This is a genomic window from Caulobacter sp. 05L422, from assembly GCF_056397765.1.
The window spans coordinates 1-53699 of the sequence record NZ_JBFTOB010000005.1 but is presented as its reverse complement, the minus strand read 5'-3'; the positions used below and the strand labels follow the sequence as shown (position 1 = coordinate 53699).

At 68.5% G+C, this 53699-nt stretch carries 58 protein-coding genes (1 of these 58 running past the window's edge); 39 read left to right on the top strand and 19 right to left on the bottom strand.

The genetic code is table 11. The annotated features are described in order from the left end of the window. On the bottom strand, nucleotides 1-633 hold the 5' portion of the coding sequence (gene folE / locus AC1DMQ_RS06705; protein ID WP_477032772.1) for a GTP cyclohydrolase I FolE. Its footprint begins 9 nt before the window's first position; 633 of the gene's 642 nt are visible here — the first part of the coding sequence; the start codon lies at nucleotides 631-633; its stop codon lies off the left edge, out of view. Nucleotides 634-813: 180 nt separating this feature from the next. Here folE and cysS point away from each other — a divergent pair, with 180 nt between their 5' ends. The 9 genes from cysS to AC1DMQ_RS06660 are packed head-to-tail and all read left to right on the top strand — an operon-like array spanning nucleotide 814 to nucleotide 8205. Further along, on the top strand, nucleotides 814-2202 hold the full coding sequence (gene cysS / locus AC1DMQ_RS06700; protein ID WP_477032771.1) for a cysteine--tRNA ligase: 1389 nt from the start codon (nucleotides 814-816) through the stop codon (nucleotides 2200-2202). 2 nt (nucleotides 2203-2204) lie between these two features. After that, nucleotides 2205-2966, top strand: a complete 762-nt coding sequence (locus tag AC1DMQ_RS06695; RefSeq protein WP_477032770.1) for a 3-oxoacyl-ACP reductase — start codon at nucleotides 2205-2207, stop codon at nucleotides 2964-2966. 38 nt (nucleotides 2967-3004) lie between these two features. Beyond that, nucleotides 3005-3517, top strand: coding sequence for a DinB family protein (locus tag AC1DMQ_RS06690; RefSeq protein WP_477032769.1), 513 nt, complete (start codon nucleotides 3005-3007; stop codon nucleotides 3515-3517). 19 nt (nucleotides 3518-3536) lie between these two features. Then, complete coding sequence (locus tag AC1DMQ_RS06685; protein WP_477032768.1) at nucleotides 3537-4001, top strand: SRPBCC family protein; 465 nt, start codon at nucleotides 3537-3539, stop codon at nucleotides 3999-4001. A 5-nt stretch (nucleotides 4002-4006) separates the two neighbouring features. Next, a complete protein-coding gene (locus tag AC1DMQ_RS06680) occupies nucleotides 4007-4468 on the top strand; it encodes an iron-sulfur cluster assembly scaffold protein (protein ID WP_477032767.1) in 462 nt (153 codons plus the stop codon). 54 nt (nucleotides 4469-4522) lie between these two features. Then, nucleotides 4523-4777, top strand: coding sequence for a membrane protein insertion efficiency factor YidD (gene yidD / locus AC1DMQ_RS06675; protein WP_477032766.1), 255 nt, complete (start codon nucleotides 4523-4525; stop codon nucleotides 4775-4777). Beyond that, the gene (gene thrS / locus AC1DMQ_RS06670) at nucleotides 4774-6753 is read left to right on the top strand and encodes a threonine--tRNA ligase (RefSeq protein ID WP_477032765.1); all 1980 of its coding nucleotides are present in this window, start codon (nucleotides 4774-4776) and stop codon (nucleotides 6751-6753) included. Before yidD ends, thrS begins: the two co-directional genes overlap by 4 nt. Further along, nucleotides 6753-7679 (top strand): glycosyltransferase family 2 protein, encoded by a 927-nt coding sequence (locus tag AC1DMQ_RS06665; protein ID WP_477032764.1) that lies wholly within the window; start codon nucleotides 6753-6755, stop codon nucleotides 7677-7679. The genes thrS and AC1DMQ_RS06665 overlap by 1 nt, the downstream gene beginning before the upstream one ends. Nucleotides 7680-7692: 13 nt before the next feature. After that, nucleotides 7693-8205, top strand: coding sequence for a tetratricopeptide repeat protein (locus tag AC1DMQ_RS06660; protein WP_477032763.1), 513 nt, complete (start codon nucleotides 7693-7695; stop codon nucleotides 8203-8205). 27 nt (nucleotides 8206-8232) lie between these two features. Here the strand turns inward: AC1DMQ_RS06660 and AC1DMQ_RS06655 are convergent, their stop codons facing one another. Next, the gene (locus AC1DMQ_RS06655; RefSeq protein ID WP_477032762.1) at nucleotides 8233-9135 is read right to left on the bottom strand and encodes a hydroxymethylglutaryl-CoA lyase; all 903 of its coding nucleotides are present in this window, start codon (nucleotides 9133-9135) and stop codon (nucleotides 8233-8235) included. Continuing rightward, the gene (locus tag AC1DMQ_RS06650) at nucleotides 9132-10841 is read right to left on the bottom strand and encodes an ArnT family glycosyltransferase (protein WP_477032761.1); all 1710 of its coding nucleotides are present in this window, start codon (nucleotides 10839-10841) and stop codon (nucleotides 9132-9134) included. Before AC1DMQ_RS06650 ends, AC1DMQ_RS06655 begins: the two co-directional genes overlap by 4 nt. A gap of 55 nt (nucleotides 10842-10896) precedes the next feature. Here AC1DMQ_RS06650 and AC1DMQ_RS06645 point away from each other — a divergent pair, with 55 nt between their 5' ends. The 4 genes from AC1DMQ_RS06645 to AC1DMQ_RS06630 all read left to right on the top strand — a co-directional run bounded on the left by AC1DMQ_RS06645 (nucleotide 10897) and on the right by AC1DMQ_RS06630 (nucleotide 14125). Further along, complete coding sequence (locus AC1DMQ_RS06645) at nucleotides 10897-11634, top strand: glycosyltransferase family 2 protein (RefSeq protein WP_477032760.1); 738 nt, start codon at nucleotides 10897-10899, stop codon at nucleotides 11632-11634. 125 nt (nucleotides 11635-11759) lie between these two features. Next, on the top strand, nucleotides 11760-12185 hold the full coding sequence (locus AC1DMQ_RS06640; protein WP_477032759.1) for a hypothetical protein: 426 nt from the start codon (nucleotides 11760-11762) through the stop codon (nucleotides 12183-12185). 86 nt (nucleotides 12186-12271) lie between these two features. Next, nucleotides 12272-13543 (top strand): acetyl-CoA C-acyltransferase, encoded by a 1272-nt coding sequence (locus AC1DMQ_RS06635; protein ID WP_477032758.1) that lies wholly within the window; start codon nucleotides 12272-12274, stop codon nucleotides 13541-13543. A gap of 246 nt (nucleotides 13544-13789) precedes the next feature. Then, nucleotides 13790-14125, top strand: coding sequence for a DNA-binding protein (locus tag AC1DMQ_RS06630; protein WP_477032757.1), 336 nt, complete (start codon nucleotides 13790-13792; stop codon nucleotides 14123-14125). Here the strand turns inward: AC1DMQ_RS06630 and AC1DMQ_RS06625 are convergent. Further along, nucleotides 14122-14451 carry a hypothetical protein gene (locus AC1DMQ_RS06625; protein WP_477032756.1) on the bottom strand — a complete coding sequence of 110 codons (330 nt, stop codon included), beginning with the start codon at nucleotides 14449-14451 and terminating at the stop codon, nucleotides 14122-14124. The two genes, AC1DMQ_RS06630 and AC1DMQ_RS06625, sit on opposite strands and share 4 nt — an antisense overlap. Nucleotides 14452-14522: 71 nt before the next feature. Then, nucleotides 14523-15203 carry a polyhydroxyalkanoate synthesis repressor PhaR gene (gene phaR / locus AC1DMQ_RS06620; protein ID WP_477032755.1) on the bottom strand — a complete coding sequence of 227 codons (681 nt, stop codon included), beginning with the start codon at nucleotides 15201-15203 and terminating at the stop codon, nucleotides 14523-14525. Nucleotides 15204-15422: 219 nt separating this feature from the next. Here phaR and AC1DMQ_RS06615 point away from each other — a divergent pair, with 219 nt between their 5' ends. The 3 genes from AC1DMQ_RS06615 (at nucleotide 15423) to AC1DMQ_RS06605 (ending at nucleotide 18393) form a co-directional block, all read left to right on the top strand. Further along, nucleotides 15423-16598, top strand: coding sequence for an acetyl-CoA C-acetyltransferase (locus AC1DMQ_RS06615; protein ID WP_477032754.1), 1176 nt, complete (start codon nucleotides 15423-15425; stop codon nucleotides 16596-16598). A gap of 114 nt (nucleotides 16599-16712) precedes the next feature. Then, a complete protein-coding gene (phbB, locus tag AC1DMQ_RS06610) occupies nucleotides 16713-17438 on the top strand; it encodes an acetoacetyl-CoA reductase (RefSeq protein WP_477032753.1) in 726 nt (241 codons plus the stop codon). A 181-nt stretch (nucleotides 17439-17619) separates the two neighbouring features. After that, nucleotides 17620-18393 (top strand): DUF4908 domain-containing protein, encoded by a 774-nt coding sequence (locus AC1DMQ_RS06605; protein WP_477032752.1) that lies wholly within the window; start codon nucleotides 17620-17622, stop codon nucleotides 18391-18393. A gap of 183 nt (nucleotides 18394-18576) precedes the next feature. Here AC1DMQ_RS06605 and AC1DMQ_RS06600 read toward each other — a convergent pair whose 3' ends face one another. The 6 genes from AC1DMQ_RS06600 to AC1DMQ_RS06575 form a co-directional block, all read right to left on the bottom strand. Then, nucleotides 18577-19296, bottom strand: a complete 720-nt coding sequence (locus AC1DMQ_RS06600; protein ID WP_477032751.1) for a DUF2786 domain-containing protein — start codon at nucleotides 19294-19296, stop codon at nucleotides 18577-18579. Between the two features lie 104 nt (nucleotides 19297-19400). Continuing rightward, nucleotides 19401-21443: a TonB-dependent receptor plug domain-containing protein gene (locus AC1DMQ_RS06595; protein WP_477032750.1), complete on the bottom strand. Its 2043-nt coding sequence runs from the start codon at nucleotides 21441-21443 to the stop codon at nucleotides 19401-19403. A gap of 162 nt (nucleotides 21444-21605) precedes the next feature. Continuing rightward, a complete protein-coding gene (gene tldD / locus AC1DMQ_RS06590; protein ID WP_477032749.1) occupies nucleotides 21606-23036 on the bottom strand; it encodes a metalloprotease TldD in 1431 nt (476 codons plus the stop codon). Nucleotides 23037-23141: 105 nt separating this feature from the next. Beyond that, entirely contained in the window at nucleotides 23142-23927 is a 786-nt protein-coding gene (locus tag AC1DMQ_RS06585) for a GIN domain-containing protein (RefSeq protein WP_477032748.1), read from the bottom strand. A gap of 10 nt (nucleotides 23928-23937) precedes the next feature. Then, nucleotides 23938-24504, bottom strand: a complete 567-nt coding sequence (locus tag AC1DMQ_RS06580) for a DUF1700 domain-containing protein (RefSeq protein WP_477032747.1) — start codon at nucleotides 24502-24504, stop codon at nucleotides 23938-23940. Further along, nucleotides 24501-24827 carry a PadR family transcriptional regulator gene (locus AC1DMQ_RS06575; protein ID WP_477032746.1) on the bottom strand — a complete coding sequence of 109 codons (327 nt, stop codon included), beginning with the start codon at nucleotides 24825-24827 and terminating at the stop codon, nucleotides 24501-24503. Before AC1DMQ_RS06575 ends, AC1DMQ_RS06580 begins: the two co-directional genes overlap by 4 nt. A 371-nt stretch (nucleotides 24828-25198) precedes the next feature. On the opposite strand from AC1DMQ_RS06575, the gene coxB reads away from it, so the two are divergent. The 11 genes from coxB to AC1DMQ_RS06520 all read left to right on the top strand — a co-directional run bounded on the left by coxB (nucleotide 25199) and on the right by AC1DMQ_RS06520 (nucleotide 35494). Then, entirely contained in the window at nucleotides 25199-26152 is a 954-nt protein-coding gene (gene coxB, locus AC1DMQ_RS06570) for a cytochrome c oxidase subunit II (RefSeq protein ID WP_477032745.1), read from the top strand. A gap of 24 nt (nucleotides 26153-26176) precedes the next feature. Continuing rightward, nucleotides 26177-27844, top strand: coding sequence for a cytochrome c oxidase subunit I (gene ctaD / locus AC1DMQ_RS06565; protein ID WP_477032744.1), 1668 nt, complete (start codon nucleotides 26177-26179; stop codon nucleotides 27842-27844). A 98-nt stretch (nucleotides 27845-27942) separates the two neighbouring features. Next, complete coding sequence (cyoE, locus tag AC1DMQ_RS06560) at nucleotides 27943-28965, top strand: heme o synthase (RefSeq protein WP_477032743.1); 1023 nt, start codon at nucleotides 27943-27945, stop codon at nucleotides 28963-28965. After that, entirely contained in the window at nucleotides 28962-29105 is a 144-nt protein-coding gene (locus tag AC1DMQ_RS06555; RefSeq protein ID WP_186448711.1) for a hypothetical protein, read from the top strand. Before cyoE ends, AC1DMQ_RS06555 begins: the two co-directional genes overlap by 4 nt. 49 nt (nucleotides 29106-29154) lie before the next feature. Next, a complete protein-coding gene (locus tag AC1DMQ_RS06550) occupies nucleotides 29155-29793 on the top strand; it encodes a cytochrome c oxidase assembly protein (protein ID WP_477032908.1) in 639 nt (212 codons plus the stop codon). A gap of 73 nt (nucleotides 29794-29866) precedes the next feature. Beyond that, nucleotides 29867-30742 carry a cytochrome c oxidase subunit 3 gene (locus tag AC1DMQ_RS06545; protein WP_477032742.1) on the top strand — a complete coding sequence of 292 codons (876 nt, stop codon included), beginning with the start codon at nucleotides 29867-29869 and terminating at the stop codon, nucleotides 30740-30742. A 100-nt stretch (nucleotides 30743-30842) separates the two neighbouring features. After that, on the top strand, nucleotides 30843-31205 hold the full coding sequence (locus tag AC1DMQ_RS06540) for a DUF983 domain-containing protein (RefSeq protein ID WP_477032741.1): 363 nt from the start codon (nucleotides 30843-30845) through the stop codon (nucleotides 31203-31205). Beyond that, the gene (locus AC1DMQ_RS06535; protein WP_477032740.1) at nucleotides 31198-31908 is read left to right on the top strand and encodes an SURF1 family protein; all 711 of its coding nucleotides are present in this window, start codon (nucleotides 31198-31200) and stop codon (nucleotides 31906-31908) included. Before AC1DMQ_RS06540 ends, AC1DMQ_RS06535 begins: the two co-directional genes overlap by 8 nt. After that, nucleotides 31908-33305 carry a threonine synthase gene (thrC, locus tag AC1DMQ_RS06530; protein ID WP_477032739.1) on the top strand — a complete coding sequence of 466 codons (1398 nt, stop codon included), beginning with the start codon at nucleotides 31908-31910 and terminating at the stop codon, nucleotides 33303-33305. Before AC1DMQ_RS06535 ends, thrC begins: the two co-directional genes overlap by 1 nt. A gap of 164 nt (nucleotides 33306-33469) precedes the next feature. After that, a complete protein-coding gene (locus AC1DMQ_RS06525) occupies nucleotides 33470-34738 on the top strand; it encodes a M16 family metallopeptidase (protein ID WP_477032738.1) in 1269 nt (422 codons plus the stop codon). Nucleotides 34739-34852: 114 nt separating this feature from the next. After that, the gene (locus tag AC1DMQ_RS06520; protein WP_477032737.1) at nucleotides 34853-35494 is read left to right on the top strand and encodes a hypothetical protein; all 642 of its coding nucleotides are present in this window, start codon (nucleotides 34853-34855) and stop codon (nucleotides 35492-35494) included. 24 nt (nucleotides 35495-35518) lie between these two features. Here the strand turns inward: AC1DMQ_RS06520 and AC1DMQ_RS06515 are convergent, their stop codons facing one another. Next, nucleotides 35519-36826, bottom strand: coding sequence for a serine hydrolase domain-containing protein (locus AC1DMQ_RS06515; protein ID WP_477032736.1), 1308 nt, complete (start codon nucleotides 36824-36826; stop codon nucleotides 35519-35521). A 260-nt stretch (nucleotides 36827-37086) separates the two neighbouring features. Here AC1DMQ_RS06515 and AC1DMQ_RS06510 point away from each other — a divergent pair, with 260 nt between their 5' ends. Together AC1DMQ_RS06510 and AC1DMQ_RS06505 are read left to right on the top strand one after the other, a co-directional pair. Further along, nucleotides 37087-37665 (top strand): GNAT family N-acetyltransferase, encoded by a 579-nt coding sequence (locus AC1DMQ_RS06510; RefSeq protein WP_477032735.1) that lies wholly within the window; start codon nucleotides 37087-37089, stop codon nucleotides 37663-37665. A gap of 41 nt (nucleotides 37666-37706) precedes the next feature. Continuing rightward, nucleotides 37707-39374, top strand: coding sequence for a putative bifunctional diguanylate cyclase/phosphodiesterase (locus tag AC1DMQ_RS06505; RefSeq protein ID WP_477032734.1), 1668 nt, complete (start codon nucleotides 37707-37709; stop codon nucleotides 39372-39374). Between the two features lie 4 nt (nucleotides 39375-39378). Here AC1DMQ_RS06505 and AC1DMQ_RS06500 read toward each other — a convergent pair whose 3' ends face one another. Continuing rightward, a complete protein-coding gene (locus AC1DMQ_RS06500; RefSeq protein ID WP_477032733.1) occupies nucleotides 39379-40149 on the bottom strand; it encodes a lysozyme inhibitor LprI family protein in 771 nt (256 codons plus the stop codon). 163 nt (nucleotides 40150-40312) lie between these two features. Beyond that, entirely contained in the window at nucleotides 40313-40897 is a 585-nt protein-coding gene (locus AC1DMQ_RS06495) for a YqgE/AlgH family protein (RefSeq protein WP_477032732.1), read from the bottom strand. Nucleotides 40898-41017: 120 nt separating this feature from the next. Here AC1DMQ_RS06495 and AC1DMQ_RS06490 point away from each other — a divergent pair, with 120 nt between their 5' ends. After that, nucleotides 41018-41500 (top strand): peroxiredoxin, encoded by a 483-nt coding sequence (locus AC1DMQ_RS06490; RefSeq protein ID WP_056435751.1) that lies wholly within the window; start codon nucleotides 41018-41020, stop codon nucleotides 41498-41500. A gap of 174 nt (nucleotides 41501-41674) precedes the next feature. Here AC1DMQ_RS06490 and AC1DMQ_RS06485 read toward each other — a convergent pair whose 3' ends face one another. Then, the gene (locus AC1DMQ_RS06485; RefSeq protein ID WP_477032731.1) at nucleotides 41675-43420 is read right to left on the bottom strand and encodes an acyl-CoA dehydrogenase; all 1746 of its coding nucleotides are present in this window, start codon (nucleotides 43418-43420) and stop codon (nucleotides 41675-41677) included. A gap of 174 nt (nucleotides 43421-43594) precedes the next feature. Between AC1DMQ_RS06485 and AC1DMQ_RS06480 the strand changes: the two genes are divergently transcribed. The 4 genes from AC1DMQ_RS06480 (at nucleotide 43595) to AC1DMQ_RS06465 (ending at nucleotide 46879) form a co-directional block, all read left to right on the top strand. Further along, on the top strand, nucleotides 43595-44215 hold the full coding sequence (locus AC1DMQ_RS06480) for a YceI family protein (protein ID WP_477032730.1): 621 nt from the start codon (nucleotides 43595-43597) through the stop codon (nucleotides 44213-44215). A gap of 88 nt (nucleotides 44216-44303) precedes the next feature. Continuing rightward, the gene (locus AC1DMQ_RS06475; protein WP_477032729.1) at nucleotides 44304-45632 is read left to right on the top strand and encodes a YceI family protein; all 1329 of its coding nucleotides are present in this window, start codon (nucleotides 44304-44306) and stop codon (nucleotides 45630-45632) included. Further along, complete coding sequence (locus AC1DMQ_RS06470) at nucleotides 45563-46555, top strand: L-threonylcarbamoyladenylate synthase (RefSeq protein WP_477032728.1); 993 nt, start codon at nucleotides 45563-45565, stop codon at nucleotides 46553-46555. Before AC1DMQ_RS06475 ends, AC1DMQ_RS06470 begins: the two co-directional genes overlap by 70 nt. 6 nt (nucleotides 46556-46561) lie before the next feature. Further along, entirely contained in the window at nucleotides 46562-46879 is a 318-nt protein-coding gene (locus AC1DMQ_RS06465) for a 1-deoxy-D-xylulose-5-phosphate synthase (RefSeq protein WP_477032727.1), read from the top strand. On the opposite strand, the gene AC1DMQ_RS06460 is transcribed toward AC1DMQ_RS06465, so the two are convergent. Further along, nucleotides 46876-47271: a type II toxin-antitoxin system VapC family toxin gene (locus tag AC1DMQ_RS06460; RefSeq protein WP_477032726.1), complete on the bottom strand. Its 396-nt coding sequence runs from the start codon at nucleotides 47269-47271 to the stop codon at nucleotides 46876-46878. The two genes, AC1DMQ_RS06465 and AC1DMQ_RS06460, sit on opposite strands and share 4 nt — an antisense overlap. Next, the gene (locus tag AC1DMQ_RS06455) at nucleotides 47268-47555 is read right to left on the bottom strand and encodes a type II toxin-antitoxin system VapB family antitoxin (RefSeq protein ID WP_477032725.1); all 288 of its coding nucleotides are present in this window, start codon (nucleotides 47553-47555) and stop codon (nucleotides 47268-47270) included. Before AC1DMQ_RS06455 ends, AC1DMQ_RS06460 begins: the two co-directional genes overlap by 4 nt. A 67-nt stretch (nucleotides 47556-47622) precedes the next feature. Between AC1DMQ_RS06455 and AC1DMQ_RS06450 the strand changes: the two genes are divergently transcribed. Beyond that, nucleotides 47623-49032: an FAD-binding oxidoreductase gene (locus AC1DMQ_RS06450; RefSeq protein WP_477032724.1), complete on the top strand. Its 1410-nt coding sequence runs from the start codon at nucleotides 47623-47625 to the stop codon at nucleotides 49030-49032. A gap of 11 nt (nucleotides 49033-49043) precedes the next feature. Here AC1DMQ_RS06450 and AC1DMQ_RS06445 read toward each other — a convergent pair whose 3' ends face one another. Next, nucleotides 49044-49373, bottom strand: a complete 330-nt coding sequence (locus tag AC1DMQ_RS06445; RefSeq protein ID WP_477032723.1) for a hypothetical protein — start codon at nucleotides 49371-49373, stop codon at nucleotides 49044-49046. A gap of 101 nt (nucleotides 49374-49474) precedes the next feature. On the opposite strand from AC1DMQ_RS06445, the gene yaaA reads away from it, so the two are divergent. The 4 genes from yaaA (at nucleotide 49475) to AC1DMQ_RS06425 (ending at nucleotide 52844) form a co-directional block, all read left to right on the top strand. Further along, nucleotides 49475-50242, top strand: a complete 768-nt coding sequence (gene yaaA / locus AC1DMQ_RS06440) for a peroxide stress protein YaaA (protein WP_477032722.1) — start codon at nucleotides 49475-49477, stop codon at nucleotides 50240-50242. A gap of 95 nt (nucleotides 50243-50337) precedes the next feature. Then, a complete protein-coding gene (locus AC1DMQ_RS06435) occupies nucleotides 50338-51135 on the top strand; it encodes a 3-hydroxybutyrate dehydrogenase (protein ID WP_477032721.1) in 798 nt (265 codons plus the stop codon). A 104-nt stretch (nucleotides 51136-51239) separates the two neighbouring features. After that, entirely contained in the window at nucleotides 51240-52301 is a 1062-nt protein-coding gene (locus tag AC1DMQ_RS06430) for a patatin-like phospholipase family protein (RefSeq protein ID WP_477032720.1), read from the top strand. A gap of 75 nt (nucleotides 52302-52376) precedes the next feature. Then, complete coding sequence (locus AC1DMQ_RS06425; RefSeq protein ID WP_477032719.1) at nucleotides 52377-52844, top strand: NUDIX hydrolase; 468 nt, start codon at nucleotides 52377-52379, stop codon at nucleotides 52842-52844. Between the two features lie 18 nt (nucleotides 52845-52862). On the opposite strand, the gene AC1DMQ_RS06420 is transcribed toward AC1DMQ_RS06425, so the two are convergent. Beyond that, nucleotides 52863-53285, bottom strand: a complete 423-nt coding sequence (locus AC1DMQ_RS06420; protein ID WP_477032718.1) for an SMI1/KNR4 family protein — start codon at nucleotides 53283-53285, stop codon at nucleotides 52863-52865. Between the last annotated feature and the right edge of the window lie 414 nt (nucleotides 53286-53699).

The window sequence follows — 53699 nt, the reverse complement described above, 5'->3', positions numbered from 1 at the left end:
CGTCACCAGGTCCATGAAGCGCTGCTGCAGGACCTTGTCGGTCTTGAACACGCCGCGGAACTGGGTGGTGATCGTCGAAACGTCGTGGTGGTGGACGCCGCGGGTGCACATGCACTGGTGCTCGGCGTCGATCAGCACGGCCACGCCGGCGGCGCTGAGGTGGTCCTCGATGGCGTCGGCGACCTGCATGGTCATGGTCTCCTGGGTCTGGAGACGCTTGGCGAAGATCTCGACCAGGCGCGCCAGCTTGGACAGGCCCACGACCTTGCCAGTCGGCATGTAGGCCACCCAGGCCTTGCCCAGGAACGGCGCCATGTGGTGTTCGCAGTGGCTCTGCACGTCGATGCCGCGCAGCATGACCATGTCGTCATAGCCCTGCACGTCCTCGAAGGTGCGGCTCAGCTCCTGCGCCGGATCGCCGTGATAGCCGGCGAACCACTCGCCATAGGCGTCGACCACACGCTGCGGCGTGTCGAGCAGGCCTTCGCGGTCGGGGTTGTCGCCGGCCCAGGCCAGCAGGGTCCGGACGGCGGCCATGGCCTCGTCTCGGGTGGGGCGCTGGGCGGGTTCAAGATCAAGGCCGGTGTCGTTGTCGAGACCGATCAGGGTTCGCTCGCGGGTCAGTGCGTCCATGTCTGAGGAAGGTCTTTCCACGGGCTGAGTTGCGCCAGGACGCCTTTCGTCCTGGAATTACGCGTGCCACCCGTCGCGCACATTGACCTAATCAATCGTGGTCGTGCGCGCGTGCTCTCGTTATATGGGGCCAATCCGTATCCCCGCAACACTCCCGCGACGTCAGGCCGCTCTCTCCCCATGACCATCAAGCTGTACGACACCATGGCGCGCGAGAAGCGCGACTTCGTTCCCGCCGATCCGAGCCGGGTGACGATGTATGTCTGCGGGCCGACGGTCTACAACCACGCCCACATCGGCAACTTCCGGCCGGTGGTGGTGTTCGACGTGCTGTTCCGCCTGCTGCGCCACGCCTATGGCGAGGACGCGGTGGTCTATGCCCGCAACGTCACCGACGTGGACGACAAGATCAACGCCAAGGCCACGGCCGAGGGCGTCGAGATCAAGGTGATCACCGACCGTTACCTGGCCGCCTACCACCAGGACGCCGCGGCCCTGCTGACCCTGTCGCCCAGCCTGGAGCCCAAGGCCACCGAGCACATGGGTCCGATCGTCGAGATGATCGGCAAGCTGGTCGACAACGGCAAGGCCTACGCCGCCGAGGGCCACGTGCTGTTCGACACCCAGAGCTTCGCCGACTACGGCGCGCTGTCGGGCCGCGACCTGGACGACATGATCGCCGGGGCGCGGGTCGAGGTCGCGCCCTACAAGCGCCACCCCGCCGACTTCGTGCTGTGGAAGCCGTCCAAGGAGAACGAACCCGAGTGGGACAGCCCCTGGGGCGCGGGCCGTCCGGGCTGGCACATCGAGTGCTCGGCGATGATCGACAAGCAGTTGGGCCGGACCATCGACATCCACGGCGGCGGCATCGACCTGACCTTCCCGCACCACGAGAACGAGTTGGCCCAGAGCCGCTGCGCCCATGACCAGCCGGTGCTGGCGAACTACTGGCTGCACAACGGCTTCCTCGACATGTCGGGGGAGAAGATGTCCAAGAGCCTGGGCAACGTGATCATCCCGCACGAGCTGCTGAAGACCACGCCGGGCGAGGTGATCCGCTGGGCGCTGCTGTCGGGCCACTACCGCCAGCCGCTGGACTGGACGCCGGAGCTGGTCGAGCAGAGCAAGAAGGCCCTGGACCGCCTGTACGGCGCCCTGCGCCGCGCCAAGAGCGTCGAGGCCGGCGAGTCCGAGCCCTCGGACGAGGTGATGGCCGCCCTGACGGACGACCTGAACACGCCGCTGGCGGTGTCGGGCTTCTTCGAGCTGTCCAGCGCCATCGAGCGGGCGGTGACGGCCGGCGACGAGCCGGCGATCACGGCCAACAAGGGCCGGCTCCTGGCCTCGGCCGGACTGCTGGGCTTCCTGCAGGCCGATCCGGACGCCTGGTTCGAGGGCGACGCCGACGACGACCTGAAGGCCAAGGTGGAAGACCTGCTCAAGCGCCGGGTCGAGGCCCGCACCGCCAAGGACTGGACCGCCGCCGACGCCATCCGCGCCGAGCTGGACGGTTTGGGCGTGGTGGTCATGGACGGTCCCGCCGGCGCCACCTGGCGCATGAAGGACTGAGCATGAAGCTCGATCAGCAGATCGTCCTGGTCTCCGGCGCCGGCCGGGGCCTGGGCGCCGCCATCGCCCGGGCCTTCGCCGACCAGGGCGCGTGCGTGGTGATCAATTACCGCCGCAGCGAAGCCGCCGCCCTGGCGCTCGCCGAGGAGCTGGGGGACCGCGCCGTGGCCCTCCAGGCCGACGTCAGCGACCGCGAGGAAGCTCGCCGCCTGGTCAACGACGCGGCCGAGCATTTCGGCAGCCACGTGACCACGGTGGTCAACAACGCCCTGGGCGACTTCAGCTTCAACGGCGACGGCCGCCACACCATCCAGTCGATCCCCTGGGAGGACTTCCAGAGCCAGCTGGACGTGTCGCTGCGCGGATCCCTGAACCTGATCCAGGCCACGGCGCCGGCCATGGAAGCCGCCGGCTTCGGCCGGGTGATCAACATCGGCACCAACCTGTTCCAGAACCCGGTGGTGCCCTATCACGACTACACCGCCGCCAAGGCCGCCCTGCTGTCGCTGACCCGCACCGCAGCCGCCGACCTGGGGCCGTCGGGGATCACGGTCAACATGCTGTCGGGCGGCCTGTTGCGCACCACCGACGCCAGCGCCGCCACGCCCGAGGCGATCTTCGACCTGATCGCCCAATCGACGCCGCTGCGCCGGGTGACGACCCCGGCCGAGTTCGCCGATGCGGTGCTGTTCTTCGCCTCGCCCTGGAGCCGGTCGGTCACCGGCCAGAACCTGGTCGTGGATGGGGGATTGGTTCGCGACTAAATTACACGCATAATCCGCTTGTCCCGGAGTGCTAGGTCATGCGCGCCTATTTCCAGATGTTCGCCGGCTACAACGCCTGGGCCAACCACCGCATCCACGCGGCCTGCGCCATGCTGGACGAGGCGGACTACAAGGCCGAGCGCGGCGCGTTCTTCGGTTCGATCCACGGCGCGCTGAACCACCTGATCGTCACCGATCGCATGTGGCTGGCCCGGCTGCGCGGCGAGACCCTGCCGCCGCACGGGCTGGACGCGGTGATCTTCCACGACCTGGCGACCCTGCGCGAGGCGCGGGTCCACGAGGACGCGGCCCTGTCCGGCCACGTCGCCGCCCTGACCGACGCGCAGCTGGCCGGCGACTTCCGCTGGACGCGGATCGCCGACGGGGCGGTGGTGACCCAGCCGCTGTGGGCCGCCCTGGCCCACATCTTCAACCACCAGACCCATCACCGGGGTCAGGTCCACGGCCTGCTCAGCCAGGCCGGGATCGACCCGCCCTCCCTCGATCTGCCGGTCTTCCAGAAGGCCAGCGGCTTGGGTTTTTCAGAATGAAAGTGCTAGAGCGACGCCCATGCAACGCGCCGTAGAACACCGCACCGGGGTGCAGGCCCCCGCCGAAGTCGTCTGGGACGTGATCGCCGACTTCACGACCTGGAAGGACTGGAATCCGGTCCACCCCCGCATCGAGGGTGAGATGCGCATCGGCACCAACCTGGTCGTCGACCTTGTGCCGATCGCCGACGGCCCGGTGACCACGCTGACGCCGATCGTCCAGGACTGGGTGCCCTTCGAGCAGCTGCACTGGCGCACCAGCCGGCTGGGCGGCTTCGTGACCGCGATCCGCTATCTCGAGATCGAGAACATGGGCCCGAACAACGCCACCTTCTCGAACGGCGAGCTGTTCATGGGGCCGCTGGTCCGCCTGGTCGGCCGCGAGGAGCGCCGCCGCCTGCGCGGGGCCTTCACCCTGATGGGCGAGGCGGTGAAGACGCGCGCCGAGACCATCTGGTCGCAACGCCTGAAGAACCCCACATAGGTCCCATGATCGACGACCTCTATTCGGCCCGCATCCTGGGCCTGGTGGCCAACATGCCCCGGGCCGGACGCCTGGCCGCGCCCGACGCCAGCGCCGAGAAGACCGCCAAGCTGTGCGGCAGCCGGATCGTGGTCGACGTGACGGTCCAGGACGGCAAGGTCGCCGACTTCGCCCAGGACGTGGCCGCCTGCGCCCTGGGCCAGGCCTCGGCCGCGATCCTCGGCGCCCAGGTGGTCGGGGCGGATCTTTCCGAGATCGAGTTGGCCCGCGACGCCTTGCAGTCTATGCTCAAGTCAGGCGGCCCGCCTCCCCAGGGCCGATTTTCGGAGCTCGCCGTGCTGGAGCCGGTCAAGGACTATCCCGCCCGTCACGCCTCGACGCTTTTAGCGTTCGAAGCCGCGGTCGAGGCTGTCCGCAAGGCCACAGGGGCGACCCAAACCCGAACTAGCCGCGTCGGCGCCGCTTGATCGGGACTTTTCGCTAGTCGATAAGTCCTCGACTCCGTTCGCGAAAGCGCCGGCATGACACTCTACGAACGCACCGTCGACCTGGGCCTGCGGGCCTACAAGACGACGCTCTCGCCCTTCATCGGGCGTCAGTGCCGGTATTTGCCGACCTGCTCGGAATACGCGGCACAGGCGCTCAAGGATCACGGGCCCCTGAAGGGGTCCTGGCTCGCGGTGGGACGGATTTGCCGCTGCAATCCGTTAGGTGGCTCAGGGTACGACCCGCCGCCTCCGCCCCGCGAGCCGCGCAAGTGGAAATGTGAAGAATGATCGACCTGATTTTCCCCGACGGCTCGGCCCGCCAGTACGCTGACGGTTCGACGGGCCGCGACGTGGCCGCCTCGATCTCCAAATCCCTGGAAAAGAAGGCGCTGCTGATCAAGTTGGACGGCACGCTTCTGGACCTGGATCGTCCGCTGACGCCCGACCTGCTGGGCGGCGGCAACAAGTTCGAGATCATCACGCGTGAGTCGCCCGACGCGCTGGAGGTGATCCGCCACGACACCGCCCACGTGCTGGCCGAGGCCGTGCAGGAACTGTTCCCCGGCACCCAGGTGACGATCGGCCCGAACGTCGAGGACGGCTTCTATTACGACTTCGCCCGAGACGAGCCGTTCAGCCTGGACGACCTGCCGAAGATCGAAGAGCGCATGCGCCAGATCGTCGACCGCGACGAGAAGATCCGCCGCGAGGAAGTCGACCGCGACGCCGCCATCGCCGACTTCGAGGCCATGGGCGAAAGCTACAAGGCCCAGATCATCCGTGACCTGCCGGTCAGCGACACGATCACGGTCTATCACCAGGGCGAGAAGTGGAAGGACCTGTGCCGCGGGCCCCACCTTCCGTCGACCAAGGCGGTGGGCAAGGCCTTCAAGCTGACGAAGCTGGCCGGCGCCTATTGGCGCGGCGACCAGAACAACGCCCAGCTGCAGCGCATCTACGGCACGTCCTGGGCCAGCGAAGCCGATCTCGAGGAGCATCTGAAGCGCATCGAGGAAGCCGAGCGGCGCGACCACCGCAAGCTGGGCAAGACGATGGACCTCTTCCACATCCAGGAAGAGGGCAAGGGCATGGTGTTCTGGCACCCCAAGGGCTGGACGCTGTATCTCGCGCTGGAGGCCTATATGCGCCGCCGGCTGGACGCGGCCGGCTATCGCGAGGTCAAGACGCCCCAGATCCTCGACAAGAGCCTGTGGGAGCGCTCGGGTCACGCCGAGAAGTTCGGCCACGCCATGTTCATGTGCGAGAGCGCCGAGGGCGAGGTCCTGGCCGTCAAGCCGATGAACTGCCCCGGCCACATCCAGATCTTCAACGTCGGCCAGAAGAGCTATCGCGAGCTGCCGCTGCGCATGGCCGAGTTCGGCGCGTGCCACCGCTACGAGCCGTCGGGCGCCATGCACGGCATCATGCGGGTGCGCGCCTTCACCCAGGACGACGCCCACATCTTCTGCCGAGAAGAGCAGGTCACGGAGGAATCCGCCCGCTTCATCGAACTGTTGCGCAGCGTCTATAGCGACCTCGGCATGCATCTGGCCGACACCAAGTTCTCGACGCGTCCGGAGTTGCGGGCGGGCGACGACGCGGTCTGGGACAAGGCCGAATCCGCCCTGTCCGCGGCGGCCGAGGCGGCGGGCGAAACCCTGGTGCTGCAGGAAGGCGAAGGCGCCTTCTACGGCCCGAAGCTGGAATTCTCGCTGAAGGACGCCATCGGCCGGGTCTGGCAGTGCGGCACGCTGCAGCTGGACTTCGTCCTGCCCGAGCGCCTCGACGCCGAGTACGTGGCCGAGGACGGCTCCAAGAAGCGTCCGGTCATGCTGCACCGGGCGATCCTGGGCTCGTTCGAGCGTTTCATCGGCATTCTGCTGGAAAACTACGCCGGCCACCTGCCCCTCTGGCTGGCGCCGGTTCAGGTCGTGGTGGCGACGATCACCTCCGACGCCGACGACTACGCACAACGTGTGGCTGAGCGATTGACTTCCGCCGGTATTCGCGCAGAGGTCGACTTCAGAAACGAGAAGATCAACTACAAGATTCGTGAGCACAGCCTTGCGAAGGTTCCGGTGATTGCAGTGGTCGGGCGTAAGGAAGCCGAAAACGGAGAAGTCGCTCTGCGCCGCCTCGGCGGCGAAGGGCAGAAGGTGTTGTCGCTGGAGGACGCCGTGCGCGCGTTGACCGAGGAAGCGACCCCGCCGGACCTCGCCCGTGATCGCGCTGCGGCGGCGCCCGCGGAGTTGGCGCAGGCCTGATGAACAGTATTCTCCCCTCTCGTTCGACCTTCGTTTCGGGTGCGCGGCCGGTCCGGCCGCGCGTCTCGGTCGTCATGGTCGTCTACCAGACGGGAGAAGCGCTGGTCGAAAGCATCCTGCACGTCCTGGCCGAGCCGCTGGTCGAAGAGTTCGTCATCGTCGACAACGGCTCTCCGGCCGACGAGGCCGAGCGGCTGCGGGCCCTGGGCCGGACCGAGCCGAGGATCGTGCTGCAGCAGGGCCATGGCAATGTCGGCTTCGCGCGCGGCGCCAACATGGGCGCCGAGACCGCGCGCGGCGAATACATCATCTTCCTCAATCCGGACGCCAACCTGCAGCAGGGCTGCGTCGCGGCCCTCGTCGGGGCCTTCGAAGGCCAGCCGGTGCCCACGGTGGTGGGCGCGCGGGTGATGAACACCGACGGCACCGAACAGCGCGGCGGCCGTCGCGGCGAGGTCACGCCGGTCACCACCCTGCTCAGCTTCGGCCACCTGACCTCGCGGTTCCCAGGGCTGTCGAAGTTCGAGATCCACCGCGAACGCGAGCCGACGCCGGACGCGCCGATCCCGATGCCGACCATCTCCGGCGCCTGCTTCGCCCTGCGCCGCCAGGACTTCGACCTGCTGGGCGGCTTCGACGAAGGCTACTTCCTTCACGTCGAGGACATCGACCTGTGCTGGCGCGCCCGCCAGTCCGGCGGCGAGGTGCTGTTCCAGCCGGCCGCCCAGGTGATCCACCTGGGCCACACCAGCCTGGAGCACCCGCTGAAGGTCGAGTTCCACAAGGGCGTGGGCCTGTCGCGCTACTTCATCAAGCGGGCCGACACCGTCCAGCGCTACGTGATCGCCGTCCTGCTGGCCCCGATCATCCTGGCGATGAGCGTCTCGCGCCCGCTGATCTGGAAGATCACCGGCCGGCCGATCTAGGCCGCGATCGACCGTGGTCGACACCACCTTGCTCTTTCTGCAGGGATACGCCGCCGAAGAGGCCGGCGACTTCGCGCGCGCCCAAGCCTATTTTCGCGAAGGCGCCGCCCTGGGTGACGACAACTGCTGGACCCACCTCGGCTACATGTTCGATGTCGGGATCGGAACGCCGATCGACAAGGTCGAGGCGATGCGCTGCTATCGGATGGCGTGGCGCAACCGGTGCACCATAGCGGCCAACAACATCGCGATCCTCTATCGTGAGCGTGGCGATCACCGCGCGATGTTTCGCTGGTTCGAGCGCGCGGCCTTGGCGGGCGACGGCTCACCTCACCTGGACCTGGCCAAATGCTATCTGGACGGCGTCGGTGTTCGCCGCTCCGTCGTCGCGGCGCAGAGATGTCTGGCGATCGCGGTTGGCCACGAATTCATCAGCGAGGAAGAGCGCGAGGAAGCCGAGGCGCTGCTCGCGGAGCTTCGTCCGCGCTTGGTCGAACCTGCCGACGCGCGCGTCGACAAAAGCTGATTTCGTCTCCCCGAGGGGAAAGGGATCCTAGGCCGGGAACCCGCCCGCCCGCGCCAGCGACGACGCCGGCGACGCCTTGCCCAGGCGTTCGCTGATGTCGCGGCCGATCTCGATCAGGGCCGACAGGTCGTAGCCGGTCTCGAAGCCGGCCCGCTCCAGCATGTAGACCAGGTCCTCGGTGCCGATGTTGCCGGTGGCGTTGGGCGCGAACGGGCAGCCGCCCAGGCCGCCGACCGAGGCGTCCAGCACGTCGACCCCGGCCTCGACGCTGGCATAGGCGTTGGCCAGGCCGGTGTTGCGGGTGTCGTGGAAGTGCATGCGCAGGCGGACGTCCGGCGCGGCGGCGCGCACGGCCTCGATCCGCCGGCGGACGGTCCAGGGATCGGCCACCCCGATGGTGTCGGCGATGGCCAATTCGGTCACGCCCATCGACGCGGCGTCGCGGGCGATGGCCACCACCTGGTCCTCGGAAACCTCGCCGTCGAACGGGCAGCCGAAGGCCACCGAGATGGTGGCGGTGATCGGCGGGCCGCCCTCGACCGCCTGGCGCTCGACGATGGCGGCCAGGGCGTCGACCTGCTGGGCGGCCGTCGCGCCCTGGTTGGCCAGGCCAAAGCCGTCGGTGGCGCAGACCACGACATTGGCCTCGTCGCACTGGGCCGCCACGCAGCGTTCCCAGCCGCGCATGTTCAGCACCAGGCCGATGCGCGAATGCTCCAGGTCGGGCTTCAGCGCCGCCTGGATCTCCTCGGCCCCGGCCATCTGCGGCACGCGGTTGGGATTGACGAACGAGACGGTCTCGATGCGCCTGGCGCCCGCGGCTTCGAGCCGGCGGATCAGGTCCAGCTTCTCGTCGACCGGCAGGGACAGCTTCTCGTTCTGCAGCCCGTCGCGCGGGCCGACCTCGACGATCTGGATGAAGCGGCTCATGGCTGGGCCTCCTCGGCTTGGGTTTCGTCGCCGACCTCGTCGTCCGGGCGGATCGGCGCGCCGCGATAGAGCGTCAGGCGCTCCTTGTCGCCGTCGGAATAGTCGAAGCCCTCGACCACCCCGGCCGGACGGGCGGTCTGGCCCAAGGCGGCGAGGGCGGCCTGGAACGCCTTTTCCTGGCGGCCCTCGACCACCGCGGGACGCCCCTGGGCGACGGCCTCGGCCGCGCCGACCGGGTCGGTCAGCTCGGTCGTGGTGCCCAGCAGGAAGATCATGCTGGGCTCGGAATAGCCGGTGACGGCCACCGGCCCCGGCGCGCCGCCCCGGGGCGCCAGGTCGGCAGCCTCCAGAGCCTTCTCCAGGCGGGGCGACAGCAACAGCGGCTCCAGGCGAGGAATCAGCAAGCCGACGAGGGCGCCATGGGCCGCTATGCCGACGGCGCCGGCCGTGACCAGGGCGATGGCGGCGGTCCTGCGCATCACCAGCACCGATCCGGCGGCTCCCGCGGCCAGGAACAGCAAGGCCGTCAGGATGGTCCAGGGCAGGTCGGACGGGTCGCCGTACTCGACGTGCAGATAGACGGCCATGGCCGCGAAGATCAGGCCGGCCAGAGCCGACAGGATCGCGCCGATCAGGCGAGGCATGCGCGGCAGGGGCGTACGCAGGGCGGCGGCCATCAGCATGGCCAGGGCGGGATAGGCCGGCAGGGTGTAGTGCACCAGCTTGGTCGGCAGGATCTCGAACACCAGCCAGGTCGGGATCAGCCAGCAGAGGGCGAAGCGGATTCCCGCCTCCTTGCGGCCGGTCCAGCCCAGGGTCACGCCCGACGGCAGCAGCAGGGTGGCCGGGAACACCATCAGGAACGCCGCCAGGGTGTAGGCGCCGGGCCACGCGCCGTGGCTTTCCTGGCCGCCGGCCAGCTTGGGGGCCAGGTCGCCGGTCACGGCCGTCGACCAGAAGGCGCCGTCGGTGGCCACGGTGATCATCATCGCCCAGGGCAGGACGATGGCGGCCAGGACGGTCACGCCCCAGCCCCAGCCCAGGTCCTTGATCCAGGTCGCCTTGCGGTCCCAGATCCACAGGGCGATCACGCTGAGCACCACGACCATCAGCCCGACCGGACCCTTGATCAGCACGCCCATGGCCAGGCCGATCCAGAAGGCCAGCTTGGTCCAGCGGTTGACGGTCTCTCCGGCGAGATGGGCGGCGTAGATCCGCATCAGGGCGGCCATGGCCAGGGTGGTGAAGCCGCACAGCGCCGCGTCGGTCTTGGCGATGAACGCCTCGCTCGACAGCAGGATGGTCGCGCCGAGGATGCCGCCGGCCAGCAAGCCGGTCCGGGGTCCCAGCAGCGCCGCCGCGCCCCAGGCGCAGGCCGCCGCCGCCAGCATGGCCCCCAGCAGCGAGGGGATGCGATAGGCCCAGATGCCGCGATCCTCGGCGGCCGAGAAGGTGGTGACGGCGGCCGCCTGCAGCCAGTGGATGCCGACCGGCTTCTTGAAGCGCGGCTGGTCCTGGAACTTGATGACGACCATGTCGTCGGTTTCCAGCATCTGGGCGGTCGCCTGGGCGAAGCGCGATTCGTCGCGGTCGAGCGGCGGCATGGCGAACAGGCCGGGCAGGCCGGCGACCAGCGCCACCAGCGCGGCGAACAGCGGACCGCGCCAGCCGCGGCTCCAATCATCCAGGCGAGATTCAAGCGTCATTGTAGTGGAATAGCACGATCCTTCTTTCTGGCTATTTTTGCGCTATGAGAGGGCGATGACCGCTTCCGCTTCCACTATTCCCGACTATTCCGTCGTCGTGCCCGTCTTCGACGAAGGCGGGGCGGCGCCCGCCCTGGCGCGCGAGATCGCCGCCGCCTTCGCGGGCGAGAACCACGAGATCATCTTCATCGACGACGCCAGCCGCGACGACACCAAGGCCCTGCTGGTGGCGCTGAAGGCCGAGATCCCGCAGTTGCGGGTGCTGGGCCACCATAAGAATTCGGGCCAGAGCCGCGCCGTGCGCAGCGGCGTGCTGGCCGCCCGCGCCCCGATCGTCATCACCCTGGACGGCGACGGCCAGAACGACCCCGCCGACGCGCCTCGTCTCGCGAAGGCCTTGAAGGCCGCCCCGCCCGAGTTGGCCCTGGTCGGCGGCGAGCGGGTCAAGCGCCAGGACAGCTCGGCCAAGCGCTTCGCGTCCAAGTTCGGCAACGGCGTGCGCAAGCGCATGCTGAAGGACACCGCCAACGACACCGGCTGCGGGCTCAAGGCCTTCCGCCGCGAGGCCTTCCTGCGCCTGCCCTACTTCGATCACATCCACCGCTACATCCCGGCCCTGATGCTGCGCGAGGGCTATCAGGTCGAGTTCCAGCCGGTGAACCATCGCCACCGCGAGAGCGGGGTGTCGAAATACACCAACTTCGGCCGGCTCAAGGCCTCGGTGTCCGACCTGCTGGGCGTGATGTGGCTGCAGACCCGGGCCCGCAATCCGCAAGGCGTGGACGAGGTCTAGCGAGGCGAGATCTGGGCGCGGCTCGCCCGTCGGGCGGCGCCGCCTTTCGGGAATCCGCAAAACCGGTTAACCCTGATGCCCGTCGTCGCGCCTTGGGGGCGCGCCTCTCGGGGGAGAGCCAGATCATGTTCGCCGCGTTTCCGCTGCTGGCCCTGCCGGTGCTGGTCTACAACCTGATCGTCCTGACCCTGGCGGGCGGCTTCAACGCCAACGCCGCCCAGTACCGGTTGGCCGAGCAGCTGTTCACAATCCACATGACCTCGAAGGCCGACTGGGCCGTCAGCCTGGGCGACCTGCTGCTGGCCGCATCGCTGGTGGTGCTGTTCGTCGAGCTCCTGAAGTCGACCACCAGCCGCAAGATCGCGATCATCAACCACTCGCTGTCGATGATCCTGTTCATCGTCTGCCTGGTCGAGTTCCTGCTGGCCCCGGCCTTCGGCACCTCGGTGTTCTTCCTGCTGACCGTCATGGTGCTGCTGGACGTGCTGGCCGGCTTCATCGTGACCATCGTCTCGGCCCGCCGCGACGTGGACTTCGGCGACGCGCACTAGGCTTCGCCGAGCGCCAATTTCGACAAGACCCTTGTGGCGAAGCCTGTCGATGCTGACATCGTAGGCTGTTCACGAGGATCACGATCATGGCGTCCAAACCCGACATCTGGCTGGCGGCCGGCCTGCGCACTCCGTTCGCCAAGGTCGACGGGCCGCTGAAGGCCCATGACGCGATCGCCCTGTCGGTCCCGGTGGTCCAGGCCATGCTGGCGCAAGGGGCTCGGCCGGACTTCGCCATCTGGGGCACGGTGATCCCCAACCTGACCTGGAGCAACATCGCCCGCGAGGTGCTGCTGGACGCCGGGGCCGACCCGACCATCCCGGCCTTCTCGACGATCATGGCCTGCTCGACCAGCATGATCGGCGTCATCGAGGCCGCCGGCATGATCGACGGGCGCGGCCGCGACCTGGCCCTGGTCGGCGGGGTCGAGAGCATGAGCAAGGTCCAGGTCGGCGCCAGCATCGGCTTCTCCGACTGGCTCAAGGGCTTCCAGGCGGCCAAGACCCCGGGCCAGAAGCTGGCGCACCTGACCAAGCTGAAGGCCAGTGACCTGAAGCTCTGGATCCCCAAGGTGGCCAACCGCACCACGGGCCTGTCGATGGGCGAGCACACCGAGATCACCGCCAAGGAATGGAAGCTGTCCCGGGCCGACCAGGACCAGATCGCCTTCGAGAGCCACCAGCACGCGGTCGCGGCCTGGGAGGCGGGCTTCTTCGACGACCTGGTGATCCCGGTCGGCGACGTGAAGCGCGACACCATCCCGCGCAAGGACTCCACGCTGGAGAAGCTGGCCAAGCTGGACCCGGCGTTCGACAAGACCAGCGGCCAGGGCACGCTGACGGCCGGCAATTCCTCGCCCCTGACCGATGGGGCGGCGGCGATCTGGGTGGCGTCCAAGGCCGGCCTGGCCCGACTGCCGGCGAAGACGCCGCGCGTGAGGATCGTCGACTACGAGGTCACCTCGATCGACCTGCGCCACGAGGGCCTGCTGATGGCGCCGGCCTACGGCGTGCCGCGCATGCTGGCCCGCAACGGCCTGAGGTACGCCGACGTCGGCCTGTGGGAGATCCACGAGGCCTTCGCCGCCCAGGTTCTGTCGCACATCGCCGCCTGGGAGGACGAGACGTTCCGCCGGACCAAGGCCGGCGTGGATGTCGATCTGGGCAAGTTCCCGCGCGAGCGGATGAACCCGACGGGCGGCAGCCTGGCGGTCGGCCATCCGTTCGGCGCGACCGGGGCGCGGATCCTCAGCCAGGCGGTCAAGGAGCTGGCCACGCGGCCCAAGGGCGAGAAGGCCGTCGTCAGCATCTGCGCCGACGGCGGCCAGGGCACGATGATGCTGCTGGAAAACGCGTAATTGCGGACGGGGACATGTCCCTGCGGCGTGTCCCCATTAGGAAGCGCCGTGTCTGATCAGGGACACGCCGCAAGGGCATGTCCCCGGCCGCGCGAGCCTAGGTCAGCGCCGTGAAGATCAGCGTCACCACGGCGATGTCGAAGAAGCGGGTCACGGCGGTGAGCAGCATGATGGGTCTCGTCGGCTGAATTCACCGACCACCAAGCAAGACTGGCGCCAACGCCGCCTCCTGCGTTAGCCTTCGTCATGGCCTTGTTCTTCGACCAGCTCTGGTACGACGCGCGGCTCGCCGAGCGGGGGCTGACGCGGGCGGTGCTGGCCGCCGTGGCCGGCATGACCAACGAGGAGCTGACGCTGGCCTACAAGGACCAGCGCGAGCTGACCGCCGCCCAGATCGCCGCCTTCGCCGAGCTGCTGGGCGTTCCGCTGGCCGAGGCGGCGCGCCGGGCGGGCGTGGGCGCGCACGCCGCGGCCTTGCCGGGCGAGACGCTGTCTCTGGAACAGAAGATGGCGGTGCTGGAGGCGCGGGTCGCCGTGCTCGAGGCCGAGATCGCCCGCCTGAAAGCCCTAAAGCAGGATTAGATCTCGGTCTTCTTGATCAGGCCCGCCTTGGGACGGCGGTCGGCCGGGCCGGAATATTCCGTGCCGAGATAGGTCGAACGCGCCGCGTCGAGCACTTCCTGCCCACCGCGCAGACCGCGCTTCTGGCCGCTTTGACCCATCAGGTGGGCGGCGAAGGTCGCGAAGGCCCCGCGTCGGGCGTCGCGCGGCGGCGGGGCCGGCTGTTCGTCGCGCACGAACGTCACGTCCTCCTCGCCGTCCGCCTCTGGGCGGTCGGCGTCGCGCGGCGCGGGCAGCGCGCGTCGGGCGGCCTGGGCGCGCCGGATAGGGTCGATCGGACCGTTCATGGTGAAGAGTTGTGGTCCACGACGGTTAAGGACCGGTCAGCCGGCGTGGTTAAGGGGCGTTAGCCGGCGGCCTAGGGCTTGGTCGCCAGCTTCTCGATCTGCTGCTGCATGGCTTCCAGCTGGCGCTTGAGGTCGGCCAGGGAGTCCTCGCTGGGCGCGGACGGCGGCGCGGCGGCGGGCGGCGGCGGTTCGGCCGGAGCCGCCGGCGCGTCCTCGGGCCGGGCGTAGGCGAACGGCGAGAACATCTTCATGGCCCGGTCGAACAGCGCCATGTTCTGGCGGATCTGCTCTTCGTAGACCCCCATGCCCGGCATGCCCTTGGTCCCGGCGATGCCCGGGGTCAGGCCCGCGAACTGGGTGCGCATGCGCTCCTGCTGCTTGGTGAAACTCTCCAGCGACATTTCCAGATAGCTGGGCAGGAAGGCCTGCATGGAATTGCCGTAGAAACCGATCAGCTGGCGGAGGAACTGGATGGGCAGCAGGTTCTGGCCGCCGCCGCGGTTTTCCTCTTCGAAGATGATCTGGGTCAGGACCGAACGGGTGATGTCGTCGTTGGTCTTGGCGTCGTAGACCACGAAGTCGATCCCCTCCTTCACCATGTCCGACAGGTGCTCGAGGGTGACGTAGGACGAAGACGCTGTGTTGTAGAGGCGACGGTTGGCGTACTTCTTGATGACGACCTTCTGGCCGGCAGCCTTCTCGCCAGGAGCGCGGGTCTGGCCCGTTTCGCCGTTTTCGTTGTTCTCGGACATTTCGTTCCCTAGGACAGCGTTGTCTCCGCCTTTTCGCATCGCACTATCGCGGATGCAAAGACATGGCGCCAGTACCGGCGGCGCTTGGAGCTCGCAACATCCCGTGAAAATGTGCAGGTGACGAACCCTGCACAGTTATGCAAGGTGATGGTGCACTGCAAAATCATGGGCGCCGCAACTGCGAGAAGCCCGGAATCACGTCACGGGAGCTATTTCGCCATGAGCGACATCGTCATCGTTTCCGCCGCCCGCACGCCGGTCGGATCGTTCCTCGGCGCCCTCTCCAGCCTGCCGGCCCACGAGCTGGGCAAGCTGGCCATCCAGGCCGCCGTCGAGCGCGCGGGCATCACGCCAGCCGACGTCGACGAGGTGATCCTGGGTCAGGTGCTGCAGGCCGCCGCCGGCCAGGGCCCGGCCCGCCAGGCCTCGGTCAACGCCGGCATCCCGGTCGAAAGCCCGGCCTGGAGCCTGAACCAGCTGTGCGGCTCGGGCCTGCGCGCCGTGGCCCTGGGCGCCCAGCAGATCGCCGCCGGCGACGCCAACATCGTGGTGGTGGGCGGCCAGGAGAGCATGAGCCAGGCTCCGCACGCCCAGGCCCTGCGCAACGGCCAGAAGATGGGCGACCTGTCGTTCGTCGACACCATGATCAAGGACGGCCTGTGGGACGCTTTCCACGGCTACCACATGGGCCAGACCGCCGAGAACATCGCCGCCCGCTGGCAGATCACCCGCGAGGCCCAGGACAAGTTCGCCGTCGCCAGCCAGAACAAGGCCGAGGCCGCCCAGAAGGCCGGCCGGTTCGACGCCGAGATCGCGCCGGTCACCATCAAGGGCCGCAAGGGCGACACGATCGTCGACAAGGACGAGTTCATCCGCCACGGCGTCACCCTGGACGGCATTTCGGGCCTCAAGCCCGCCTTCACCAAGGACGGCACGGTCACCGCCGCCAACGCCTCGGGCCTCAATGACGGCGCCGCCGCCCTGGTGCTGATGAGCGCCGACGAAGCCAAGAAGCGCGGCCTGACCCCGCTGGCCCGCATCGCCTCGTGGGCCAACGCCGGCGTCGCGCCCGAAATCATGGGCACCGGCCCGATCCCCGCCTCGAAGAAGGCCCTGGAGAAGGCCGGCTGGAAGGTCTCGGACCTGGACCTGGTCGAGAGCAACGAGGCCTTCGCCGCCCAGTCGCTGTGCGTGGTCAGCGAGCTGGGCCTCGACCCGGCCAAGGTCAACGTCAACGGCGGGGCGATCGCCATCGGCCACCCGATCGGCGCCTCGGGCGCGCGCATCCTGACCACCCTGGTCCACGAGATGAAGCGCTCGGGAGCCAAGAAGGGCCTGGCCACGTTGTGCATCGGCGGCGGCATGGGCGTGGCGATGTGTGTCGAGGCGGTCTGACAACCGTTTGTTTGGATTGGGCGTTTCGAGCAAATTTTCATGACGGCGCGCGTGGGGGCTTGCTCCCACGCGCCACTCGCGCGCAACCATAAGAGACGTTAGCGGGAGATAGACATGGCGAGAGTTGCGTTCGTGACCGGCGGCACCCGGGGCATCGGTCGGGCGATCTGCGAGCGGCTCGTAGCCGACGGAATGAAGGTGGCGGCGGGTTATTCCGGCAACGAAGAGGCCGCCGCGGCCTGCGCCGAGAAGCTGGGCGTGATGGTGGTCAAGGGCAATGTCGGCTCGTTCGACGACTGCGCCGCCGCCGTCAAGAAGGTCGAGGCCGAGCTCGGGCCCATCGAGGTTCTGGTCAACAACGCCGGCATCACCCGCGACGGCATGCTGCACAAGATGACCTACGATCAGTGGTCCGAGGTCATCCGCGTGAACATGGACTCGGCCTTCAACATGACCCGCCCGGTCATCGAGGGCATGCGCGAGCGCAACTGGGGCCGGATCATCAACATCAGCTCGATCAACGGCCAGAAGGGCCAGATGGGCCAGACCAACTACTCGGCCGCCAAGGCCGGGCTGATCGGCTTCACCAAGGCCCTGGCGCTCGAGAACGCCAAGAAGGGCGTCACGGTCAACGTCATCTGCCCGGGCTATATCGACACCGAAATGGTCGCCGCCGTGCCCGAGAACGTCCTGGCCGGAATCATCGCCGGCATCCCGGTCGGCCGGCTGGGCAAGGGCGAGGAGATCGCCGACATGGTCTCGTTCCTGGCCGGCGAGCGGGCCGGCTTCGTGACCGGCGCCACCCTGACGATCAACGGCGGTCAGTACATGGCGGCCTAAAGGTCACAGGCCGTCGCAATAAAGACATGACGGCTTGACGAAGACTCCCCGACGGTTTGAAGATTCCGATCGGCGGGGAAACTCTTCCAAGCATTTCATGACGTCCTCCGGGAAATTGCGTGGCGGTAACAAGGTCTTCTGCGTCCAAGATTCGCCCCACTCGCGGGGCATGACCCTGGGTATGAAGAGTCAATCGGCGGTGACGGCGGGGCCAGGACTCTGGGCGATCCTGCTGGCGTTCGCCCTCGCGGCCACCGCCGGCGCGGCGCACGCGCAATCGGGCTTCAGCCTGCGCGACGCGTTCTCCAAGAATCACGGCGAAACGCGCAAGGCGCCGGCTCCGCCGATCGCCCGCTACGTGTCCGAAACCGGCGACGCCTTCATCCTGGACCGGGCCGCGCCCCAGCCGCTGATGAAGTTCGAGAACAGCTCCGAGATCTGGGTGCTGTCGTCCCAGCCGGCGCCGCGCGGCGACACGATCTACAAGAACGAGCTGGGCGAGCCGGTGTTGCGGGCCAGCAAGCTGGGCGGCATGACCCTGTTCACCCGCGAGCGGCCGGGCGGCGACGCCGCCGCCCTGATGGGTAAGGCCAGCTCGATCCAGCCGCCGCCGTTCATCTCGGTCAACGTGCTGTTCCAGCGGCTGGTCCAGGCCAGCGCCCGGGCCAGCCGCGCGGCCCAGCACCGGATCTCGTTCGAGACCATCGACGACGCCACGCCCGGCACCTCGGTGCTGGTCGCCGACACCGCCACCGTCACCGCCGAAGCCTTCGAGCGGATGGCCCGCGACGGCGACCGCAGCCTGCTGACCCGTGTGACCCGCGTGCTGCTGGCCGAGGGCCACAAGCCCGGCGCCAGTCTGAAGGGCGGCGACCTGACGGTCACCTACGCCCCGGGCAAGGGCCTGTCGGGCCGCCCCTCGTCCAAGCGGATCATCAAGATCGTCAACAAGTAGGCGGGGAAGGCCGCTGTGCGCCATGAGCTGTCGCTGGCGGCGCGCCAGAATTCGGACATTCGATCGCCTTTCGCGAATGGCGACGCCCGGCGCCGAGCCGTACCGAAGAGGTCTACTGTTCGGTTCCCTCACGCCTGGCGGATTGGGAGCGTGGTGTCTGGCGCTCGTCGTTGGCGACCGTCGCTATTTGGCTCCCCGCCCTCTCGGATCTATGGCCAACGACACGCCTGCGGCGCCGCCGGCGTCGTAGGCGTCTGGAGAGACCATGCGGGTAGGGCGGCGCACGGTCTCTAGCTTGACGTCAAGCCTGCTGAGTTCGGCCTCGACGACCGCTGACTTGAGAATGACAAGATGACGCCCGGCGTCGTTGTTGGCCTGGTCCCGTCCAGCCTTCATGGCGGTCAATTTTTCCGCGATCGACGTCACCATTCCCAGGGTGAAGGACGCGTTCGCCATGTGCCGGTCTTGGTGTCGAAACTGCTGGTATTCTCTGCTGGTCTTGTAGCGGCCAAGCTCGGATCGCACGGCGCTATCGATCAGTTCGGTCAGGTAGTGCGCGGCTTCGATATCGGAGCGGAGACCAAAGGAGACGTAGCGTGGGTCGCCCGTGGGCGTCTTCTCGCGCCAGACCCTGCAATCGCAGAAGTTCGCGACAGCGCCGATGCAGTCCTCCAGCGGTATGCGCTTATTGTGGCGGGTCTCATACTCGAGCCGCTCGCACGCCGCCTCACGGATCTCGACGTCGGTGAGCGACAAGTCGTAGCGATCGAGCAGCTCAGCGACCTTGGCGGCGGCAGACAACGCTTCGGCTTCGGTGCAGCCGTTGTCCGTCGTCTTGGCCCGCAGCGCTTGGATGCGCGCCTTAAGCTTATCTATGGCGGCGAGATCGGGAGTGTCGTTCACGGATACGTCCCGAAAAGTCGACTTGGGCAGCACCAGCTCAACGGGTCTGCCAGCACCGCCTTCTAGCCGAAGCCTGCAGAGCATCACAGCGCCGTTGATGCCCCCTAGCCCAGCCGCTTGCGGACCTGGATGAACAGGTAGGGTTCGAACGGCAGCGAGCGGTATTCGATCTTGTCGACCACGTTGTCGGCGCGCGAGCCTTTGTAGATCGTCCGCTCGCGCGTGATGTTGCGCGAGGCCCAGTTCGACAGGGTGGTGCGCACGGTCAGGTCCGAGCGCGGCTTCCATTCCACGAAGCCCTCGTAATACTGCTCGGCGCGCTGGGTGCGGACCTCGTTGAAGCGGAAGCGGCTGTATTCGTTCGCGCAGTTGGTCGAGACGCCCCAGCTCCATTTGCCGCCGGGCATGTCGCGTGTGAAGCTGACGTTGCAGACGAACGGCGTGGCGTTGGTGATGCGGCGCTTCTCGAAGGTGACCGGGTCGGTGACCTCGCTGTCGAACCAGCTGAAGCGCGTCTTCAGCTGGCCGCCGGAAATCCCCAGCTTCTGGGTCGGCAGGGTCATGGCGATCACGAACTGGTCGGAGCGGCCGTCGCCGATGTTGCTGGGCGCGTCGCCGCCGTCGGGCAGCGGCTTGTAGTCGACGACGTCCGAGATTTCCGAGTGGGTCAGGGTGGCCGAGATCGAGCCCGCGCCCCAGAACCGCCGCTCCCACGCCACTTCGCCCACCCACGAGCGCTGGGGCTCCAGATTGGCGTCGGCCCCGTCCTGGCTGCCGGCCGCCAGGTCGGCCGAGGCGATGAAGTCGCCGAAGTCCAGCTGTCCGACCTCGCGCTCGACCCGCACCCGCAGTTGGTCGACGCTGTTGGGGCTCCAGGTCACCAGCACCCGGGGCTTGGGATAGAAGAAGCTGCGCTCCAGGTCGGTGTCGCCGCTCTGGGTGATGCGCGACACCTCCATCCGGGCGCCGGCCTCGACGGTCAGTTTCGGGGTCGCCCGCCACACGGCCTTGCCGGCCGCTTCGCCGCGCAGTTCCTCGACCTTGGCCTGGGTGCGGGTGGTGTCGGCGTTGGCCCGGTAGCGGACGTCGCCGTCCAGGAAATTATAGGCGCCCTCGACGCTGCCTTCGAGCGACAGGGCGGCGGAGCGGCGCTGCTTGACCTCGGCGCGCAGGATGCTCTCGCCGGTCTTGTCGCGCTCGTAATAGTCCTCGTCGCTGCCGGGCTTCACGAAGGTCGAGCCGTAGGTCTCGTCGCCCAGGTTCTGCAGGAACACCAGCTGCAGGTCGGTGCGGGGCGAAAGCTTGCGGTCGTAGCGGGCGCCGAACTCGCCGGTCCAGTTCTCGTCGGTCTCGCCGCTGTCCTGACGGCCGGGGCCGGGCTGGTACTGGGTGTAGACGACGTCGCGGTCGAACGAGAAGTACTCGATCTTGCCGTTGACCCGGATCTTGCCGCCCGGCACGGCGCGCTGGATGGCGCCCCGGGCGACGTAGTTCTGGATCTCGTCGTAGCCCTTCAAGGCTTCCTTGATGGTCGGACGGCCGTCGGGAAAGCTGGTCACCCGCGACCCGCCGTCGAAGGTCTGGTCGGTGCGGTCGATCGTGGCCAGCAGCGAGCCCTCGATCTCGTTGACCCCCTCCCGGCGCGAGGCCTGGAACTCCAGCAGCGGGCCGAAGAAGCCGTCCGGATAGAGATAGGTCTGGATGTTGGCGACCTTCTCGACCTGCACGGTCGACTTGATCACCACATTGGCCAGGATCGTCTGGCCCTGCATGTCGATGCCGGGGGCGCCGCCGCGGATCAGCTCCACGCGCTCGACGGCCGAGGCCGAGATGCGCTTGAGGATGCCTTCGAGGTTCTCGCTCTTGGTGGTCGGGCGCTCGCCGTTGATCAGCACGTTGCCGGCCGTGCCGGCGAAGCCGCGGGCGCTGTCGCCGCCATCCAGCCGGAAGCCGGGCAGGCGGGTGATCATATCCAGGGCGGTGCTGGGGCGCTGCTCGGCGAAGAAGCTGGGCGGATAGCTGATCACGCCGCGCTGGGCCTCGGTCGCTGCCGCCGCGGCGGGCGTCTCGGGCGCGGCGGCGGGCGTGGCCGCCTGGGCCTCTGGCGCGGCCAGTCCAAGAGCGAAGATGACGGAAGCAAGACTCATTACGCGGATCCCCCAAAGCGCCCCCGCTTTGTGGCCGCGAACCTGTCGGTCCAGCTGCGCTAGAACCAGTTACAAAACCGAAAGGTAGGTTACATTTGTGAAATGTTGTCGCCGATCACCTCCGCCGTGATCGGAAACATCAGCTTTCACAAGAGCTTGTGGCTATACCGCCGTGCCGCCAACCGTCAGGCCGGTGATCTTCAGCGAGGGCTGGCCCACGCCCACCGGCACGCCCTGGCCCGACTTGCCGCAGACGCCGATGCCGGGGTCGAAGTCGAAGTCGTTGCCGATCATCGTCACCCGGGTCAAGGCGCTGGGGCCGTCGCCGATCAGGGTCGCGCCCTTGACCGGGGCGGTGATCTTGCCGTCCTCGACCAGGTAGGCCTCGGTGCACTGGAAGACGAACTTGCCGTTGGTGATGTCGACCTGGCCGCCGCCGAAATTGGCGCAGTAGAGGCCGCGCTTCATCGAGGCGATCATCTCGGCCGGGTCGTCGTTGCCCGCCAGCATGCCGGTGTTGGTCATGCGCGGCATGGGCATGTGGGCGTAGGACTGGCGGCGGCCGTTGCCGGTCGGGGCCATGCCCATCAGGCGCGCCGACATCCGGTCGTGCATGTAGCCGACCAGGACGCCGTCCTCGATCAGCACGGTGCGTTCAGTGGGGGTGCCTTCGTCGTCGATGGTCAGCGAGCCGCGACGGCCGGGGATGGCCCCGTCGTCGAACACGGTCACGCCCTTGGCGGCCACGCGCTCGCCGATGCGGCCGGAGAAGGCGCTGATGCCCTTGCGGTTGAAGTCGCCTTCCAGGCCGTGGCCGACGGCCTCGTGCAGCAGCACGCCGTTCCAGCCGGGGCCGAGCACCACGTCCATCTCGCCGGCCGGGCAGGCCACGGCGTCGAGATTGACCAGGGCCATGCGCAGGGCTTCGTCCACCTGGGCCTGCCACTTGTCGGGGCTGATCCAGGCCGAGAAGCCGGCGCGGCCGCCGGCCCCGGACGAACCGGCCTCGCGCTTGCCGTCCTTCTCGACCGTGACCTGGACGTTGACGCGGACCAACGGCCGCACGTCGCGCAGCAGCCGGCCGTCGGCGCGCAGGATCTCGACCACGCGGCGCTCGCCGGCCATCGAGGCCATCACCTGGACCACGCGCGGATCGCGGGCCCGGGCGAAGGCGTCGATCTCCTGGAGGAGGCTGACCTTGTCGGAGAAGGCGGGGGACGAGACGGGGTCGTCCTCGCCGTAGAGCTTTTCGTTGGTGGCGCGCGGCGCCTCGGCGCTGACCCCGGCGTAGCCGCGGCGGGCCAGCTTGGCCGAATCGGCGGCGCGGCCGATGGCGGCTTCCGAGATCTCGGCGGAGTGGGCGTAGCCGGCGGTCTCGCCGGCCACCACGCGCAGGCCGAAACCCTCGCCCGAATCGTAGGAGGCGCTCTTCAGGCGGCCGTCGTCGAACACGAAGGCCTCGCTCTCGGAGCGTTCGACGAACAGCTCCCCGTCGTCGGCTCCGGCCAGGGCCTCGCCGAGGATGGCGCGGGCGCGCTCGGGATCGACGCCGGCGGCGGCGAGCAGGGAAGGGGCGGTCATGAGAGCGGTCATGGGGTCACAGGTAAGCGTTTCATCCGCCTTCGTCATCACCCCGGCGACGATTCGGCGCGGTATCGACACCGGGGACACGCGCGAGCGCATGTCCCCGATCCGGGCTCACCAGTCCTGGTGCACCTCGCCGGAGCCGGCGACGTTCGAGCTGAGGACGGTTGGCTTGCTGGTCAGATAGACGTCGCCGCTGCCGGCCACGTCGACCTCGGTCGCGCCGTGCGGGGCGACATGCGCCTCGCCGCTGCCCGCCAGGTTGATCCTGGCGTCGCCGGTGTCGAGGCCGCGCAGGTCGGCCTCGCCGGAGCCCGCGACCTGCAGCTCGACCTTCCTGGCCTTGCCCTGGGCCTCGACCTTGCCGCTGCCGTTGATCTCCAGCACCAGGTCCGGCTGGTCATAGGCCTTCAGATAAAGGTCGCCGCTGCCGTTCAGGGTGAAGGTCCGAACGCCGGGCGCGACGATCTCGATCGACAGCTGGTCGTTGTCACGTCGGGTATGGAAGGAGATCGAGCCGTCGCCGTCGCGCAGGGTGAGGCGGCCGTTCTCCATGGTCACGCGGTCGACCAGGTCCTTGGGCCCGACCACCTTGACGCTGGCCCCGGCCCCGGCGGCGGCCTGGGTGAAGATCACCTCGGCCGGCACGTCGATCTGCAGGGCGTCCGACCCGCTCCAGGCGACCTGCCGGGTCGTGGTCTCGCCGTCGTCGCCGTCGTCGTGCGAGCCGCGGCCGATGCGGACGTGGTCGCTGTCGTCGCTGACCTCGATGTTCCAGTCGGCCGGGAAGTTCCAGCCGTGCTTGGCGATGTCGCGGCCGCCGAGCGCGAAGGCCCCGGCGAAGCAGCCGACGGCGAGCACGAAGCTGGCGACGGCGACGATGGTCAGGTTGCGGATCATGACGGTCCCCTCAGACCTGGGTTTCGATGGCCGGCTTCAGCAGCCGGTAGTGAAGGCGCCCGAACCAGACCAGGCCGTTGATGAGCCAGATGGTCAGCAGGGTGGTGACGGCGGCCAGGGCGGTGGCGGCGGCCATCAGGCCGATGCCGATCAGGAAGGCCACGGCGGGGCCGCCGGGCAGTCCGGCGAACGGTCCGGCGGTGGTCACCGCGCCCCCGGCCACGAACATCACGATGGCGGCCATGAAGAAGGCGAACAGCGTCCCCAGCACGCCCATCAGCAGGGGCAGCAGGAAGATGATGTCGATCGCGCCCAGGCCGAGGATGGCGAAGACCGCCCCGGCGGCGGCCGACGGATTCTTGGTCTCCTCCCAGCGCTTGACCCCTTGCTCGGCGCGCTGTTCGCGGGCCAGGCGCTCGGGATCGCCGAGGGCGGCGGCCACTTCGCTCTCGCTGCGCCCGGCTTCCTGGGCGTCGTTGAAGTGGGCTTCGTAATCGGCGACGATGTCGGCGATCTGCGCGGCGGGCATGCCGGCCAGGCCGCGCTTGAGGCGGATGAGGAATTCGGCGCGCGTCATGCGGCGGCTCCCAGGATGTTTTCCACGGCCGAGGTGAAGGCCGCCCATTCGGTCTTCTGGGCCGTGAAGCTGGCCCGACCGGCCTCGGTCAGGCGGTAGTATTTGCGCGGCGGGCCGCTCTGGGATTCCACCAGATAGGTCTCGACCTGGCCGTCCGACTGCATGCGGCGCATGAGCGGGTAGATCGTCCCTTCCCCCATATCGATATCCTTGGCGAGCTTGCTGGCGATTTCGTAGGCGTAGCTGTCGGCGCGCGACAGCAGGGCCAGCACGCACAGCGCCAGCACGCCTTTCTTCAGTTGAACTTCAATGGCTTCCGTCACGGCGTTGCGTTCCCGTTGCTGAGCACCCTTGTGACGCAAGGTAGTGTCTGATGCAAGGTAGCTGTCATTACATGTTAGTAATGCTACGTAACCGAAAGCGCGCTGAAACCGCCCTTGTTGAGAGCTGTTCGCAGGTGAGGCGCCCTGGCTCCACGCAAGGCGTTCCGGGAACGCCTCTGGTGCTTGGCAACGGGGATTGGAGCGCGTATGCACGCCAGCGACCGGCCAGAGACGCCGGGGCCGGCCTTCGATTCCACGTCGCCTGACGAAGTCGATTGCCTAAGCCCCGTGTCGCTGGTCGTATTGTGCATGTCGGCGCGGCGTGGGTTGATCGCGACGCCAAATCGCCGCCGAAACGGGCCGTGAGGGATATGAAGGCGCAAATTCAGGGGATGCGGCGGAAGTTGATGGGCGTAGCCGCCATCGCCGCCACGACGATGGCCCTTTCGGGCGTGTTCGCGGGGCAAGCCCTCGCCAAGGGCGCCGAGTTGCTGGGTCAGCCGACCCCGGGCGCGATCGATCTTCAGCAGGCGGCCTCGCCGCTGAAGTATGAAGCGATCTGGTTCCACAACGTCGTCCTGATGCCGATCATCACGCTGATCACCCTGCTGGTGCTGGGCCTGATCATCTGGATTGTCGTGCGCTACAACGCCAAGGCCAACCCGGTCCCGGCCAAGTTCAGCCACAACACCACCGTCGAGATCATCTGGACCATCGGTCCGGTGCTGATCCTGATGATCATCGCCATCTTCTCGTTCCGGCTGCTGTTCGCCTACAACGACATGCCCAAGCCGTACCTGACGGTGAAGGCCACCGGCTACCAGTGGTACTGGGGCTATGAGTATCCCGACCAGAAGATCAGCGAGATCACCTCGGTGCCGCTGAAGAAGGAAGAGGCCGTCGCCAAGGGCGTGCCGTACCTGCTGGCCGCCGACAAGCCGATGGTCGTTCCGGTCAATCAAGTCATTCGCGTGCAGGTCACCGGCGCCGACGTGATCCACGCCTTCGCCCTGCCGGCCTTCGGTCTGAAGACCGACGCCATCCCGGGCCGCCTGAACGAAACCTGGTTCAAGGCCGACAAGATCGGCGTCTATTACGGCCAGTGCTCGGAACTCTGCGGCGTCGACCACTCGAACATGCCCATCGAGATCCATGTCGTCAGCCAGGCCGACTTCGACGCCTGGGTGAAGACCAAGACCTCGCCCGCGCCGGCCCCCACGGCCGCCGCCGCTCCGGCCCCCACGACCGCCGCCCCGGCAGCGACGACGCCGGCCGCCGCCCCCGCTTCCGCTCCGGCCGCGGCTCCCGCCGCGCCGGCGGCCTAAGATACGATTGCAGGATTAAGTCCGATGGCTCACGCCGCTGACATCGATCATCACGACGCTTCGCACGACGACGCCGACCACAAGCCGCCGTTCTTCCAGCGTTGGTTCTTCTCGACCAACCACAAGGACATCGGCACCCTCTACATCCTGTTCGCCATCATGGCGGGCCTGGTGGGCGGCGCGCTGTCGGGCCTGATCCGCTGGGAACTGGCCGAGCCGGGCATCCAGATCTTCGGTCCCAACTCGTCGATCAGCCTGATGGGCCTGATCGAGCAGTCCAAGCATGGCTACAACGCCGTGGTCACCGCCCACGCCCTGATCATGATCTTCTTCATGGTCATGCCGGCGATGATCGGCGGCTTCGGCAACTGGTTCGTGCCGATCATGATCGGCGCGCCGGACATGGCCTTCCCGCGGATGAACAACATCTCGTTCTGGCTGCTGGTCGCCGCCTGGGTGCTGCTGCTGACTTCGATGTTCGTCGACGGCGGCCCGGGCAAGGGCTTCGGCGGCGGCTGGACGATCTATCCGCCCCTGTCGACCACGGGCCACACCGGTCCGTCGATGGACCTGGCGATCCTGGCCCTCCACCTGGCCGGCGCCTCGTCGATCCTGGGCGCCATCAACTTCATCACCACGATCTTCAACATGCGCGCGCCGGGCATGACCCTGCACCGCATGCCGTTGTTCGCCTGGTCGGTGCTGATCACCGCCTTCCTGCTGCTGCTGTCGCTGCCCGTCCTGGCCGGCGCCATCACCATGCTGCTGACCGACCGCAACTTCGGCACCCACTTCTTCGACCCGGCCGCCGGCGGCGACCCCGTCATGTTCCAGCACCTGTTCTGGTTCTTCGGCCACCCTGAAGTGTACATCCTGATCCTGCCGGGCTTCGGCATCATCAGCCACATCGTCTCGACCTTCTCCAAGAAGCCGATCTTCGGCTACCTGGCGATGGCCTACGCCATGGTCGCCATCGGCTTCGTCGGCTTCATCGTGTGGGCGCACCACATGTACACCGTCGGCATGAGCATCAACCTGCGCGCCTACTTCGTGGCCGCGACGATGGTCATCGCGGTTCCGACCGGCGTGAAGATCTTCTCGTGGATCGCCACGATGTGGGGCGGCTCGATCAGCTTCAAGACGCCCATGCTGTGGGCGATCGGCTTCATCTTCCTGTTCACCGTCGGCGGCGTGACCGGCGTGGTCCTGTCGAACGCCGGCATCGACTACAGCCTGCACGACACCTACTACGTCGTCGCCCACTTCCACTACGTGCTGTCGCTGGGCGCCGTGTTCGCCATCTTCGCCGGCTTCTTCTACTGGTTCGAGAAGATGTGGGGCGTGAAGTACAACGAGTTCCTGGGCTGCGTGCAGTTCTGGATCATGTTCGTCGGCGTCAACCTGATCTTCTTCCCGCAGCACTTCCTGGGCCTGCAGGGCATGCCGCGCCGCTATGTCGACTATCCGGACGCCTTCACCCTGTGGAACCACGTCTCGTCGATCGGCTACGCGATCACCGCCGTGGGCGTGGTGGTGTTCCTGGTGATCCTGCTGGAAGCCGCCATCCGTCGCCGCAAGGCCGAGGCCAATCCGTGGGGCGAAGGCGCCACCACCCTGGAATGGACCCTGTCCTCGCCGCCGCCGTTCCACCAGTTCAGCGATCCGCCGGTCATCAAGGCCGACAGCCACTGAGTCTGGTAGACTAGAGACGCAAAACGCGGGGGCGCGGGCCGGATGAGAAATCCAGCCCGCGCCCTTCGCCCATCAAGACCTGAAGACCCTTAAGTAAAATGGCCCGCACCACTGTCCTGACCCCCGACGACGAGGCGACCGCCACGGTCCGCCACGCCCGTTGGCAGGACTATTTCCAGCTGATGAAGCCGCGCGTGATGTCGCTCGTCGTCTTTACGGCGCTCACGGGCCTCCTGGCCGCCCGCACGCCGATCCATCCGTTGCTGGGCGCGGTGGCGGTGTTCTGCATCGCCGTCGGGGCCGGGGCCTCGGGCGCGCTGAACATGTGGTACGACGCCGACATCGACGCCAAGATGCGCCGCACACGCGGCCGTCCGGTGCCCGCCGGCCTTGTCAAGGGCGAGGAAGCCGCCACCCTGGGCGTGGTGCTGAGCCTGCTGTCGGTGCTGCTGATGGGCATGGCGATCAACTGGCTGGCCGCCGGCCTGCTGGCCTTCACCATCGTCTTCTACGCCGTGGTCTACACCATGTGGCTCAAGCGCTGGACGGCCCAGAACATCGTCATCGGCGGCCTGGCCGGCGCCCTGCCGCCCGCCATCGGCTGGGCCGCGGCCACGGGCCACGCGCCGCTGAACGCCTGGCTGATGGTGCTGGTGATCTTCCTGTGGACCCCGCCGCACTTCTGGGCCCTGTCGCTGTACATCAGCACCGACTACGCCAAGGCCGGCGTGCCGATGCTGCCCGTCGTCAAGGGCGCCAAGGAAACCCGCCGCCAGATCCTGATCTACAGCCTGATCCTGATCCCGGTCTGCATCGCGCCGGTGTTCACCGGCCTGGGCGGCTGGCTGTACCTGGCGGTCTCGGGCCTGGGCGGCCTGGTGTTCCTGACCCTGGCCTGGCGGGTGTTCGCCAGCACGGCCGGTGACGCCGCCGACCCGCGTCCGGCCGACCGCGACCTCTACGAGGTGGGCGAGGCTGAGGCCAAGCGCGGCAAGCCGGTGGGCGATGCGCGCCACGCGCGCAACCTGTTCGCCTTCTCGATCCTCTATCTGTTCGCCCTGTTCGCCGCCCTGCTGGCCGAGGCGGTGCTGGGCCTCAAAGTGCTGGAGCTGCCGCTATGAGCCGCAAGGACATCGATCCCGCCGCCAAGGCGCGCGGCGGCCGCAACATCGCCCTGGGCCTGGGCCTGGCGGCGTTCGTCATCCTGGTGTTCGTGGTCACCGTCGTGAAGCTGGGAGGCAATGTTGGCCCCCACTTCTAAGGACGACCTGTCGCCGGAAGCCATTCTTTCTCCGGAAGATCGGGCCAAGATCGAGGCCGACAACCTGGTCGGAGTCGGGCCCCGGCCGAAGGGGCGCGGCCACCTGAAGGTGGCGGCGATCTGCGGCGTGGCCTTCTTCGGCATGGTCGGCGCGGCCTATGCCGCCGTCCCGCTGTACAAGCTGTTCTGCCAGGCCACCGGCTTCGACGGCACGGTGCGCAAGGCCGTGGCCAAGCCGACCCGGGTGCTGGACCGCAAGGTCGAGATCCGATTCGACGCCAACGTCCGCAACCTGCCCTGGGACTTCCAGGCCATGCAGGTCAGCCAGGACATCCGCATCGGCGACACCGGCCTGGCCTTCTTCAAGGTGACCAACACCAGCGACAAGCCGCTGACCGGCCGGGCGATGTACAACGTCGTCCCCGAGCAGGCCGGGCCCTACTTCCAGAAGCTGGAATGCTTCTGCTTCTCCAGCCAGACGATCCAGCCCGGCCAGACGGTCGAGTTCCCGGTCGTCTACTTCGTCGACCCCGGCTTCGCGACCGATCCGGAGACCAAGGGGAAGTCGGAGATCACGCTCTCCTACACCTTCTTCCCGGCGGTCGAGGACGCGGCCGGGAGCAAACAGGCGACGACGACGCCCCGTATCGTCGAACCCCTTGGCGGCAAGCCGCCGAGGGCGCTATAGCGTTTCAAACATGGCGCGTCGGCAGGGGGAACCGGGTCGATGCGCTTCGAGGGATTAAAGGGTTAGCACGCACATGGCCCACGGCGCCGTCAAACACGACTATCACATCCTGCCCCCCAGCCCGTGGCCGTTCGTCGGCTCGGCCTCGGCCACGATCATGGCCATCGGCCTGATCGCCTGGATCAAGGGCGGCGTCTTCGGCATCGAGAAGGGCCAGTGGTGGCTGTTCGCGACCGGCTTCGCCGGCGTGCTCTACACGATGTTCGGCTGGTGGCGTGACGTGGTGAAGGAAGCCAACGCCGGCGACCACACCCCCGTCGTCTCGATCGGCCTGCGCTACGGCATGGTGCTGTTCATCGCCTCGGAAGTGATGTTCTTCGTGGCGTGGTTCTGGATCTTCTTCGAGATGGCCCTGTTCCACCATCACCGCACCCTGTCGGGCATCGAGGAAGTCCGCGCCGCCTGGGCCACCTGGCCGCCCGCCGGCGTCGAGACCGTCTCGCCCTGGCACCTGCCGCTGGTCAACACCCTGACCCTGCTGCTGTCGGGCACGACCATCACCTGGTCGCACCACGCGCTGCAGCAAGGCGACCGCAAGGGCGCCAAGTGGGGCCTGATCCTGACCATCCTGCTGGGCGCGCTGTTCACCTGCATCCAGGTGTACGAGTACAGCCACATCAACCACGAGCACCTGTTCTACTCGGAAGCCGCGGCGAACTCGGGCCTCTACGGCTCGACCTTCTTCCTGGCCACCGGCTTCCACGGCTTCCACGTGTTCGTCGGCACCCTGTTCCTGATCGTCTGCCTGATCCGGCTGATGAACGGCGCCTTCACCCCCAAGCAGCACTTCGGCTTCGAAGCCGCCGCCTGGTACTGGCACTTCGTGGACGTGGTCTGGCTGTTCCTGTTCGCCTTCGTCTACGTGGTCTTCGGCGGCTCGCCGCACTAGACCATCCGCTTCGAGGGGGCCCGGAACGCCAGATGGTGTTCCGGGCCTTTTTCATTTTGGCTTTCCCTCGTGCGACGGCGGCGGGTGTAAGGATCGGTCGATGGCTAACGTGAACCCCTACCTGGCCGGCGCAACCGGCCGCTGCCCGCACTGCGGCGAGGGGATGCTGTTCGACGGGTTCCTGAAGGTCAGCAAGACCTGCGAGGCCTGCGGCTTCGACCTGGGAGCCCACGAGACCGGCGACGGGGCCTCGACCTTCGTGATCCTGATCGCCGGCTTCCTGTGCGCCTTCGGGGCGCTGTTCTCGATGTTCGCCTTCAATTGGCCCGCCTGGCTGCTGCTGGTGGTCTGGCTGCCGATCACCCTGGTGGCGTGCCTGGGCCTGATGCGGCCGGCCAAGGGCCTGATGGTCGCCGCCCATATCGCCAACAACGCCTCCGAGGCCGGCCGCCACGATGTCTGACGTTTCTTCTCAGCAAGACGGGGGACCCAAGGACCGCCGCTTCCCGATCGGCCTGACGATCGCCACCCTGATCGCCTTCGCCATCCTGTGCGTGCTGGGCGGCTGGCAGCTCAAGCGCCTGGCCTGGAAGGAAGACCTGCTGGCCCGGATCGAGGTCCTGAAGACCGCGCCGGCCCAGCCCCTGGCCAACGTGCTGGCCCGCGCCGAGAAGGGCGAGGATGTCTCCTGGACCCGCGTCTCGGTCGATTGCGCCTCCGACAAGCCGCGGACCCTGCCCCTGGTCTACGGCGTCCGCGACGGCGACATCGTCTGGCGCGCCACGGCCATCTGCCAACAGCAGACCTCGGCGGCCGGCTATGGCGCGATCCTGCTGGACCTGGGCGTGGTCCCGGCCCTGACCGGCCAGCCGGCCCCCGCGCCGGTCGCCATGGCCGCCCCGGCCCAAGCCGTGGGCGTGCTGATGGCCCCCAAGTCGCTGGGCGGCGACCGCGCCGCGACGGTGGCCCGCTTCGCCGCTTACAAGCCCGCGCCCTACATCCTGATGGTCGAGACCGCGACCCCCGTTCCGCCCGGCGTCACCCCCGCGCCGCTTCCGGCAGAAATTTCCAATCGGCACCTGGAATACGCGCTTACGTGGTTCGGTCTTGCCGTAACCCTCCTGTTTATCTATGCCGCCATGCTCTGGCGGAAGATGAGATCCTGATGCGCTACGTCTCCACGCGGGGTGAGTCCCCGTCGATCGGTTTCCTGGATGCGGTCCTGGCCGGCCTTGCCCCGGACGGCGGGCTGTACGTGCCCGAGCGCTGGCCGACCTTCACGTCTGAAGAGATCGCCGCCTTCGCCGGCCAGCCCTACGCCCAGGTCGCCGCCACGGTGATCGGCAAGTTCGTCGGCGACGACCTGCCGGTCGAGGACCTGCGCGAGATGTGCGACGAGGCCTACGCCTCCTTCGCCCACGCGGCCGTCGCGCCGCTGAAGCAGCTGGCGCCCGGCCGTCACCTGCTGGAGCTGTTCCACGGCCCGACCCTGGCGTTCAAGGACGTGGCGATGCAGCTGCTGGGGCGGCTGTACGACTACGTGCTGTCGCGCCAGTCGCGGACCATGACCATCATCTGCGCCACCTCGGGCGACACCGGCGGCGCGGCCGTCGAGGCCTTCCGCGGCCGCTCGCACGCCCGCATCGTGGCGCTGTTCCCCGAAGGCCGGATCAGCGAGGTCCAGCGCCGGTTCATGACCACGGCGATCGACAAGAACGTCGCCTGCGTCTCGATCCAGGGTTCGTTCGACGACTGCCAGGCCATCGTCAAGCAGGCCTTCCAGGACGACCAGTTCCGCCACGCGGTCGATCTCTCCGGCGTCAACTCGATCAACTGGGCGCGGATCGCCGCCCAGAGCGTCTATTTCTTCACCGCCGCCGTCGCCCTGGGCGCCCCGGCCCGCAAGGTGGCCTTCGTGGTGCCGACCGGCAATTTCGGCGACGCCTACGCCGCCTATGTCGCCACCCGCATGGGCCTGCCGATCGCCCGGATCGTGGCCGCCACCAATTCCAATGACATTCTCGCGCGGGCCTTCGAGGAGGGCCGCTACGCGCGCGGCGCGGTGGCCGCCACCCAGAGCCCGGCCATGGACATCCAGGTCGCCTCCAACTTCGAGCGCCTGTATTTCGAGGCCGTCGGCCGGGATGGGGTCGAGACCGGTCGGGCGTTCCGCGCCTTCGCCGGCACGGGCATGCTGGACATCCCGCCCAGCGCCCACGCCAAGATGCGCGAACTGTTCCAGGGCGCATCGGTCAGCGAGGCCGACACCGCCAAGACCATCCTGTCGACCCTGAACGAGACGGGCGAGGTCATCGACCCGCACACCGCCGTTGGTGTCGCGGCGGCCAACGTCCTGCGCCTGGCCGATCCGGCGACCCCGGTGGTGGTGCTGGCCACCGCCCACCCGGCCAAGTTCCCCGAGGCCGTCGCGGCCGCCGCCGGCGTCGTCCCGGCCACCCCGCGCGCCACGCCGGACCTGTCCAAGAAGCCCGAAAAGTTCGACCGCCTGCCGGCCGACGCCGAGACGGTGAAGGCGTTTGTCCGGGAGTTCGCGGCGAGTTGACGAAGTCGGGGACATGCCCCAGTGGCGTGTCCCCACCTCGGCCCTGAAGTCGCAGAACGAGAACCTCGGCGACCGAAGAGGGGACACGCCGCAAGGGCATGTCCCCGATCCGGCGATCGGCCACACTGGCGCCATGGCCCTCGCCCCGCTATGTGCGTGGGCAGATGACAAACCCCACCACCCTCCACACCCTCGAAAACGGCGTCCGCGTCGTCCATGACCCGATGCCGGGCCTGGAGACCATCGCGCTCTCCGTCGTCGCCGGTCGCGGCGCGGCCTACGAGGATCCGGACCGGTCCGGCTGGTCGCACCTGCTGGAGCACATGGTGTTCAAGGGCGCGGGCAAGCGCAGTTCGCGCGACATCGTCGAGGTGATCGAGGCCGAGGGCGGGCAGATCAACGCCGCCACCGGCTATGAGCGCACCAGCTTCCAGGTCCGCGCCCTGAAGGGCGGGCTGGACCTGGGCATGGGCGTGCTCAGCGACCTGGTCCTGCGTCCGACGCTCGACGAGGGCGACCTGACCCGCGAGAAGCAGGTGGTGGCCCAGGAGATCGCCGAGGCCGCCGACGCGCCCGACGACTACGTGTTCGACCTGGTCCAGGCCGCCGCCTGGGGCGACCATCCGCTGGCCCGGCCGATCCTGGGCACGGTCGACAGCGTCAACTCGGCCACGGTCGAGGGCCTGTCGCACTGGCGCGGCCAGCTCTACGCCGCCGACCGGCTGATCGTCAGCTGTTCGGGCGCGATCGAGCTGGACGAGGTGCTGGACCTGGCTCGCCGCGAGTTCGGGTCGATGCCCGCCGCGAACGGCGCCCTGGCCTCGGACCCCGCCGGCTTCGTCGGCGGTCGCAAGAGCCAGGCCCGCAAGCTGGAGCAAGCGCACCTGGTGTTCATGCTGCCGGCCGTCAGCGCCCGCGAGGACGACTATTTCGCCCTGCGCATCTTCGCCGAGGCCCTGGGCGGCGGGATGTCGTCGCGGCTGTTCCAGGAGGCCCGCGAGAAGCGGGGCCTCGCCTACAACATCGACGCCTATGCCGACACCTACGCCGACGCCGGAGCCCTGGGGGTCTATGCCGGCTGCGCTGCGGGCGACGCGGCCGAGACCGCCAAGGTCTGCGCCGAGCAGATCGCCCTGCTGGCCGCGCGGATCGAGGACGCCGAACTGGCCCGCGCCAAGGCCCAGCTGAAGGCCCACATGTTCATGGCCCGCGAGCAACCCCTGTCGCGCGCCGAGCAGGCGGCCGGCCAGGCCCTGATGTTCGACCGGCTCTACACGCCCGCCGAGCTGGCCGAGGCGGTCGACGCGGTCACCGTCGACGACCTGCAGCGCCTGGGCCGCATGATCCTGGGCCCCGGCAAGGCCGCCAGCGCCATCCTCGGCGCCAAGGCGGCCCTGAAGGCGGGCGAGGTCTTCGAGAAGTCGTTGGTCTAGCCGTCCGGCCGGGCTCGCGCGCCGCGTGCGCGATGCAATCTTTGCTTGTTATTCGGCATCGTCGGGACTTGAATGCCGTTCACGGAGGGACGCCGGGCCTCTGGGAGCGAAGACATGACTGGACGCTGGATCACGGTGAGCCTCGTCGCGCTGGCATTGGCCGGCTGCAACAAGGAGGCCGACAAGCCGCCTCCGCCCAAGACCGAAACGCCGACAGCGCCCCCCACGGCGCCAGTGACGCCTCCCCCGACGACGCCGGCCCCGACCGATTCCGTGCCCGCCGTCGAGACGCCCGTCAACGAGCCGCCTCCGCCCGGCGTCACGCCAACGACCACGTCGGACGCGCCGCCCACCTTCCTGCCGACCAAGCCGCTGCGGCCGGTCATCAGGCCGACGCCGAACATGGCGGCGATGGCCCGGCCGAACCTGAAGATCGCCAAGACCCCGGCCCAACTGAAGGCCGAGCGCGACGTCCTGGGCCTGTGGATCGAGCAGAAGCGCAACAAGTCGATCCTCAACTTCACGCTCGACGGCAAGGTCACCTACGTGGAGAAGATCACCGAGAAGCCCCTCTGGACGGGTAAGTGGAAGGCCGGCCCGGACGGGGTGGTGGCGTTCGACCTCGCCATGGAAGGCGCGACCAGCAGCCTGCAGTTCGCGGCCTATCCGACGGCGGCGAACATCATGGCCGTCGCCCCGCACTGGACCAGGGAATGGGCCGGCTCGGGGCAGTATGCATACGTCAGGATGAAATAGGCCTCCGGCCCGCTTCCTGATGGATCAGGGGGCGGGCGCGGGCGAGCGGTCGCCCTTCAGCTGCAGCCAGTCGGTGAACGGCTGGTGGTAGGCGCTGTCGAAGACCTCGGCCTGCAGCTTGAAGGGCAGGCTGCTCTCGCTGTTCCACAGCATGACCACGCCGGTCTTGGTGGCCGGCTCGAACATCATGGTCGAGCGATAGCCGTCCACCGCGCCGCTGTGGCCGATCATCCGATGGTTCTTGTAGATGAAGCTGCGCATGCCCAGGCCGTAACCGGGCTGGTCCAGCGAACGGCCGAGCGGCGAGTTGCCGTAGGGCCGTCCCGTCTTGACGCGCGGCTGCTGGATGTCGGCCAGCACCGGGGCCGGCAGAACGGCGGGCGCCTGGCCCATCTGGGCCTGCATCCACCGCGCCAGGTCCACGATGTTGGAATTGACCCCCGCCGCGGCGGGCACGCGGTAATAGGCGTCGAGCAGAGGCATGGTCCGGCCGTAGCGGGACGGCCGCGCCCAGTGCTCGGCGTCGCGCAGGCCCTCGACGCCGATGGTGGCGCTGGTCATGCCCAGCGGCAGGAACAGCCGCTGGCGGACCTCCTCCGCGTAGGAGCGGTGGGTAGTGGTCTCCACCACCTCGCGGATCGTGTCGTAGGCGACGTTCTGGTAGCTGTGGCAGGTGCCGGGCGGGCATTGCGGCGGCACGGTCCCCAGGCTCTGGCGGATCATCCTCGGGTCCCGCCCGCCCTCCAGCCAGCCGTCATAGGCGTTGCGGGGCAGGCCCGTGCGCTGCGACAACAATTGCTCGACCGTCAGGGTGTTCTGGGCGTCGGCGGGCAGGCGCAGGCTGGTGTTGAACTTGCCCAGGGGATCGTACAGCGAGAACACCCCGTCCCGGGCCAGGCGGGCGCTGAGGGTGCCGGCCACCGTCTTGGACAGCGACGCCCAGCGGAAGATCGTGTCGGCGTCGATCTTCTCGCCGTCCTTGGGCGAGGTCAGCCCGTAGCCCTGGACGAACGACAGCCGGCCGTTCTCGACCACGGCGATCGCCAGGCCTTCCATGGTCTTGTCGGCCATCATCGTCCGGATGCGGGCGTCCAGGGCGCGATAGTCGATCTCGCCGCGCCAGTCCTGGGGCTCCAGGGGCAGGACGACCGGCGTCGCCGGGGCGGCGGCCGTCTCGACGGTCTTCGAGGCGCGCGACCGATGGAGCGCTGTCCAGCCCAGCGCCCCCAGGCCGATCGTCAACACGAGGGCGCCCGCGATCCACCAGCCGCGTCGGGTGCGAAAGGCGAAGGTGTTCTGCTTGGTCCGATAGAACTTGGTCAGCCGTCTCATCCGCCGAAAAAACCGTCGTCGCCCAAATCCGCGACGCTTGGGCCGCGACGTCAGCGGGAGGCTGTCGTCCGGCGTCGAAGACGCGTCGTGCGAGTCATGAACCCCGTGTCCTACCCTTTTGCCGCCCGACGACAAGACTCAAGCCGAAAGTCCCGCCTATCGATGTCCAAAGCAGGGCGGGGAAGGCCTGCGACGGCGCGCCCCTATTGCCTCGGAGGCGTTGACGCTCGAAGGTGCGCCCCTCAACGAGAACGCTCCGCTTGACCGCCTTCCTTCGCCTCTTCCAGACCGATACCGGCCCCCGCCTCGAAGGCGAGAAGGTGTTCCTGCGTCTGCCGCGCCTGCACGACTACAAGCCCTGGGCCGAGCTGCGCGCCCAGTCGGCGGCCTTCCTCAGGCCCTGGGAGCCGACCTGGCCCGAGGACGACCTGACGCGTCCGGCCTTCCGGGCCCGGCTCAACGCCTATGCCCGCGAACTGGAGGTGGGGGAGGCGTTTCCGTTCTTCATGTTCCGTCGCGACGACGGCGCGCTGATCGGCGGGGTGCGGCTGTTCCACATCCGGCGCGGCGTCGCCCAGTGCGGGGTGATGGGCTACTGGATCGGCCAGCCCCATGCCCGCCAGGGCTACATGAAGGACGGGGTCCGGGCGGCGATCGACTTCGCGTTCGGCGAGCTGGCGCTGCACCGGCTGGAGGCGGCCTGCATGCCCGAAAACGAGCCTTCGGCGGCCGTTTTGCTGAAATCCGGCTTCTCCGAAGAGGGATATGCCCCCGCTTATCTGAAAATTAACGGCGAGTGGCGAGATCATCGTCTGTTCGGGATGGTCGCGCCAGAATAGCGCGGACCCGTACACGGCGCCTTCGGGCGCGGGATCAGGGCATGTCGTTCAAGATTAGTCAGCGACGCGTATGGGACGCCACGGCCACGCTCGAGGCCTTGGGCGCCGCCGAAGTCGCGCTTTGGCTCTGGGAGCCCGAGGCCGACCGGCTGCGCGTCAACGGCGCTGCTAGAGCCCTGGGCTTGGGGCCGCTGGCCCCGGACTGCTCCTCCGCCGCCTTCCGCGCCCTGACCCTGCCCCAGGACCGCGCCCAGGCCGAAGACATCCTCAAGGTTCGCCCGCCGGGCAGCGAGATCGTCGCCCGCCTGCGCATGCGCAACGGCGAGATCTGCATCTGGCGCGGCACCTGGCTGGAAGACGGGGTGCGCGCCGCCGGCGTCATCGCGCCCGAGGTCAAGTTCGCCGCCTCCGAGCGCGACACCCTCACCGGCCTGCTGGACCGCAAGAGCTTCATCGCCCAGGCCCGCGAGCGGTTGGGCAAAAGCGGCGTGCACGAACTGGTCGTCGCCGACGTCGACCGCCTGCGCCGGCTGAACGAGGCTCTGGGCCACGAGCGCGCCGACCTGGTGCTGGCCGCCCTGGGCTCGCGCCTGGCCGCCGCCTTCCCGTCCGAAGCCCTGCTGGGCCGGATCGGCGAGGACGAGTTCGCGGTGCTGTGCGACCCGGCCGGCTTCGAGCCCGCCGAGCTGCTGCGCAATGCCCTGGAGCAGCCCCTGCGGGTGGCCGGCTTCGACATCCACCCGACCCTGTCGATCGGCGCCGTCTCAGCCGAGGGCGGCGAGGACGCCCCCGAGGCGGCCGAGCTGCTGCGTCGCGCCGAGCTGGCCGTCGAGGCCGCCGCCTCCAACGGCCGCGGCAGCGCCGCCGCCTATGGCCGCTCGATGGAGACCGACGGCCTGTCGCGCCTGGCCCTGGAGGCCGATCTGCGCGGCGCCATCGGCCGTGGCGAGATCACCCCCTTCTTCCAGCCCGTGGTGCGGCTGTCGACCGGCGCCCTGTCGGGCTTCGAGGCCCTGGCCCGCTGGATCCATCCGCGTCGCGGCATGCTGCCGCCCGACGAGTTCCTCCCGCTGGTGGAGGAGATGGGCCTGATGAGCGAGCTGGGCGAGCACATGATGCGCACCTCGGCCCGGCAGCTGGCGAAATGGCGCGACAGCCATCCGGCCGTCGGCGCCCTGACCGTCAGCGTCAACCTGTCGACCGGCGAGATCGACCGGCCCGGCCTGGTCCACGACGTGCGCCAGGTGCTCAAGGAGCACGACCTGCCGCGCGGCGCCCTGAAGCTGGAAGTCACCGAAAGCGACATCATGCGCGATCCCGAGCGGGCCGCCGTGATCCTGCGGACCCTGCGCGAAGCCGGCGCCGGCCTGGCGCTGGACGACTTCGGCACCGGCTTCTCGTCGCTGTCGTACCTGACGCGCCTGCCGTTCGACACGCTGAAGATCGACCGCTACTTCGTGCGGACCATGGGCAGCAACGCCGGCTCGGCCAAGATCGTCCGCTCGGTGGTCAAGCTGGGACAGGACCTGGATCTGGAAGTCGTCGCCGAGGGCGTCGAGAACGCCGAGATGGCCCGTGCCCTGCAATCGCTGGGCTGCGACTACGGCCAGGGCTTCGGCTACGCGCCGGCCCTGTCGCCGCAGGAGGCCGAGGTCTATCTGAACGAAGCCTATGTCGACGGCGCCGCGCCGGTGAAGGCCCGGGGCTAGGGACTCAGGCTCCCCCCACCGATCGCTGCGCGATGGCCTCCCCCACGGGGAGAGGGCTTTCGGAGGCGGCGTTCCGCTGCCCCACGGATCCGGCCCTCAGCTCCAGCGCCACCGCGAAACTGCGAAGCTGGCTTTCGCGCTGCTGGTAGGCGGCCAGGAGGTCCTCGGGCGAGGCCTGGGCCATCTCGTCGCGCCTGGCCAGCCAGCGGGCCTGGGAGCGTCCCAGGGCGGCCGGAGAGACCCCGGCGGCCAGCACCGCCTCATAGGCCGCCGCCATCCGCTGCTCGGCCTCGCGCAGGACGGGATCGATGCAGGTCATCTGGGCCGCGAGGGTCGGCGCGTCGCGGCAGCCGACCGTGTCCTCCGGCGGGGCGGCGTCGGCCAGGGGCGAGGCGACCACCGGCGCGCTGACGGCGGTGGGCAGGGCGCCCCAGGTCTCCGGATGGGTCACGGGCCGGGAGTCCGCGGTCAGGACGATCCTCAGGCCGCGCTGGGCGTCGGCCGCGGCGACCGCCAACGGCGTTTGAGGGGGCGGCACCTGGAAGACCAGGGGCTGGGGCGCGGGTTCGGGGGGCTCGGTTCCCAGCAGCAGCCACAGGCCCCAGACGCCCAGCGGCATGGCGATCATGCCCAGAAGGATGTTTCCGCCGAGCGATCGCCTGGGAGGCGGCATCACGCCGTAGCGGCGCTGGCCCCAGGTTTCGGACGACGGGTTGCGCTCGCCCCGGGCCGCCCAGTTGTCGTTCGATGGCGATGTGAGACGCAGGTAAGCCATGCCACTGTCCTGACCACACGTCACGCATGCGAGCGCGAGCCGGGTCCCCCGTGACGGCTTCAAAAAGCAACAGCGTGACTATGGCGGAATATACTCGCCTTATGCGGTCAGTATAATCGGGTGGATTACTAGTTTTGAGCTGACGGTCTTCTGGACCGTCTACTCAAGCTCTACCGGCTTGGGACGACAGATGATCGGCGGTGATTCCGATCTTGGCCAAGGCCATGGTCCATTTGTTGTCGTAGTCGTCACCGAATAGCAGGGCTTCGTCGGCGTCGCAGATCAGCCAGACATTGTCGCGCAGTTCCTGCTCCAGCTGGCCGGGACCCCAGCCGGAATAGCCCAGGGCCAGGATGGCGTGGCGCGGGCGGCGGATCTTGCTGCCCAGGGCGTCCAGCGCGTCGCGGGTGACGGTCAGGGCCAGGCCGTCGGCCACCGGCACCGTGGAGTCGGGCGAGACGTAGTCGTCGGTGTGCAGCACGAAGCCGCGCTCGCGCTCGACCGGGCCGCCCAGCATCACCAGGTCGCCTCCGGCCTCGATCTCTGGCGCGACGCCCAGGTTGTTGAGCAGCTCGAACAGGGTCAGCCCCTCGACCGGCCGATTGACCGCCAGGCCCATGGCCTGCTCGGCGTCGTGGGCGCACACATAGAGCACGGCGCGTTCGAAGCGTGGATCCTCGATGCCGGGCATGGCGACCAGCATCTGTCCGGCGAGGAAGGCTCCGTGATCCGTGCGAGGTGAGTCCATCTTAAGAGGATCGGTTCGGAACGCGTCGGTTTCAAGTCCAACCTTCCCTTGGCGATCGGCTCCGGCGCCTTTATCTCCGTTGCGCGCTTTTAGCTCAGGCAACGGACAGGGACACCGCACATGGCGATCAAGGTTGGCGACAAGCTTCCTTCGGCGACTTTCATGACCAGCACGGCCGAGGGCCCGGCCCCGGTCACGACCGACGATCTGTTCAAGGGCAAGACGGTCGCCCTGTTCGCCGTCCCCGGCGCCTTCACGCCGACCTGCTCGGCCAAGCACCTGCCGGGCTTCAAGGAGAAGGCCGCCGACCTGAAGGCCAAGGGCGTCGACACCATCGCCTGCGTCTCGGTCAACGACCTGTTCGTGATGAAGGCCTGGGGCGCCGACCAGGGCATCACCGACGAAGTGCTGCTGCTGGCCGACGGCAACGGCGAGTTCACCCGGGCCATCGGCCTGGAGTTCGACGGCTCCAAGTTCGGCATGGGCCTGCGCTCGCAGCGCTACTCGCTGATCGCCAAGGACGGGGTGGTAGAGACCCTGAACGTCGAAGAGGGCGGGGAATTCAAGGTTTCGTCGGCCGACTACATGCTGGGTCAGCTGTAGGGTTCAGCCCCAGAGAATAAGGAAAGGGCGGCTCCGCGAGGAGCCGCCCTTTTTCGTTGCGGCGATCACTTGCCCCCTACGGGTCGCTTCGCGACCCTCTTCCCCCATAGGGGGAAGAGGGTGACCTCCGCCCCCTCGCCGCGACAGACCGCGAAGCGGTCAGGTGGGGGCAAGTCAGTGTGCGCCGAGCATATCCGGCGTCACCCCTTCCAGATCCGCCGACCCGCCCGTCACCGCCGCCACCTGCCCGGGCACGGTCGCCAGCACGTTCTCGCCATAGACCCGCGCCAAAGCCAGCCGCAGGCCCACGGGCTCGGCCAGCGCCCCCTTGGCCAGCATCCAGCCGCCGACCGTGTCGCCCAGCAGCTTCAGATAGGCCGTGGCCCCCGACAGGGCGTCGGGCATGGCCCGGACCCGGCGTTCGATCAGCCAGGCCGTCGCCGAGCCGACCGCGTCCAGGGCCGCCTTGAAGCGCAGGGCCACGCCGCCCAGATCGCCGCCGGCCGCTTCCAGAGCTTCCTGGGTGTCGCGCATGTCGTCCATCAGGTCGCCGATCGCCTGGCCTTCCGACAGGCCCAGCTTGCGGCCGATCAGGTCGATGGCCTGGATGCCGTTGGCGCCCTCGTAGATCGGGGCGATGCGGGCGTCGCGATAGTGCTGCGCCGCGCCGGTTTCCTCGATGAAGCCCATGCCGCCATGCACCTGCACGCCCTGCGAGGCGACCTCGACGCCGACGTCGGTCGACCAGGCCTTGGCGATCGGAGTCAGCAGCTCCTCGCGCAGCTTGGCGGTGGCGCGCTCTTCCTCGGTGGCGGCGTGGGTCGAGAGGTCGGCGGCGACGGCGGTCGACAGGCAGATGCCGCGCGCCGCCTCGATCTTGGCCTTCATCAGCACAAGTGTCTTGCGGATGTCGGGATGGTCGTACAGCCGCGAGGGCTGGGCGCCCGTCCAGGCCGAGCGTCCCTGGGTGCGCTCCAGCGAGAAGTCCAGCGCCTGCTGGTAGGCCCGCTCGGCGATGGCCGTGCCCTGGGCCCCGACTTGCAGGCGCGCGGCGTTCATCATCGTGAACATGTGGGCCAGGCCCGAGCCCAGTTGGCCGACCAGCTCGGCCTTGGCGCCCTCGTACAGCATCACGCAAGTGGGCGAGCCGTGGATGCCCAGCTTGTGCTCCAGCCCGCCGACCCGCACGGTGTTGGCCGCGCCCAGGGCGCCGCTCTCTTCGACCATGAGTTTGGGGGCCAGGAACAGCGAGATGCCCTTCACGCCGGGAGGCGCGTCGGGCGTGCGGGCCAGCACCAGGTGCAGGATGTTGTCGGCGGCGTCGTGGTCGCCCCAGGTGATGAAGATCTTCTGGCCCGACAGGGTGTAGCCGCCGTCGCCGTCCGGGGTGGCCATCGTGGTCAGAGCGCCCAGGTCCGAACCGGCCTGGGGTTCGGTCAGGTTCATGGTCCCGGTCCATTCGCCCGACACCAGCCGGGGCAGGTAGAGAGCCTTCTGGCGGTCGGAGCCATGATGGGTCAGGGCCTCGATGGCCCCCAGGCTCAGCATCGGGCACAGGCCGAACGCCATGTTGGCGGCCTGGACCATTTCCAGGACCGCGACCTCCAGGGTCTTGGGCAGGCCCTGGCCGCCGTGCTCGGGCGCGGCCGCCAGGCTGGTCCAGCCGTCCTGGGCGAACTGGCGATAGGCGTCGGCGAAGCCGGGGGCGGCGCGGACCACGCCGTTTTCCAGCTTGGCGCCGACCAGGTCGCCGGCCCGGTTGAGCGGGGCCAGCACCTCGCTGGCGAACACGCCCGCGGCCTGCAGCACGGCCTCCACGGTGTCGGCGTCGGCCTCGGGGAAGGCCGTCGCCAGGCGATCGAAGCCGGCCACGTGCTTCAGGGCGAAGGCGAGGTCGCGGACGGGCGCGCGGTAGGTCATGGGACGGTCCGATCTGGCGGCGGGCTCAAGTGAACTTCGTTTAGATGCTGCGGCGCGGCATGCAAAGCCGAACCGATCACGGCTTCGTGAAGCGCGGTCCCTTCATCGCCGGGCCAAGCTTCCTAAGTTGGGGGTTCAGCAACTGCTGCTATTACAGTTTGGAGACTGTCCCTCATGAACCGCCGCTTCGCTTCCGCCCTTCTGGTCGGCGCCCTCCTGGCCGCGCCCGTCGCCGTCCTGCCGGCCGTCGCGTCCGCCCAGGCCACCGCCACCGATCCGGCCCAGGCCCCGGCCGGCGCCTGGACGATCGACAAGAAGCACGCCAGCCTGACCATGAAGGTCACGCACTTCGGCACCTCGCACTACACCTTCCGCTTCGCTCGCGAAGCGATCGACGGGTCCTACGACTACAACCCGGCCAAGCCGCTGGACACCAAGGTTTCGATCAGCATCGACGCCGCCGCCGTCGACACCGGCCTTCCCGACTTCAACAAGGAAATCGGCACGGACCCGAAGTTCTTCAACGCCGCCCAGTATCCGAAGATCACCTTCGTCTCGACCAAGGTCGAGCCGGGGAAGCTGACGGGCGACCTGACGTTCCGCGGCGTGACCAAGCCGGTCACCCTGGACGTCAAGTACAACGGCTACGCCAAGACGCCGTTCGGCTCGCAGATCATGGGCTTCTCGGCCACCGGCACGATCAAGCGTTCGGACTTCGGCTTCACCCACCTGAAGGGCCTGGTCGGCGACGACGTGGACCTGGAGATCGAAGCCGAGTTCAATCCGAAGAAGTAAGGCTCCAAGGCCCTAGCTTGGCCTTGGAAACGACATCGGTCCGGGCGTCTTGTTCGGACCCGGACTTAAGCTTGAGACGAGGACGACCATGACCGCCGAGACGCCTATCGAGACCGCCTCGGCGGCGGGTCGTCCTCCCCGCTACACCACGGTGGCCATTGTCCTGCACTGGCTGATCGCGGCCGCCATCCTGTTCCAGATCATCCTGGGCTGGCGGATGGGCGACGAGCCCAAGGGGCCGGCCACCTACGCCATCTTCCAGCTGCACAAGTCGATCGGCATCACGATCCTGCTGCTCAGCCTGGCGCGCCTGGCCTGGCGGCTGACCCACCGCCCGCCGCCGCATCCGGCCACCCAGCCGCGCTGGGAGACGATCGCCTCGCAGGTCGTGCACGTGGCGTTCTACGTGATCATGATCGGCCTGCCGATCACGGGCTGGATCATCGTCTCGACCAGCAAGCTGACCATCCCGACGGTGCTGTACGGCGCGATCCCCTGGCCGCACCTGCCGTTCCTGCCCGAGCTGGCGGCCGGTCCCAAGCACCTGTGGCACGAGATCGGCGAGAACGGCCACGGCCTGCTGGTCAAGACCACCTACCTGCTGCTGGCCCTGCACCTGGGCGCGGTGGCCAAGCACCAGATCCTCGACCGCGACGAGGTGCTGGGCCACATGGCGCCGGGCGCCCGTCCGGGCTGGCTGGAGCCGCGCGCCTGGCTGGCCGCCGCCGGCCTGATCGCCGTGGTCGCGGCGGGCTACCTCTACAAGCCGGCTGTGAAGCACGCCGCGCCCGCACCCGCCGCCCCGGCCGAAGTCGTCGAGGCGCCGACCGCCTCGCCGCCGCCCGTCGCCGCGACCACTCCGGCCGCCGCCGCGCCGTCGGAAACCGCCGCGCCGGCCGAGCCGGACAACGCGCTGAAGGACCCGGTCGCCTGGACCATGGCCAAGAGCTCGACCCTGAACTTCTCGGCCACCTGGGCCGGCGACAGCATCGACGGTCAGTTCAAGCGCTGGACCGCCGACATCCTGTTCTCGCCCGAGGCCCTGGACCGCTCGAAGCTGACGGTCAGCATCGACATGGGCTCGGCCGCCACCGGCGACGACCAGCGCGACTCAAGCCTGCCCAGCGGGGATTTCTTCGACACGGCGACCCATCCCAAGGCCACCTTCACGGCCAGCAAGTTCCGCAAGACCGGCGAAGGCAAGTTCGTGGCCGACGGCACGCTGGACCTGCGCGGCGTCAAGAAGCCGGTCAGCCTGCCTTTCACCCTGAAGATCGACGGCGACACGGCCACGGCGCGCGGTGTAACCACCCTGGACCGGACCGCGTTCGGGGTTGGACAGGGTGAATGGGCGTCTACGGATCAGATCGGCGGCAAGGTGAAGGTCAGCTTCGCCATCACGGCCAAGAAGAAGTAACGGCCGCTCAAGTCGAGAAGGCTGGGCGCGCCCTTCGCGACGGCGGGCTCGTGCTGCTGCCGACCGAAACCGTCTACGGCCTGGGCGCCGACGCCTCGAACCCCGCGGCCGTGGCGGCGATCTTCGAGGCCAAGGGCCGGCCGCGCTTCAACCCGCTGATCGCCCACGTCCATGACGCCGAGACGGCGGCGCGCATCGCCGCCTTCGACGACCGCGCCCAGGCCCTGGCCGCCGCCTTCTGGCCTGGGCCTCTGACCATCGTCGCCCCGGTCCGCGACACGGCCGCCGTCTGCGACCTGGCCCGAGCCGGACTCGACACCGTGGCCATCCGCGTGCCCGGCCATCCGCTGTCGCGCGCCGTGCTGGCCGCGTTCGGCGGGCCGGTGGTCGCGCCCTCGGCCAACCGCTCGGGCCGGCCCAGCCCCACCACCTTCGCCGACGCCTTCGCCGAGACCGGCGACAAGGCCGCCGCCGCCCTGGACGGCGGGCCCTGCGAGGTGGGCCTGGAAAGCACCGTCGTCGCCGTGCTCGACGGTCCGGTCCGCCTGCTGCGCCCCGGCGCCGTGACCCGCGCCCAGCTGGAGGCCGTGGTCGGTCCGCTGGCGCAGGCCGACGACGACGCCAAGCGCTCGCCCGGCCGCCTGGCCCTGCACTACGCGCCGGACGCTCCCGTGCGCATCGAGGCGGCCGCGCCCGAGGCCGGCGAGGCGTTCCTGGCCTTTGGGCCCTGGCCGGAGGGGGTGGGGGTCTTCAACCTCAGCCCGACGGGCGACCTGGCGGAAGCCGCCGCGAACCTGTTCGCCTTCCTCCGCGCCGCCGACCGGACGGAGCCCGCCGGCATCGCCGTCGCCCCGATCCCCGACGAAGGCCTGGGCGAGGCGATCAACGACCGCCTGAGACGGGCGGCCGGGTTCGTGGGATAAGGGCCGATGAAATTCCGCATCATGTACCTTGAAGACAAGTCCAAGGGCCTCAACGGTCCGGCGCGCATCGGGCGTGTCCGCCTCTCCAAGACCGGAGAGACCCTCTACTACGGGGGCCGCACGTTCGAGGCGCTGCGCAACTCGGGTCTGAAGGCCAATTTCAGCGACACCGAAACCGGCCAGCCCTTCTGGATCGCCAAGGCCCGCAAGGCCGGCGACGACCGTCTCTACAAGGGCGCGGGCGATCCCCCGGTGATCGACGACGACGTCCGCGAGGAATACTGGCGCGACGTGCGCGGCATGCCCGACCCGGCGGCGGGCTAGGCGTCCAGCGCCGATCTGACGTCGGTCAGCGGAAAGTCGTCGCCTTTGTAGAGCAGCGGCGCATCAAGGGTCTTGGCGAGGGCGTAGGCGAAGCAATCGCCCATGTTCAGTCCGGCGCGATGCACGCCCTTGCCCCAGCGAAGATAGGCGTCGAGCGCGGTCTCCGCGCTCACGATTTTGGTTTCAAGCACGTTCTGAGCTTCGAGCCAGGCGCGAAAGCCGTCGGTCGTGAACCGGGCCTCGCGCAACACCAGGACAAGGCCAGCTTCCATGATGTTGATCGGCGTCGCGAAAGCCGCTTCGGCCTTGGACAAGGCCGCCTCGAGGGTTTCGTAGCCCGGCTCGTTGCGGGCGATCGCGACCAGGGCCGAAGCATCGACAGCCAGGGTCATGCGTCATCGATCTCGGGAATGCCGGTCGGCCAGAGCGCATCCCAGTCGGCTTTGGTGACCGGGCGCAGAGGCTTTGGTTCCTGGTCCAAACCGGTGGCGCGTCGGAATTCCGCCGTGGCCGCGCGCATCTCTTCCAGAGTCCGCTTTCTGTGCGGCTTGGGCTGTTCGCGCTCCAGCGCTTCGCGTGCGAGAGCATCGATCACCCCCGTGATCGTCTCCCCTCGCAGCGCCGCGACTTCGCGGACAACGCGTTCGGTCTCGGGGTTCTTGATGAAGATGCCCATGACGGCCTCCGGTATATACCGAGTATATACTATGCTCCGGCGGCTCGGAAGCGTATCCTCCGCGCCCATGACCAAGCCCGTTCCCGCCGACACCCTGTCCCGTCTGAAAGCCGTGCTCGGCGAGGGCGGGTGGAGCCAGGATCCCGACCGGCTGGCGCCCAAGCTGCAGGAGTGGCGCGGGCGGTGGTCGGGCGAAACCCCGCTGCTGGCTCTGCCGCGCTCGACGGCTCAGGTCTCGGCGGTGGTCGGCATCTGCGCCGCCGAGGGCGTGGCGATCACCCCGCAGGGCGGCAACACCGGCCTGGTCGCCGGCCAGATCCCGCAAGGCGAGATCCTGCTTTCCACCGAGAAGCTGACCGCCGTGCGCGACGTCGACGCCTTCGACGACGTCATGGTGCTGGAGGCCGGCGTCACCCTGGCCAAGGCCCACGAGGTCGCCCTGAGCGTCAACCGCCGCTTCCCGCTGAGCCTGGCCTCGGAGGGCTCGTGCACGATCGGCGGCCTGGCCTCGACCAACGCCGGCGGGACGGCTGTGCTGCGCTACGGCGTCATGCGCGACCAGATCCTGGGGATCGAGGCGGTGCTGCCCAACGGCGAGGTCTGGAACGGTCTCAAGCGCCTGCGCAAGGACAACACCGGCTACGACCTCAAGCATCTGCTGATAGGGGCCGAGGGCACGCTGGGGATCATCACCGCCGCCAGCCTCAAGCTCTATCCGCTGCTGGCGTCGCGCTGCGTAGCCGTCGCCGCCGTGGCGACGCCGCACGACGCCATCGCCCTGCTGGCCAAGGCCAAGGATGAGACCGGCGGGGCCGTCGAGGCCTTCGAGCTGATGAGCCGCTTGGGTGTCGCTTTCGCGCTCAAGCACATACCGGGCCTGCGCGAGCCGCTGGAGGCCGTGCATCCCTGGTACGTGCTGATCGAGACCGCCTCGGGCGAGCCCGGCGCGGCCGAGGCGGCCATGGAGCGGCTGCTGGCCGGCGCGCTGGAGACCGGCCTGATCCAGGACGCGGCCATCGCCCAGACGCAGGCCCAGGCCCACGCCTTCTGGGCGGTGCGCGAGAACCAATCGGGCGGCCAGAAGCCCGAGGGCGCGGCCTGGAAGCACGACGTCTCGGTGCCCGTGTCGAAGGTCGCCGAGTTCATCGACCAGGCCACGGCGGCGATGGAAGGGTTCTCGCCCGGCGTCCGGGTCGTGGCCTTCGGCCATGTCGGCGACGGCAACGTGCACTACGACGTCCTGCGGGCCGACGGCGCTGCGGACCACCCCCACGACGCCCTGCGCGACGAGGGCGCGCGGATCGTCCACGACATCGTCGCGTCGATGGACGGCTCGATCAGCGCCGAGCACGGCCTGGGGGCGATGAAGTCGGTCGAGGCCCTGCGCTACAAGAGCGCCGTCGAGGTCGAAGCCCTGCGCGCCGTCCGCGCCGCCCTGGATCCCCAGCGGATCATGAACCCGCGCGTGTTGTTCTAGGCCGGTCGTTCTTAGGAGGGATCGTCCTGACGGCGCTGCGCCGCCTGAAGACGGGCCCTGCGGACGCTGATGCAGATGAACATCGAGACCAGGGCCCCGACCGGGACCGTGGCCTTGAAGTAGCCGGGCTGCTGGCCGGGCCCGAGCACGTTGATCGCCGCCGGAACGAAGCCCCACGCGCCGTCCGCCGCCCGCATCCAGAACGCTCCGATCCCGACGAAGCACAGCACCGCCCAGGCCAGGCGCCACTTCAGGTTCGGGGTGCGGATCACCAGGAACAGGGCGACGAACATCACCAGCGGGCAGATGAGGGCGGCGATCAGGCCAAGGAGCTGGGGCATGGAGCGTGGTCCGAAGAAAGGGCGCGCAACATCGCGGCGAGCGGCGCCATTGTCCAGCGCCACACTAGCCGTGGCCCTTCCAAGCCTCTATCTGCACCGCCATGTTGATGGTCATCTCCCCCGCCAAGTCGCTGGACTTCACCGCCCCCGATCAGGTGCTGCCGCTCACCACGCCCGAGCTGAAGCCGCAGATCGCCGAGCTGGCCAAGGTGACGCGCAAGCTGTCCAAGGCAGACCTGCGCCGGCTGATGCACATCTCCGAAAACCTGGCCGAGCTGAACCACGCCCGGTTCCAGGCCTTCGACTCGCAGGTCGAGGAAGGGCTGCAGGCCGTCATCGCCTTCAACGGCGACGTCTATGCCGGCCTCAACGCAAGAGAACTCGACCGTCCGGCCCTGGATTGGACCCAGGACCACCTGCGGATCCTGTCGGGCCTGTACGGCGTGCTGCGGCCGCTGGACGCCCTGCAGGCCTATCGCCTGGAGATGGGCACGCGGCTGAAGACCAAGAAGGGCTCTAACCTCTATGACTTCTGGGGCGAGACCATTTCCAAGACCCTGAACGCCGCCGCCAAGGACCATGCCGACCCGACCCTGGTGAACCTGGCCAGCCAGGAATATTTCGGGGCCGTCGACGCCAAGGCCCTGAAGCTGCCGACCGTCACCTGCCACTTCAAGGAAGAGAAGGGCAATACGCTGCGGGTGCTGGGCTTCTTCGCCAAGAAGGCCCGCGGCCGCATGGCCCGCTTCGCCATCGACAACCGCATCGACAAGGCGGCCGACCTGCAGGGCTTTGATCTCGATGGCTACAAGTACCGCGCCGACCTTTCCACGCCGGCCGACTGGGTTTTCGCTCGCCTCCAGCCATAATTTCATCTACCGATGAATTTATAAACGCTCGCTCATCGCAAGAGCGAGCTATATGCTGCGATGCAGCAATTGGGCGGCGAGCCAAGGAGCGTGCGATGGCCGTGGATTTCGGTTTGCAGGGTCAGGTCGCGATCGTGACCGGCTCGACCAGCGGCATCGGCCACGCCATGGCCGACGCCCTGGCGGCCCAGGGCGTCAACATCGTCCTCAACGGCCTGGGCGAGATGACCGCCATCGAGAAGACCCGCGCCGAACTGGCCGAGAAGCACGGCGTCGAGGTGCTCTACAACGGCGCCGACATGACCAAGCCGGGCCAGATCGCCGACATGGTCAAGGCCGCCAAGGCCGAGTTCGGCGAGCTGGACATCCTGGTCAACAACGCCGGCGTCCAGCACGTGGCCCCGATCGAGGACTTCCCGGTCGACCAGTGGGACCTGATCATCGCCATCAACCTGTCGTCGGCCTTCCACGCCACGCGCGCGGCGATCCCGATCATGAAGGAGCAGGGGCGCGGGCGGATCGTCAACATCGCCTCGGCCCACGGCCTGGTCGCCTCGCCGTTCAAGGCCGCCTATGTGGCGGCCAAGCACGGCATACTGGGCCTGACCAAGACCGCGGCGCTGGAACTGGCCACCTTCGGGATCACCTGCAACGCCATCTGCCCGGGCTTCGTGAAGACCCCGCTGGTCGAGGCCCAGATCGTCGACCAGGCCAAGGCGCGCGGCATCAGCGAAGAGGCCGTGATGAAGGACGTGATCCTGGCCGCCCAGCCGACCAAGCAGTTCGTCACCTTCGACCAGCTGAACGGCCTGCTGCTGTACCTGGTGTCCGACGCCGGGGCCTCGGCCAACGGCTCGGCCTTCAGCATCGACGGCGGCTGGACCGCGCAGTAGCGGCCGGGGACATGCCCTTGCGGCGTGTCCCCTGACCGGGCGCGGCGCTTTCTGATGGGGACACGCCGCAAGGGCATGTCCCCGGTCGTGTGACGGAGCCATCCATGCCCATCGGTCCGTTCAAGAAGAAGGCCCCTGGCCCCAAGCCGATCTCGCTGGCCCTGCAGGGCGGCGGCTCGCACGGGGCGTTCGAGTGGGGCGTGCTCGACCGCCTGCTCGAGGAAGAGGACATCGAGATCCTGGCGGTGACCGCCGCCTCGGCCGGAGCGATGAACGCCGTGTGCCTGGCCCAGGGCCTGATCGACGGCGGGCGAGACGGGGCCAAGGCCCGGCTCGAGCGCTTCTGGAAACAGGTCAACCGCAACGGCGGCCGCAACGTGTTCGGCGACACCAGCATCTGGACCAACGCCTTTTCCGGCGGGACCGACTGGCTGAAGAACACGCCCGGCTGGCGGATGGCCGAGACCTTCGCCCTGTCGATGAGCCCCTACGAGTTCAACCCGTTCAACCTGAACCCGCTGCACGACGCCCTGGAAGGCGAGATCGACTTCAAGGCCCTGCGCGAGCGCTCGCCGATCAAGCTGTACATCGCCGCCACCCAGGTGCGGACCAGCAAGTCCAAGGTGTTCCGCGAGACCGAGCTGACCGCCCGCCACATCATGGCCAGCGCCTGCCTGCCCCAGGTGTTCCAGGCGGTGGAGATCGACGGCGAGCCCTATTGGGACGGCGGCTTTCTCGCGAACCCGCCGCTGTGGCCGCTGTTCTACGACGACACCCCCGACGACATCCTGCTGGTCAGCCTCAATCCGTTCGTCCGCGAGGAGACGCCCAAGACCCCGGGCGAGATCATGGACCGGCTGAACGAGATCACCTTCAACGCCGCCCTGGCCAGCGAGCTGCGGGCCATCGGCTTCGTGCAGAAGCTGCTGGACGAGGGCCTGCTGAAGGACAACGCCCGCGGCCGCTATCGGCGGATGCTGATGCACGCCATCACCGCCGACAAGGCTCTGGCCGACCTGTCGCTGGGCAGCAAGTTCGACACCGAGTGGAGCTTCCTAAGCGATCTGCGCGATCGTGGGCGCAAGGCGGCGGACGACTGGCTGGGGAACTGCCTGACCCACGTCGGGGTGAGCTCGAGCCTGGACCTGAAGGCGGGGTTTCCGTGACCAATGATGGGGACAGGCGCATGCGCCTGTCCCAGTCGCTTGACGCGGCCCGAACGGAGCGTATCTGACGCCGCCATGGTTTCCGTTCCCGCCGTCCAGCCCTCCGCGCCCGTCTCCGAGTTCCCCGTTCCCACCGTCGGCGTCGTCTGCCTGCGTGGCGACCGGGTGCTGCTGATCAAACGCGGCACCCCGCCGCGCCTGGGCCAGTGGAGCCTGCCCGGCGGCCGCCTGGAATGGGGCGAGACGACGCCGGTCGCCGCCCTGCGCGAACTGGCCGAGGAGACGGGTGTCCAAGCCGAGCTGCTGGGCCTGGTCGACGTGGTCGACGGCCTGTTCACCTCGCGAGAGACCGGCGCGACCACCCGCCACTACGTGATGATCGACTACGCCGCGCGCTGGATCTCCGGCGAGCCGGTGGCCGGCGACGACGCCGCCGAAGCGCGTTTCGTGTCGCTGGACGAGGCGCTGGCCATGGTCGAGTGGGACGTCACGCGCCAGGTGATCGCCGAGACGTTCGAGCGGTTCGGGGGCGGCGACCGATAGCCGGCCCAAGGGCGAGGATCAGGCCGGCCGAGGGTCGAACAATGATCCATTGGCCTGCTTCATCCGTCGCAGCAGGCCGAGAAAATCGTCCGCGACCACGAACGCATCGTCATGGCTCAGCCCGATCATCGGCGCCATCACGATGGGCGGCGGGTCGAACCGAGTGTCGAACGCGAACAGCTCACCGGCGCCGTTCGTGCCAAATCCCACGAGTCCGGGCGCGTATTCCGCGACCTCGCAGTCTCGATTGTAGGAATGCAGCTCGGCCACGCGCCAGAGCACCAGATAGTTTTCCCCGACAAAGCCCTCGCCGCCGTCGCTGATCGCCAGGAAAGCACGGTAGTCACCAGGCAGCGCCACGCCGAGCGCGATCTGCGCCGCGTTGATCTCCGCGGCGCTGACTGGGGCGGCCGTGTGGAAGTCCGCCGGTAGTTCGTCCATGCGGACCTCCATCCGCCCCGGAGGGGGCCACGCCTTGAAGCCTTGGGATCGGAGCTCTGGCGTCTGGCCGTGTCAAGGCGCGACCTCGCCGCTTGCGGATGACGTCAGGGGCGTTTCCGGAGAAGGCGCTTTCTTTCACCCTCTCCCTCTGGGAGAGGGTTTTGAGGCGTCGATGCTCGGCGTTCAGGAAGCGAAGCTAAGCGATTTCAAAGCCCTAAACTTTCTCGACCCGATTTGATCCTCACCCTTTCAGACCGCCCCCATACTGATCCCACCTGAAGGCACGGGGAGGGCGCACGTACGGCGACCGATGCGGCTTTCGGGGGTGGTCGAGCGGGAAGCGTTCGTCGGTGGTCTTTAGATGGACGCCTTCGCGACGGTCCTGGGCAGGTTCCCTGAAACACGGGACGAAAC

Excerpts from the sequence above, each read along its gene's own strand:
- AC1DMQ_RS06480 (WP_477032730.1), top strand. The coding sequence starts at position 43,595 with ATGAACCGCCGCTTCGCTTCCGCCCTTCTGGTCGGCGCCCTCCTGGCC.
- AC1DMQ_RS06605 (WP_477032752.1), top strand. The coding sequence starts at position 17,620 with ATGAAGAGTCAATCGGCGGTGACGGCGGGGCCAGGACTCTGGGCGATC.
- phaR (WP_477032755.1), bottom strand. The coding sequence starts at position 15,203 with ATGTCCGAGAACAACGAAAACGGCGAAACGGGCCAGACCCGCGCTCCT.
- AC1DMQ_RS06500 (WP_477032733.1), bottom strand. The coding sequence starts at position 40,149 with ATGGCTTACCTGCGTCTCACATCGCCATCGAACGACAACTGGGCGGCC.
- AC1DMQ_RS06540 (WP_477032741.1), top strand. The coding sequence starts at position 30,843 with ATGGCTAACGTGAACCCCTACCTGGCCGGCGCAACCGGCCGCTGCCCG.
- AC1DMQ_RS06595 (WP_477032750.1), bottom strand. The coding sequence starts at position 21,443 with ATGAGTCTTGCTTCCGTCATCTTCGCTCTTGGACTGGCCGCGCCAGAG.
- AC1DMQ_RS06475 (WP_477032729.1), top strand. The coding sequence starts at position 44,304 with ATGACCGCCGAGACGCCTATCGAGACCGCCTCGGCGGCGGGTCGTCCT.
- AC1DMQ_RS06450 (WP_477032724.1), top strand. The coding sequence starts at position 47,623 with ATGACCAAGCCCGTTCCCGCCGACACCCTGTCCCGTCTGAAAGCCGTG.
- AC1DMQ_RS06630 (WP_477032757.1), top strand. The coding sequence starts at position 13,790 with ATGGCCTTGTTCTTCGACCAGCTCTGGTACGACGCGCGGCTCGCCGAG.
- cysS (WP_477032771.1), top strand. The coding sequence starts at position 814 with ATGACCATCAAGCTGTACGACACCATGGCGCGCGAGAAGCGCGACTTC.
- AC1DMQ_RS06435 (WP_477032721.1), top strand. The coding sequence starts at position 50,338 with ATGGCCGTGGATTTCGGTTTGCAGGGTCAGGTCGCGATCGTGACCGGC.
- cyoE (WP_477032743.1), top strand. The coding sequence starts at position 27,943 with ATGGCCCGCACCACTGTCCTGACCCCCGACGACGAGGCGACCGCCACG.
- AC1DMQ_RS06505 (WP_477032734.1), top strand. The coding sequence starts at position 37,707 with ATGTCGTTCAAGATTAGTCAGCGACGCGTATGGGACGCCACGGCCACG.
- AC1DMQ_RS06525 (WP_477032738.1), top strand. The coding sequence starts at position 33,470 with ATGACAAACCCCACCACCCTCCACACCCTCGAAAACGGCGTCCGCGTC.
- AC1DMQ_RS06555 (WP_186448711.1), top strand. The coding sequence starts at position 28,962 with ATGAGCCGCAAGGACATCGATCCCGCCGCCAAGGCGCGCGGCGGCCGC.
- AC1DMQ_RS06585 (WP_477032748.1), bottom strand. The coding sequence starts at position 23,927 with ATGATCCGCAACCTGACCATCGTCGCCGTCGCCAGCTTCGTGCTCGCC.
- AC1DMQ_RS06470 (WP_477032728.1), top strand. The coding sequence starts at position 45,563 with ATGGGCGTCTACGGATCAGATCGGCGGCAAGGTGAAGGTCAGCTTCGC.
- AC1DMQ_RS06695 (WP_477032770.1), top strand. The coding sequence starts at position 2,205 with ATGAAGCTCGATCAGCAGATCGTCCTGGTCTCCGGCGCCGGCCGGGGC.
- AC1DMQ_RS06580 (WP_477032747.1), bottom strand. The coding sequence starts at position 24,504 with ATGACGCGCGCCGAATTCCTCATCCGCCTCAAGCGCGGCCTGGCCGGC.
- AC1DMQ_RS06445 (WP_477032723.1), bottom strand. The coding sequence starts at position 49,373 with ATGCCCCAGCTCCTTGGCCTGATCGCCGCCCTCATCTGCCCGCTGGTG.
- AC1DMQ_RS06465 (WP_477032727.1), top strand. The coding sequence starts at position 46,562 with ATGAAATTCCGCATCATGTACCTTGAAGACAAGTCCAAGGGCCTCAAC.
- AC1DMQ_RS06515 (WP_477032736.1), bottom strand. The coding sequence starts at position 36,826 with ATGAGACGGCTGACCAAGTTCTATCGGACCAAGCAGAACACCTTCGCC.
- phbB (WP_477032753.1), top strand. The coding sequence starts at position 16,713 with ATGGCGAGAGTTGCGTTCGTGACCGGCGGCACCCGGGGCATCGGTCGG.
- AC1DMQ_RS06430 (WP_477032720.1), top strand. The coding sequence starts at position 51,240 with ATGCCCATCGGTCCGTTCAAGAAGAAGGCCCCTGGCCCCAAGCCGATC.
- ctaD (WP_477032744.1), top strand. The coding sequence starts at position 26,177 with ATGGCTCACGCCGCTGACATCGATCATCACGACGCTTCGCACGACGAC.
- AC1DMQ_RS06425 (WP_477032719.1), top strand. The coding sequence starts at position 52,377 with ATGGTTTCCGTTCCCGCCGTCCAGCCCTCCGCGCCCGTCTCCGAGTTC.
- AC1DMQ_RS06640 (WP_477032759.1), top strand. The coding sequence starts at position 11,760 with ATGTTCGCCGCGTTTCCGCTGCTGGCCCTGCCGGTGCTGGTCTACAAC.
- AC1DMQ_RS06520 (WP_477032737.1), top strand. The coding sequence starts at position 34,853 with ATGACTGGACGCTGGATCACGGTGAGCCTCGTCGCGCTGGCATTGGCC.
- tldD (WP_477032749.1), bottom strand. The coding sequence starts at position 23,036 with ATGACCGCTCTCATGACCGCCCCTTCCCTGCTCGCCGCCGCCGGCGTC.
- AC1DMQ_RS06420 (WP_477032718.1), bottom strand. The coding sequence starts at position 53,285 with ATGGACGAACTACCGGCGGACTTCCACACGGCCGCCCCAGTCAGCGCC.
- AC1DMQ_RS06460 (WP_477032726.1), bottom strand. The coding sequence starts at position 47,271 with ATGACCCTGGCTGTCGATGCTTCGGCCCTGGTCGCGATCGCCCGCAAC.
- AC1DMQ_RS06645 (WP_477032760.1), top strand. The coding sequence starts at position 10,897 with ATGACCGCTTCCGCTTCCACTATTCCCGACTATTCCGTCGTCGTGCCC.
- thrS (WP_477032765.1), top strand. The coding sequence starts at position 4,774 with ATGATCGACCTGATTTTCCCCGACGGCTCGGCCCGCCAGTACGCTGAC.
- AC1DMQ_RS06535 (WP_477032740.1), top strand. The coding sequence starts at position 31,198 with ATGTCTGACGTTTCTTCTCAGCAAGACGGGGGACCCAAGGACCGCCGC.
- AC1DMQ_RS06545 (WP_477032742.1), top strand. The coding sequence starts at position 29,867 with ATGGCCCACGGCGCCGTCAAACACGACTATCACATCCTGCCCCCCAGC.
- AC1DMQ_RS06495 (WP_477032732.1), bottom strand. The coding sequence starts at position 40,897 with ATGGACTCACCTCGCACGGATCACGGAGCCTTCCTCGCCGGACAGATG.
- AC1DMQ_RS06615 (WP_477032754.1), top strand. The coding sequence starts at position 15,423 with ATGAGCGACATCGTCATCGTTTCCGCCGCCCGCACGCCGGTCGGATCG.
- AC1DMQ_RS06655 (WP_477032762.1), bottom strand. The coding sequence starts at position 9,135 with ATGAGCCGCTTCATCCAGATCGTCGAGGTCGGCCCGCGCGACGGGCTG.
- AC1DMQ_RS06650 (WP_477032761.1), bottom strand. The coding sequence starts at position 10,841 with ATGACGCTTGAATCTCGCCTGGATGATTGGAGCCGCGGCTGGCGCGGT.
- AC1DMQ_RS06685 (WP_477032768.1), top strand. The coding sequence starts at position 3,537 with ATGCAACGCGCCGTAGAACACCGCACCGGGGTGCAGGCCCCCGCCGAA.
- thrC (WP_477032739.1), top strand. The coding sequence starts at position 31,908 with ATGCGCTACGTCTCCACGCGGGGTGAGTCCCCGTCGATCGGTTTCCTG.
- AC1DMQ_RS06625 (WP_477032756.1), bottom strand. The coding sequence starts at position 14,451 with ATGAACGGTCCGATCGACCCTATCCGGCGCGCCCAGGCCGCCCGACGC.
- AC1DMQ_RS06665 (WP_477032764.1), top strand. The coding sequence starts at position 6,753 with ATGAACAGTATTCTCCCCTCTCGTTCGACCTTCGTTTCGGGTGCGCGG.
- AC1DMQ_RS06485 (WP_477032731.1), bottom strand. The coding sequence starts at position 43,420 with ATGACCTACCGCGCGCCCGTCCGCGACCTCGCCTTCGCCCTGAAGCAC.
- yaaA (WP_477032722.1), top strand. The coding sequence starts at position 49,475 with ATGTTGATGGTCATCTCCCCCGCCAAGTCGCTGGACTTCACCGCCCCC.
- AC1DMQ_RS06455 (WP_477032725.1), bottom strand. The coding sequence starts at position 47,555 with ATGGGCATCTTCATCAAGAACCCCGAGACCGAACGCGTTGTCCGCGAA.
- coxB (WP_477032745.1), top strand. The coding sequence starts at position 25,199 with ATGAAGGCGCAAATTCAGGGGATGCGGCGGAAGTTGATGGGCGTAGCC.
- AC1DMQ_RS06680 (WP_477032767.1), top strand. The coding sequence starts at position 4,007 with ATGATCGACGACCTCTATTCGGCCCGCATCCTGGGCCTGGTGGCCAAC.
- AC1DMQ_RS06635 (WP_477032758.1), top strand. The coding sequence starts at position 12,272 with ATGGCGTCCAAACCCGACATCTGGCTGGCGGCCGGCCTGCGCACTCCG.
- yidD (WP_477032766.1), top strand. The coding sequence starts at position 4,523 with ATGACACTCTACGAACGCACCGTCGACCTGGGCCTGCGGGCCTACAAG.
- AC1DMQ_RS06690 (WP_477032769.1), top strand. The coding sequence starts at position 3,005 with ATGCGCGCCTATTTCCAGATGTTCGCCGGCTACAACGCCTGGGCCAAC.
- AC1DMQ_RS06490 (WP_056435751.1), top strand. The coding sequence starts at position 41,018 with ATGGCGATCAAGGTTGGCGACAAGCTTCCTTCGGCGACTTTCATGACC.